General features: G+C 63.3%; 54 protein-coding genes and 1 pseudogene (1 of these 55 only partly in view). 29 read left to right on the forward strand and 26 right to left on the reverse strand.

What is annotated here, in order from left to right:
- Positions 1-455, reverse strand: the 5' portion of a protein-coding gene (locus tag PSO31014_RS11095) for an Lrp/AsnC family transcriptional regulator (RefSeq protein ID WP_150551671.1). 19 nt of this gene lie to the left of the window's left edge; 455 of the gene's 474 nt are visible here — the first part of the coding sequence; it begins with the start codon at positions 453-455; the stop codon falls past the left edge of the window.
- A 289-nt stretch (positions 456-744) separates the two neighbouring features.
- Here PSO31014_RS11095 and hppD point away from each other — a divergent pair, with 289 nt between their 5' ends.
- From hppD to PSO31014_RS11110, 3 genes are all read left to right on the forward strand, one after another.
- Positions 745-1,818: a 4-hydroxyphenylpyruvate dioxygenase gene (gene hppD / locus PSO31014_RS11100; RefSeq protein ID WP_150551672.1), complete on the forward strand. Its 1,074-nt coding sequence runs from the start codon at positions 745-747 to the stop codon at positions 1,816-1,818.
- 165 nt (positions 1,819-1,983) lie between these two features.
- The gene (locus PSO31014_RS11105) at positions 1,984-3,372 is read left to right on the forward strand and encodes an amino acid permease (protein ID WP_150551673.1); all 1,389 of its coding nucleotides are present in this window, start codon (positions 1,984-1,986) and stop codon (positions 3,370-3,372) included.
- Positions 3,373-3,585: 213 nt separating this feature from the next.
- A complete protein-coding gene (locus PSO31014_RS11110; RefSeq protein WP_150551674.1) occupies positions 3,586-4,785 on the forward strand; it encodes an amino acid aminotransferase in 1,200 nt (399 codons plus the stop codon).
- A gap of 120 nt (positions 4,786-4,905) precedes the next feature.
- On the opposite strand, the gene PSO31014_RS11115 is transcribed toward PSO31014_RS11110, so the two are convergent.
- From PSO31014_RS11115 to PSO31014_RS11130, 4 genes are all read right to left on the reverse strand, one after another.
- Positions 4,906-5,796 (reverse strand): MBL fold metallo-hydrolase, encoded by an 891-nt coding sequence (locus tag PSO31014_RS11115; RefSeq protein WP_150551675.1) that lies wholly within the window; start codon positions 5,794-5,796, stop codon positions 4,906-4,908.
- 45 nt (positions 5,797-5,841) lie between these two features.
- Positions 5,842-7,200 carry an MFS transporter gene (locus PSO31014_RS11120; RefSeq protein WP_150551676.1) on the reverse strand — a complete coding sequence of 453 codons (1,359 nt, stop codon included), beginning with the start codon at positions 7,198-7,200 and terminating at the stop codon, positions 5,842-5,844.
- 64 nt (positions 7,201-7,264) lie between these two features.
- Positions 7,265-8,281 (reverse strand): succinylglutamate desuccinylase/aspartoacylase family protein, encoded by a 1,017-nt coding sequence (locus PSO31014_RS11125; protein ID WP_150551677.1) that lies wholly within the window; start codon positions 8,279-8,281, stop codon positions 7,265-7,267.
- Between the two features lie 156 nt (positions 8,282-8,437).
- A complete protein-coding gene (locus PSO31014_RS11130; protein WP_150551678.1) occupies positions 8,438-9,331 on the reverse strand; it encodes a LysR family transcriptional regulator in 894 nt (297 codons plus the stop codon).
- Positions 9,332-9,514: 183 nt separating this feature from the next.
- On the opposite strand from PSO31014_RS11130, the gene PSO31014_RS11135 reads away from it, so the two are divergent.
- A complete protein-coding gene (locus tag PSO31014_RS11135) occupies positions 9,515-10,246 on the forward strand; it encodes a glutathione binding-like protein (RefSeq protein ID WP_150551679.1) in 732 nt (243 codons plus the stop codon).
- 126 nt (positions 10,247-10,372) lie between these two features.
- On the opposite strand, the gene PSO31014_RS11140 is transcribed toward PSO31014_RS11135, so the two are convergent.
- Both PSO31014_RS11140 and PSO31014_RS11145 read right to left on the reverse strand, forming a co-directional pair.
- Entirely contained in the window at positions 10,373-12,937 is a 2,565-nt protein-coding gene (locus tag PSO31014_RS11140) for a penicillin-binding protein 1A (protein WP_425494869.1), read from the reverse strand.
- A gap of 61 nt (positions 12,938-12,998) precedes the next feature.
- A complete protein-coding gene (locus tag PSO31014_RS11145) occupies positions 12,999-13,715 on the reverse strand; it encodes a FadR/GntR family transcriptional regulator (protein WP_150551680.1) in 717 nt (238 codons plus the stop codon).
- A gap of 323 nt (positions 13,716-14,038) precedes the next feature.
- Between PSO31014_RS11145 and PSO31014_RS11150 the strand changes: the two genes are divergently transcribed.
- From PSO31014_RS11150 to PSO31014_RS11170, 5 genes are all read left to right on the forward strand, one after another.
- Positions 14,039-15,745, forward strand: a complete 1,707-nt coding sequence (locus PSO31014_RS11150) for a lactate permease LctP family transporter (protein WP_150551681.1) — start codon at positions 14,039-14,041, stop codon at positions 15,743-15,745.
- 79 nt (positions 15,746-15,824) lie between these two features.
- The gene (locus PSO31014_RS11155; RefSeq protein ID WP_150551682.1) at positions 15,825-16,607 is read left to right on the forward strand and encodes a (Fe-S)-binding protein; all 783 of its coding nucleotides are present in this window, start codon (positions 15,825-15,827) and stop codon (positions 16,605-16,607) included.
- Positions 16,604-18,013: a lactate utilization protein B gene (locus tag PSO31014_RS11160; protein ID WP_150551683.1), complete on the forward strand. Its 1,410-nt coding sequence runs from the start codon at positions 16,604-16,606 to the stop codon at positions 18,011-18,013. Before PSO31014_RS11155 ends, PSO31014_RS11160 begins: the two co-directional genes overlap by 4 nt.
- The gene (locus PSO31014_RS11165; protein WP_150551684.1) at positions 18,010-18,639 is read left to right on the forward strand and encodes a LutC/YkgG family protein; all 630 of its coding nucleotides are present in this window, start codon (positions 18,010-18,012) and stop codon (positions 18,637-18,639) included. The genes PSO31014_RS11160 and PSO31014_RS11165 overlap by 4 nt, the downstream gene beginning before the upstream one ends.
- A 140-nt stretch (positions 18,640-18,779) precedes the next feature.
- Positions 18,780-19,487 (forward strand): OmpW/AlkL family protein, encoded by a 708-nt coding sequence (locus PSO31014_RS11170; RefSeq protein ID WP_150551685.1) that lies wholly within the window; start codon positions 18,780-18,782, stop codon positions 19,485-19,487.
- A gap of 176 nt (positions 19,488-19,663) precedes the next feature.
- Here PSO31014_RS11170 and PSO31014_RS11175 read toward each other — a convergent pair whose 3' ends face one another.
- Positions 19,664-20,236 (reverse strand): cytochrome b, encoded by a 573-nt coding sequence (locus PSO31014_RS11175; RefSeq protein ID WP_150551686.1) that lies wholly within the window; start codon positions 20,234-20,236, stop codon positions 19,664-19,666.
- A 581-nt stretch (positions 20,237-20,817) separates the two neighbouring features.
- On the opposite strand from PSO31014_RS11175, the gene PSO31014_RS11180 reads away from it, so the two are divergent.
- Positions 20,818-21,651: an aldo/keto reductase gene (locus tag PSO31014_RS11180; RefSeq protein ID WP_150551687.1), complete on the forward strand. Its 834-nt coding sequence runs from the start codon at positions 20,818-20,820 to the stop codon at positions 21,649-21,651.
- 85 nt (positions 21,652-21,736) lie between these two features.
- Complete coding sequence (locus PSO31014_RS11185; protein ID WP_150551688.1) at positions 21,737-23,005, forward strand: NAD(P)/FAD-dependent oxidoreductase; 1,269 nt, start codon at positions 21,737-21,739, stop codon at positions 23,003-23,005.
- A gap of 174 nt (positions 23,006-23,179) precedes the next feature.
- Here the strand turns inward: PSO31014_RS11185 and PSO31014_RS11195 are convergent, their stop codons facing one another.
- A complete protein-coding gene (locus PSO31014_RS11195) occupies positions 23,180-24,181 on the reverse strand; it encodes an LLM class flavin-dependent oxidoreductase (protein ID WP_150551689.1) in 1,002 nt (333 codons plus the stop codon).
- Between the two features lie 162 nt (positions 24,182-24,343).
- Between PSO31014_RS11195 and PSO31014_RS11200 the strand changes: the two genes are divergently transcribed.
- Entirely contained in the window at positions 24,344-24,760 is a 417-nt protein-coding gene (locus PSO31014_RS11200) for a winged helix-turn-helix transcriptional regulator (RefSeq protein WP_150551690.1), read from the forward strand.
- A 2-nt stretch (positions 24,761-24,762) separates the two neighbouring features.
- Here the strand turns inward: PSO31014_RS11200 and PSO31014_RS11205 are convergent, their stop codons facing one another.
- The 5 genes and pseudogenes from PSO31014_RS11205 to PSO31014_RS22645 form a co-directional block, all read right to left on the reverse strand.
- A complete protein-coding gene (locus tag PSO31014_RS11205; RefSeq protein ID WP_150551691.1) occupies positions 24,763-25,746 on the reverse strand; it encodes a M14 family metallopeptidase in 984 nt (327 codons plus the stop codon).
- 400 nt (positions 25,747-26,146) lie between these two features.
- Positions 26,147-26,449: pseudogene (locus PSO31014_RS22930) on the reverse strand (MFS transporter); the annotation flags it as partial.
- Positions 26,450-27,010: 561 nt separating this feature from the next.
- Positions 27,011-27,292 carry a DUF6587 family protein gene (locus PSO31014_RS22935; RefSeq protein WP_425494870.1) on the reverse strand — a complete coding sequence of 94 codons (282 nt, stop codon included), beginning with the start codon at positions 27,290-27,292 and terminating at the stop codon, positions 27,011-27,013.
- Between the two features lie 18 nt (positions 27,293-27,310).
- Positions 27,311-29,164, reverse strand: a complete 1,854-nt coding sequence (gene feoB, locus PSO31014_RS11215) for a ferrous iron transporter B (protein ID WP_150551693.1) — start codon at positions 29,162-29,164, stop codon at positions 27,311-27,313.
- A 4-nt stretch (positions 29,165-29,168) separates the two neighbouring features.
- Positions 29,169-29,579, reverse strand: coding sequence for a FeoA family protein (locus PSO31014_RS22645; protein ID WP_246176588.1), 411 nt, complete (start codon positions 29,577-29,579; stop codon positions 29,169-29,171).
- Positions 29,580-29,680: 101 nt separating this feature from the next.
- On the opposite strand from PSO31014_RS22645, the gene PSO31014_RS22940 reads away from it, so the two are divergent.
- The 7 genes from PSO31014_RS22940 (at position 29,681) to PSO31014_RS11255 (ending at position 36,171) form a co-directional block, all read left to right on the forward strand.
- On the forward strand, positions 29,681-30,058 hold the full coding sequence (locus PSO31014_RS22940) for a DUF2946 domain-containing protein (protein ID WP_150551694.1): 378 nt from the start codon (positions 29,681-29,683) through the stop codon (positions 30,056-30,058).
- A gap of 435 nt (positions 30,059-30,493) precedes the next feature.
- Entirely contained in the window at positions 30,494-30,973 is a 480-nt protein-coding gene (locus PSO31014_RS11230) for a hypothetical protein (protein ID WP_150551695.1), read from the forward strand.
- A complete protein-coding gene (locus PSO31014_RS11235) occupies positions 30,970-31,695 on the forward strand; it encodes a DUF6988 family protein (protein ID WP_150551696.1) in 726 nt (241 codons plus the stop codon). Before PSO31014_RS11230 ends, PSO31014_RS11235 begins: the two co-directional genes overlap by 4 nt.
- A 159-nt stretch (positions 31,696-31,854) precedes the next feature.
- Positions 31,855-32,328, forward strand: coding sequence for a hypothetical protein (locus PSO31014_RS11240; protein WP_174976477.1), 474 nt, complete (start codon positions 31,855-31,857; stop codon positions 32,326-32,328).
- A complete protein-coding gene (gene copC, locus PSO31014_RS22650; protein ID WP_246176589.1) occupies positions 32,276-32,854 on the forward strand; it encodes a copper homeostasis periplasmic binding protein CopC in 579 nt (192 codons plus the stop codon). The genes PSO31014_RS11240 and copC overlap by 53 nt, the downstream gene beginning before the upstream one ends.
- Complete coding sequence (gene copD / locus PSO31014_RS11250) at positions 32,851-33,735, forward strand: copper homeostasis membrane protein CopD (RefSeq protein ID WP_150551697.1); 885 nt, start codon at positions 32,851-32,853, stop codon at positions 33,733-33,735. The genes copC and copD overlap by 4 nt, the downstream gene beginning before the upstream one ends.
- Before the next feature lie 267 nt (positions 33,736-34,002).
- Positions 34,003-36,171: a TonB-dependent siderophore receptor gene (locus PSO31014_RS11255; protein WP_150551698.1), complete on the forward strand. Its 2,169-nt coding sequence runs from the start codon at positions 34,003-34,005 to the stop codon at positions 36,169-36,171.
- A 181-nt stretch (positions 36,172-36,352) separates the two neighbouring features.
- Here the strand turns inward: PSO31014_RS11255 and PSO31014_RS11260 are convergent, their stop codons facing one another.
- Both PSO31014_RS11260 and PSO31014_RS11265 read right to left on the reverse strand, forming a co-directional pair.
- The gene (locus PSO31014_RS11260; protein WP_343039581.1) at positions 36,353-36,631 is read right to left on the reverse strand and encodes an alpha/beta fold hydrolase; all 279 of its coding nucleotides are present in this window, start codon (positions 36,629-36,631) and stop codon (positions 36,353-36,355) included.
- 77 nt (positions 36,632-36,708) lie between these two features.
- The gene (locus PSO31014_RS11265; RefSeq protein ID WP_246176590.1) at positions 36,709-37,242 is read right to left on the reverse strand and encodes a MarR family winged helix-turn-helix transcriptional regulator; all 534 of its coding nucleotides are present in this window, start codon (positions 37,240-37,242) and stop codon (positions 36,709-36,711) included.
- Positions 37,243-37,482: 240 nt separating this feature from the next.
- Between PSO31014_RS11265 and PSO31014_RS11270 the strand changes: the two genes are divergently transcribed.
- Positions 37,483-38,631 carry a M20 aminoacylase family protein gene (locus PSO31014_RS11270; protein ID WP_246176591.1) on the forward strand — a complete coding sequence of 383 codons (1,149 nt, stop codon included), beginning with the start codon at positions 37,483-37,485 and terminating at the stop codon, positions 38,629-38,631.
- Positions 38,632-38,671: 40 nt separating this feature from the next.
- Positions 38,672-39,988: an MFS transporter gene (locus PSO31014_RS11275; RefSeq protein WP_150551699.1), complete on the forward strand. Its 1,317-nt coding sequence runs from the start codon at positions 38,672-38,674 to the stop codon at positions 39,986-39,988.
- Positions 39,989-40,046: 58 nt separating this feature from the next.
- Here PSO31014_RS11275 and PSO31014_RS11280 read toward each other — a convergent pair whose 3' ends face one another.
- Positions 40,047-40,364, reverse strand: coding sequence for a DUF190 domain-containing protein (locus PSO31014_RS11280; protein WP_150551700.1), 318 nt, complete (start codon positions 40,362-40,364; stop codon positions 40,047-40,049).
- Positions 40,365-40,784: 420 nt separating this feature from the next.
- On the opposite strand from PSO31014_RS11280, the gene PSO31014_RS11285 reads away from it, so the two are divergent.
- On the forward strand, positions 40,785-41,345 hold the full coding sequence (locus PSO31014_RS11285) for a hypothetical protein (protein ID WP_150551701.1): 561 nt from the start codon (positions 40,785-40,787) through the stop codon (positions 41,343-41,345).
- Positions 41,346-41,453: 108 nt separating this feature from the next.
- On the opposite strand, the gene PSO31014_RS11290 is transcribed toward PSO31014_RS11285, so the two are convergent.
- From PSO31014_RS11290 to PSO31014_RS11315, 6 genes are read right to left on the reverse strand one after another with little or no spacing between them, the layout of a single operon-like run.
- A complete protein-coding gene (locus PSO31014_RS11290; RefSeq protein WP_150551702.1) occupies positions 41,454-41,876 on the reverse strand; it encodes a RidA family protein in 423 nt (140 codons plus the stop codon).
- Between the two features lie 56 nt (positions 41,877-41,932).
- Entirely contained in the window at positions 41,933-42,661 is a 729-nt protein-coding gene (locus PSO31014_RS11295; RefSeq protein ID WP_150551845.1) for an amino acid ABC transporter ATP-binding protein, read from the reverse strand.
- Positions 42,662-42,675: 14 nt separating this feature from the next.
- Positions 42,676-43,635, reverse strand: coding sequence for an agmatinase (locus tag PSO31014_RS11300; RefSeq protein ID WP_150551703.1), 960 nt, complete (start codon positions 43,633-43,635; stop codon positions 42,676-42,678).
- Positions 43,636-43,666: 31 nt separating this feature from the next.
- Entirely contained in the window at positions 43,667-44,329 is a 663-nt protein-coding gene (locus tag PSO31014_RS11305) for an amino acid ABC transporter permease (RefSeq protein WP_150551704.1), read from the reverse strand.
- Positions 44,319-44,981, reverse strand: a complete 663-nt coding sequence (locus PSO31014_RS11310; RefSeq protein WP_150551705.1) for an amino acid ABC transporter permease — start codon at positions 44,979-44,981, stop codon at positions 44,319-44,321. The genes PSO31014_RS11305 and PSO31014_RS11310 overlap by 11 nt, the downstream gene beginning before the upstream one ends.
- A 29-nt stretch (positions 44,982-45,010) precedes the next feature.
- Complete coding sequence (locus tag PSO31014_RS11315) at positions 45,011-45,871, reverse strand: transporter substrate-binding domain-containing protein (protein ID WP_150551706.1); 861 nt, start codon at positions 45,869-45,871, stop codon at positions 45,011-45,013.
- A 200-nt stretch (positions 45,872-46,071) separates the two neighbouring features.
- On the opposite strand from PSO31014_RS11315, the gene PSO31014_RS11320 reads away from it, so the two are divergent.
- The gene (locus PSO31014_RS11320) at positions 46,072-46,944 is read left to right on the forward strand and encodes a LysR family transcriptional regulator (protein WP_150551707.1); all 873 of its coding nucleotides are present in this window, start codon (positions 46,072-46,074) and stop codon (positions 46,942-46,944) included.
- Positions 46,945-47,338: 394 nt separating this feature from the next.
- Positions 47,339-48,628, forward strand: a complete 1,290-nt coding sequence (locus PSO31014_RS11325; protein WP_150551708.1) for an MFS family transporter — start codon at positions 47,339-47,341, stop codon at positions 48,626-48,628.
- A 28-nt stretch (positions 48,629-48,656) separates the two neighbouring features.
- Here PSO31014_RS11325 and PSO31014_RS11330 read toward each other — a convergent pair whose 3' ends face one another.
- From PSO31014_RS11330 to PSO31014_RS11340, 3 genes are all read right to left on the reverse strand, one after another.
- Positions 48,657-49,565, reverse strand: coding sequence for a LysR family transcriptional regulator (locus PSO31014_RS11330; protein WP_150551709.1), 909 nt, complete (start codon positions 49,563-49,565; stop codon positions 48,657-48,659).
- Positions 49,566-49,618: 53 nt separating this feature from the next.
- Positions 49,619-50,200 carry a Holliday junction branch migration protein RuvA gene (ruvA, locus tag PSO31014_RS11335; RefSeq protein WP_150551710.1) on the reverse strand — a complete coding sequence of 194 codons (582 nt, stop codon included), beginning with the start codon at positions 50,198-50,200 and terminating at the stop codon, positions 49,619-49,621.
- 73 nt (positions 50,201-50,273) lie between these two features.
- Positions 50,274-51,224 carry a LysR family transcriptional regulator gene (locus PSO31014_RS11340; RefSeq protein WP_150551711.1) on the reverse strand — a complete coding sequence of 317 codons (951 nt, stop codon included), beginning with the start codon at positions 51,222-51,224 and terminating at the stop codon, positions 50,274-50,276.
- Between the two features lie 194 nt (positions 51,225-51,418).
- On the opposite strand from PSO31014_RS11340, the gene gtdA reads away from it, so the two are divergent.
- The 5 genes from gtdA to PSO31014_RS11365 all read left to right on the forward strand — a co-directional run bounded on the left by gtdA (position 51,419) and on the right by PSO31014_RS11365 (position 56,716).
- Complete coding sequence (gene gtdA / locus PSO31014_RS11345; RefSeq protein WP_150551712.1) at positions 51,419-52,456, forward strand: gentisate 1,2-dioxygenase; 1,038 nt, start codon at positions 51,419-51,421, stop codon at positions 52,454-52,456.
- A 99-nt stretch (positions 52,457-52,555) separates the two neighbouring features.
- Entirely contained in the window at positions 52,556-53,254 is a 699-nt protein-coding gene (locus PSO31014_RS11350; protein ID WP_150551713.1) for a fumarylacetoacetate hydrolase family protein, read from the forward strand.
- 9 nt (positions 53,255-53,263) lie between these two features.
- Complete coding sequence (maiA, locus tag PSO31014_RS11355) at positions 53,264-53,905, forward strand: maleylacetoacetate isomerase (protein ID WP_150551714.1); 642 nt, start codon at positions 53,264-53,266, stop codon at positions 53,903-53,905.
- A gap of 40 nt (positions 53,906-53,945) precedes the next feature.
- Positions 53,946-55,163: a 3-hydroxybenzoate 6-monooxygenase gene (locus tag PSO31014_RS11360; protein ID WP_150551715.1), complete on the forward strand. Its 1,218-nt coding sequence runs from the start codon at positions 53,946-53,948 to the stop codon at positions 55,161-55,163.
- Positions 55,164-55,372: 209 nt separating this feature from the next.
- Complete coding sequence (locus PSO31014_RS11365) at positions 55,373-56,716, forward strand: MFS transporter (protein ID WP_150551716.1); 1,344 nt, start codon at positions 55,373-55,375, stop codon at positions 56,714-56,716.
- Positions 56,717-56,961 lie beyond the last annotated feature (245 nt).

The following is a 56,961-nucleotide window of genomic DNA, read 5'->3' on the forward strand; positions in this document are numbered from 1 at the left end:
GCCGAGGTGCACTTGATCTCGTCGAGACAAACACTCGACTTGACGGCACTCACCCCGGGAATCCGCATCAGTGTATCGAGCAGAAACTCGGACAGCGCCTTCAGATCACGGGCCACGACCTTGAGCACGTAGTCGATATCCCCCGTCACGGAAAAGCACTCTTGAATCTGTGCCAGCTCCGCCACCAATCCCTTGAAATTCGACAGGTCGCGGATATGACCGCGCTCCATCGTCACATGGACGAAGGCGACGACGCCAAAGCCGAGCCGCTGCGCGTCGAGCCGCGTGTCGTAGCCCTTGATCACGCCCATCTCCTCGAGCCGTCGGTGACGCCGCAACGTCTGCGCGGGCGACAGCTTGATCGCCTCGGCCAGCTCAAGATTCGAAATTCGCCCGTGCGACTGCAATACCCCCAGCAACCGGACGTCGATTCGGTCAATCTCGATGTCATGCACTTTTATCTCTCCTCAGGCACATTTTCAGAAATATTAGTGCAAAAACTAGGGTTTCCCTAACACCGTTACGAAATCCTATTTTGCGGTGCCCCCCTTACACTGAGCGCGGTAAAACGTCGCATATGCGCGCCACCTTCCCAACATTTCAGGGATTACGGCGAGCGAAACGGGCCAGCCGGTTTATCCCAACCCGACGGTCGACAAAGCGCAATTTTGTTGCACTTTCCACCGTCGCCCGGCGTTCGACGAATCTGACACCTCATCCATCACTGACCCAGCCGAGACGATCATGGCCGACCTGTTTGACAACCCGATGCAATTGATGGGCTTCGAATTCGTGGAATTCGCGTCGCCTACCCCGAACGTCCTCGAACCCATTTTCGAACAAATGGGCTTTACGCTGGTGGCGCGTCACCGTTCGAAGGACGTTGTGCTGTACCGCCAGGGCGACATCAACTTCATCGTGAACCGCGAGCCGAACAGCGAAGCGGCCTACTTCGCCGCCGAGCACGGCCCGAGCGCCTGCGGCATGGCATTCCGCGTGAAAGACGCGCACAAGGCCTACGCCCGTGCACTGGCGCTCGGCGCGCAGCCGGTGGAGATCGAGACCGGCCCGATGGAGCTGCGTCTGCCCGCGATCAAGGGCATCGGCGGTGCGCCGCTGTATCTGATCGATCGCTTCGAGGAAGGCAAGTCGATCTATGACATCGACTTCGAATTCATCGAGGGCGTCGACCGTCATCCGGTCGGCCACGGCCTGCGTCTGATCGACCACCTGACGCACAACGTTTATCGCGGCCGCATGGCCTATTGGGCCAGCTTCTACGAGAAGCTGTTCAACTTCCGCGAGATCCGCTACTTCGACATCTCGGGCGAATACACGGGCCTGACGTCCAAGGCCATGACCGCGCCCGATGGTAAAATTCGCATCCCCCTGAACGAAGAATCCGCCAAGGGCAGCGGCCAGATCGAGGAATTCCTGATGGCCTTCAACGGCGAAGGCATTCAGCACATTGCGTTCCTCACCGACAACCTGCTCCAGGTGATCGACAACCTGCAAATGGCCGGCGTCGATCTCATGACCGCGCCGAACGACTTCTACTACGATGCGCTCGAGACCCGTCTGCCCGGTCATGGCCAGCCGATCGGCGAACTGAAGTCGCGCGGCATTCTGCTCGACGGCACGACCGAAGGCGGCAAGCCGCGCCTGCTGTTGCAGATCTTCTCGAAGACGCTGCTCGGCCCGGTGTTCTTCGAGTTCATCCAGCGCGAGGGTGACGACGGCTTCGGCGAAGGCAACTTCAAGGCGCTGTTCGAATCGCTCGAGCGCGATCAGATCGAGCGCGGTACGCTCAAGGTCTGAGTCCGGGGGAGACACGATCGTCGGCGCACGCCGACGATCCCAAAGGACACGGCGACGGCGTCATAAGCGCTGCGCCGTGGCGGCTCAACGGTTCCGGTTCGTTCGCACACAGAACGAAACAGAGAAGCGCGCCGCATGGCAACGAAGGTAGGGTAAGGAACAGACATGTCCGCCAACGCATCACAAGAAGGCTCGCTCCACCGCGGCCTGAAGAATCGTCACATCCAATTGATCGCGCTGGGTGGCGCGATCGGCACCGGCCTCTTTCTCGGCATCGCCCAAACCATCAAGACCGCCGGTCCGTCAGTGCTGCTCGGCTATGCCATTGCCGGCGTCGTCGCGTTTTTCATCATGCGCCAGCTCGGTGAAATGGTCGTCGACGAGCCGGTCGCCGGCTCGTTCAGCTACTTCGCCAACAAGTATTGCGGCCATTTCGCCGGCTTCGTGTCCGGCTGGAACTACTGGGTGCTCTACGTGCTGGTGTCGATGGCCGAACTCTCGGCCGTGGGCATCTACGTCCAATACTGGTGGCCCGCCATTCCCACGTGGGTCTCGGCCCTCGTGTGTTTTGGCGTCATCAACGCCATCAATCTCTCCAGCGTGAAGTCATACGGCGAGATGGAATTCTGGTTCTCCATCATCAAGGTCGCCGCCATCGTCGGCATGATCGGGTTCGGCGGCTATCTGCTGTTCTCCGGCAACGCCGGCCCTGAAGCCAGCGTGACCAACCTGTGGCGACACGGCGGTTTCTTCCCGAACGGCGTGTCGGGCCTCGTCATGGCGATGGCCGTCATCATGTTCTCCTTCGGGGGACTGGAACTGGTCGGCATCACGGCGGCGGAAGCGGATAACCCGTCGCACACCATTCCGCGCGCGACCAACCAGGTCATCTACCGCATTCTGATTTTCTACGTTGGCGCGCTCGGCGTGCTGCTCTCGCTGTACCCGTGGGAGAAGGTGGTCTCCGGCGGCAGCCCGTTCGTGCTGATCTTCCACGCACTGAACAGCAACGCCGTGGCCAACGTGCTCAACGCGGTGGTACTGACCGCGGCACTGTCGGTCTACAACAGCTGCGTGTACTGCAACAGCCGCATGCTCTATGGTCTGGCCGGTCAAGGCAATGCGCCGCGTGCGCTGCTCAAGGTCAACCGTCGTGGCATTCCGCTGCTGGCGCTGGGCGTCTCGGCCGCCGCGACCGCCGTGTGCGTGGTGATCAACTACTTCATGCCGGGCAAGGCGTTCGAACTGTTGATGGGGCTGGTCGTGTCGGCACTGATCATCAACTGGGCGATGATCAGTGTGATCCATCTGGTCTTCCGTCGTGCCAAGGCGCGCGCGGGCGAGACAACGCTGTTCAAGAGCCTCGGCTACCCGCTCACGAACTACGTGTGCCTGGCGTTCCTCGGCGGCATTCTGGTCGTGATGTACCTGATCCCAGACCTGCGCATATCGGTCTACCTGATCCCGGTATGGCTGGTCGCGCTCGGCATCGGCTATCTCGTGCGTCAGAAAAAAAACCGCGTAGCCCCGATTCAAGCCAGGGCGGCACGCTGACACCCACTCAAGGCTGACGGGCGCCGGCGGCCGCCGGTCGCAGCGCCTCGCGGCCTGCCCCTCCGGCGCCAACCGCTCGAGGGGCATACCCGACGATACCTCACTAGCGGTATCATCAACTGTTTGGCGCCGTCCGGGCCGCCGGAACCGACAGACGGTCCGGCGGCCCCGAGCCCGCGCTCCACCGACTCTCTCGTATTTCCAGGAACCGCCATGTTCGAACATATCGATGCCTATCCCGGTGACCCGATCCTCTCGCTCAACGAGAATTTCGCCAAGGATCCCCGTACCAACAAGGTCAACCTGAGCATCGGCATCTACTACGACGACGATGGTCGCCTTCCGGTCATGCAGGCTGTGCGAGAGGCCGAAGCGCAGTTGCTCGGCGAAGTCGGTCCGAAGCCGTACCTGCCGATGGCGGGGCTCGCCACCTATCGCGACGCCGTGCAAGCGCTCGTGTTCGGCGACGACTCGCCGGCGCGCGCCGACGGTCGCATCGCTACGGTGCAGACGCTCGGCGGCTCGGGCGCGCTCAAGGTGGGCGCCGATTTCATCAAGCGTTACTTCCCCGGCGCGCAGGTGTGGGTGAGCGATCCCACGTGGGACAACCATCGCTTCATCTTCGAGCGTGCCGGTTTCACCGTGAATACGTATCCGTATTACGACGAAGCGACCGGCGGCCTGCGTTTCGACGCGATGGTCGACGCCATCGACAAGCTGCCCGCGCGTAGCGTGGTGCTGCTGCACGCGTGCTGTCACAACCCGACCGGCGTCGATCTGAACGACGCGCAGTGGGTGCAGTTGATCGACGTGCTCAAGAAGCGCGAGTTGTTGCCCTTCGTCGATATGGCGTATCAAGGCTTCGGCTCGGGTCTGGACGCCGACGCGTTCGTGATTCGCGAACTGGCGCGTCAGGGTGTGCCGGCCTTCGTCGCCAACTCGTTCTCGAAGAACTTCTCGTTGTACGGCGAGCGTTGCGGCGGCCTGTCGGTCATTTGCGAGTCGGCGGAAGCAGCGGATCGCGTGCTCGGCCAGCTCACGAGCGCGGTGCGTTCGAACTACAGCAACCCGCCGACGCACGGCGCGAAGATCGTGGCCAAGGTGTTGAGCACGCAGGCACTTCGCAAGTCGTGGGAAGCCGAACTCATGGCCATGTGCCAGCGCATCACGCGCATGCGCGGCGCGATTCACGACGGCCTGCGCGGGCATGTCCCCGAGACGATGCTCTCGCGCTACCTCGAGCAGCGCGGCATGTTCACGTACACGGGGCTGTCGGCGACGCAGGTCGATGTGCTGCGTGACACCTACGGCGTCTATCTGATCCGCTCGGGCCGCATGTGTGTGGCAGGCCTCAACGAGAAGAACGTGGCGGTGGTGGCAGACAGCATTGCCAAGGTGCTCAGCCACGGCTAAGCGGCGCTCGATACGGGAAGCCCCACGAAAAAGGGACGGCGCGCGCCGTCCCTTTTTTTCATTTCAGTGCGGCGTGCTTGACGAGCCGAGCCGCACGGGACGCTTGTCCGTCGTCCTTCGTCATCTGCGTTCCGAGGCGAGGTACTGCCACGACAGCCCTGCCCCATCGCGCACGACCTTGCCCGCCGAGCCCTCGGGAAAGTGGGCTGGGAACACCGTGGTTCCGGCGTCGACCGCCAGATCGAGCAGCCCGCGGCGAGACTCGCCGGCCTGAACCGCATCAAGACAGAACGCCGAACACCACTCGGGACGATAGACCTGCACGGGGCTGTGCATGACATCGCCGGAAAACAACGCGGTCTCCCCCCGAGACGCGATCGAGATGGCCATGTGCCCGGCGCTGTGGCCTGGCGTCGGCAGGAAGCGAATGCCGTCGAGTACCTGCTCACCGCCGTCGGGCACTTCATGCACAAGACCAGCATCGAGCAGCGGCAACACGCTGTCTTCGAACACCATTCGGCGTGCGGCACCCGGGCCCGTGTCAAAGAACTCGCGCTCGCGCCGGGCGAAGACATATGTGGCGTTGGGAAAGACCGGCACCCAGCGCTCTCCTTCGCGAAAGGTGTTCCAGCCAACGTGATCGACATGGAGGTGCGTATTGAACACGTAGTCGACCCGTTGGCGATCAAACCCCGCTGCGCTCAAGCGCGCCAGCACCGGGTTGGACAAGCGGTCGAACAACGGACTGAAGGGGCGCGTCTTGTCATTGCCGATGCCGGTGTCGACGACGATCGTCAAACCGTCGAACTCCACGATCCAGAGATGCGTTTGCAATGCGACGAGTCCATTCGAGCGATCGAACGAGGCCGACGAAAGCCTTGTCGCCAGATCGGCCCCGGCCTCGGCTTCCCAATCGGGAAACAGTCGCGGCGCTGGCAACGCAAACGCGGTCTCGAAGATGCCCGTGATTCGGGCGGATCCCACATGAAAGACCGGTAAAGACGACGTCATGATCGAACTCCAGAACATTAAGCAACGCATGCAGGCACGGATGCATCACTCGCTACCGGATGCCAATGGCATCGCTGCGCGGCGCGTGGCAAGCGCGTAGCAAAGGAAGCTGGCAATCGCCGCGACCGTCCCCACCAGCGCAAGCGCCGTGCCCAGACTACTCGCCGTTCTTCCAAGGTGCTCGTTGATCGCGCCAACCGCAAACGGCCCCACACTGCCGCTGATGGCATTCGTCATGAAGACGAGCAGTGCGATCGCCCGACCGCGCATACGGTTCGGCAGCGCGATCTGAAGCGGAACGGGCGCGAGCGCCATGGCGATGCTTGCAGCGAAGGCGCATACGCCATACAGGACCACCGCCGCTACACTATGACTCATCAGCGGCATTGCAAACGCGGCAGGGATCAGGATGGCCGCACCGCCGGTGGACAGACCCAGTACCCGGCGCAGCGCACTGCGATCCGTCGCACGCGCGGCGAGCAGGCCCGCACACAACACACCGAGCACGCCCCCCAGCATATACGCGGGCGCTGCAAGTTCGCCGACCGTACGGGCGTCGAGCTGAAACTTGCGCATGAGCAGCGACGGAAACCAGGCGGCATGGGCGTAGAAGAGCGTGATCAGCGCCACATACGCCGCGAAGTACGGTAGGCAGAAGCGATTCCTGACGAAGAGTTCGCGCATCACTTCCCGCATCGACGGCAACTCGTCCTCGCTGCCGGCACCGGCACGTCCGAGGCCGCGGCGTGTGGGCTCACGCACCGTGAACAACACCAGTACGCTCAGCAGGAAACCCGGCAGACCGACGGCAACGAAAACCGACTGCCACGGCGTAAGCCCATGGGTCGCCAGCCAGGCGCTGGCGGTGTGATCGCTGCTCAGGGCGAACAGAAAGCCGCCGCCGAACAATGCCAGCCCGCCGCCGACGTACGGCCCCAACATGAAGATGCTGCTGGCGCGGGTGACCTTTCGCGGTGCGAAGAGATCACTGAAGATCGACAGCACGGCGGGGCTGAGTGCGGCTTCCGCCACGGCCGTCCCGGCGCGCGCGAACAACAACTCCGTGAAGTTGGTCGCAAACCCGCACAGCACGGTCGATGCCCCCCAGATGGCCACGCAGGCCGCGATCAGCTTCACGCGATTGGCGCGGTCGACCCAGCGGGCCACGAAGACCCCCGCCGTGGCATAGCACATGGTGAAGGATATCCCTTGCATCAGACCGATTTGCACGTCGGTGAGCCCATGCGTTTGCTTGATCGGCTGCACGAGAATGCTGACGACCTGACGGTCGAGATAAGAAAACGCAAAGCAAACGAAAAACAGCAGCACCACGTAACCGTAATAGCCGGCACATCCGTGTTGCTCATCTGCCGGCGTGGCAATGATGGCGGGTTGAGCGCTCATGAGAGTGTCCTGTTTGACATGCAATGTGTCGAGATGACGGAGGCGGGGATCGGCGCAGTACGCGTCAGTCCCAGTGACTGTCGCAGGCGAGCAATGCGATGCAGTCGCCCGGTTCCACCCGGGCGAACGTGCGCATGCACATCACCGTGCCGTCGCTGCGGAAGGCGATTTCGCTGGGTGCCTCCCACGGGGCGTGTGGATCGAACAGGCGCCCGGCCAGTTGCCCGTCGCGCACGTCGTCGCCCAGCCGGAACGCGGGCTCGAAGACTCCGCCCCGCGGCGCGTAGACGTAATGCCTGGGCCCGTGCACCGCCATGACGCGGGTGTCGTGCAACGGTGCTGGACCAGCCTCCGACGTGACGCCCAGCACGCGCAAAACACGTTGCAGACCGGCTTCGACGATGGCGAGGTTGGCCGCGTCGCAACCCGCGCCGCCACCAAATTCGCCGCAGAGAAATAGTTTGTCGTGGCGTTGCGCCGCGGCGCCGAAAGTGCGGTCTTCGCCGAGGAGATCCATGACCATCGTGTACGGGGCGCCGAAGGCGCGAACCAACTGCAGATAGCTTGCGCGGCGCGCGGCATCGACGGGCGGCGCGGCCAGCAAGGTCGGCGCGTGGTCGAACGATGCCCCGCCAGCGTGCAAGTCGATCACGACGTCGGCACGGGGGAGCAACTCGGTTTCCACGTAGTGCGCGATCATCTCGGTCGGCAGCCCATTGCGCGCGCCGGGAAACAGGCGGTTCAGGTTGCCCTTGTCGATGGGCGACGTGCGCGTGCCGTTCGCGAACGCAGGAAAGTTCAGCGCGGGAATCACGATCAGCCGGCCGCGAATCGACAGGGTGGGCAGACGCTGCAACAGCTTCATCAGGGCGATGGGACCTTCATATTCGTCGCCGTGATTGCCACCGGTCAGCAGCACCGTTGGGCCGGTGTCCGGGCCCGCGTTCAGCACGGCGACCGGAATCGGGACATGGCCGTAAGCGGATCGGTCGTGAGAGTAAGGCAAGCGCAGCGTGCCGGTCTGAAGACCGGTGCGCTCGTAGTCAATGTCGGAAGCAATCAGGGAAGCAGAGTTGTGCATGACGAGAGAGTGAAAAGCCAGGCGATGCCTTGGATGAATTCACTATCGCAGACGCAAAAATGCTTGACCAATGCCGTTCATTGCCCAGGGTGATGCCTCAAACGCATCGCCCGAAGCGGCGGCGGATGCCACGGCGTCCCATCGTGCGCCGGAACGTCAAGCGGCCTGTACGGCGGCCAACTGCTCGATGAACCGTTGCAGGGCGGGCTGTGGCGGATGCTGGGCCGAGTGGCAGAAGGCCAACGGCAATCGCACCGAGAGATCGCGGATGGCGGCGAAGCGCACGCGTGCCGGCGGCCGGTCGCGGTTCGCATCGTTGACGATCGCCAGCCCGACACCCGCAGACACCAGCGACAGGATCGCCGCCTCGGTCGACACTTCCTGACGGATGTCGAGCGTCAAGCCACGCTCGGCGCATGCGGCGATCAAACGATCGTAGTACGCGGGATAAACCGCGCGCGGAAACGCCACGAAGGGGTGCGCGCGAAGCGACGCGATGTCCACGTCGCCCTCGCGCCCCAACGGCCAGTCCGCCGGCACCGCGAGGACGACATCGTGTTCGAGCAGGGGCACCTCGGCGCATCCTTCGCGCAACGCGCCGAAACGATAACAAAACCCGCCGTCCAGCGTTCCGGCCGCGATGGCGTCGAGCTGCTCGGGCGTGTTCATCGGTATCAGTTCGAGCGCCACGTCTGGCGTGGCGCGCTGAAAGGCATTGAAGGCGGCGGGCACCAGACCGTCCCAGGAAGCGTTCTCGACAAAGCCGATGCGCAACCGGCCGGTGACGCCCGACGCGAGGCGCCGTGCGGTACGGTTCGCGCTTTCGACACGGGCGAGAATGTCACGGGCTTCAGCGAGATAGGCCGTTCCGGCAGCGGTCAGCACGAGGCCGCGCGCCGTGCGCGTGAAGAGCGCCGCCCCGATGGTCTCTTCGAGATCCCGGATCTGCCGGGAAACGGCCGGTTGCGTCACATGCAGAATTTCGGACGCCGCGCGCACGCTCAACTGCTCTGCCACCGCAATGAAATATCGAAGATGCCTGAGTTCCATGGTCCGGCCGAGGAAGGTGCTTCGTGTCTCGCCTGCGCAGACAGCCTCCGCGCGACGGGTCAAAGTGCGAGCAGTCTACCGGAAAAGCCCGACGCCACCGCGCCCGGCAAGCCTGGCGACTTGGCGGTATATTGGTCGTCCCGCGGCGCTGCGCGTCGCTCCAACACGAACGCATCGATCCTCATGTCCGATCTATCCGCCGATCTATCCGCCGATCTGTCCCAGTTTCCCATCACGCGCAAGTGGCCTGCCGCGCATCCCGAGCGTTTGCAACTGTATTCGCTGCCCACCCCCAACGGCGTGAAGGCCTCGATCATGCTCGAAGAAATCGGGCTGCCTTACGAAGTGCACCTGGTGAACTTCTCGACCGACGACCAACTCTCGCCCGCGTTTCTCACGCTCAACCCCAACAACAAGATTCCCGCAATCCTCGATCCCAATGGCCCCGACGGCAAGCCGATGCCGCTGTTCGAGTCGGGCGCGATTCTCTGGTATCTCGCCGAGAAGACCGGCAAGCTGCTGCCCGCCGATCCGGCCGCGCGTTACGAAACGCTGCAATGGGTGATGTTCCAGATGGGTGGCGTGGGGCCGATGTTCGGTCAGGTCGGCTTCTTCCACAAGTTCGCGGGCAAGGACTTCGAAGACAAGCGTCCGCGCGACCGGTACGTGAACGAAGCGAAGCGCCTGCTTGCCGTGCTCGACGCGCGTCTGGCGACACACCAGTGGATCATGGGCGACGAGTACACGATTGCCGATATCGCCACGTTCCCGTGGGTGAGAAACCTCGTCGGCTTCTACGAGGCGGGTGAGTTGGTCGGCTTCGACCAGTTCAAGCACGTACGACGCGCGCTCGACGCGTTCGTTGCGCGTCCGGCCGTGATGCGCGGGCTCGACATTCCGAAGCGCTCTGCCTGAGTGCGCGGATCAGGCCGGAACGTTGATGCGACGATCGGCCTGTGACCGCGAGCAGGGATGCGTTTAGTTGCGCTCACGCCGGACGTCGGACAAACGATCCGGCGGGCTCGCGGCGCCCCGCACGAATTACGGCGAGGCAGGCCCCGATGCGGCTGGCGTCGGGCGCGCTGGCGTGACGAACTGCGTCGCCGGCGACGGTAAGCCGCCCGCCGAGCCGGACGGCAGCGCCGCACCGCTCGACGACGCACCGCCCGGACCGTTCCACTCACCCGGCACGCCCGGAATCGTGGTGCCATGCGGCGTGCTCGCGGGCACACCTGACTCGGGCTGCGCCAGCACGGCCGACGCGACCGGCACCGGCAGCGGCCCGCTATCGCTCGCGGTGGCGGGCGTGGCGTCCGTCGTTGCCGGGACGGGCGCCGGCGCCACCGAACGCTTCACCGGCGCCTTCGGCTTGTGCTCCGGTTCGGGCGTCTTCGTGAACAGCCCCGTCACCCAATCCGAGACACGCGTCCACCCGTCGCTATACCAATGGTGGTTATCCGGCGCTTCGAACTTCGCATTCGCATCGATCACCTTCGAGCGCAAGGCTCGCGAGAACACATCGCCGACGATCGGCAACGCGCTGTGCGCGCCCTGCCCCCAGTAATCGCTGCGCAGCGTCACGCGACTGTCGTTGAAACCGACCCACGCCCCCGCCACCAACTGCGGCTGCATGAGGATGAACCAGCCGTCCGCGTTGTCTTGCGTCGTGCCGGTCTTGCCCGCGACATCGGCGCGAATGCCGAAGCGCGTGCGAATCGCAGTGCCCGTGCCTCGATTGATCACACCCCGCAGCGCGTCGAGCAGCGTGTAGTCGTCGTTCACGGAAAGCGCTCGCTCGGCGCGCACGGGTGAGAACGTGGCGAGCACGTCGCCGTCGCTGTTCGTGATCTCGGTGACCATCGTCGGCTCGCGATACTCGCCGCCATCCGCGATGGTGCCGTACGCGCTCACCATCTCCTTGAGTGAAACCGGGCTCGTACCGAGCGCCAGCGACGGCACCGGATCGAGCTTGCTCTCGCGCACGCCCATCGCCCGCGCCAGTCCGGCCACGCGCGACGGCCCCACGTCCTGCATCAGTTGTGCCGTGACAGTGTTGCGCGACTGCGCCAGCGCGTCGCGCAACGTCATGGGCTTGTTGGTCGGCGCGGTGTCGTCGCTCGGTCGCCAGATCTCGCCGCCCGCAAGCGGAATGTCGACGACCTGGTCGACGATGGTGTCGTCCGGCGTTCTGCCCTTGACGAACGCCGCGCCATACACGAAGGCCTTGAATGTCGACCCCGGCTGCCGCCGCGCCTGTTGAACGTGATCGAAGGGATCGGTCGTAAAGTCGCGGCTGCCGACCCATGCGCGAATTTCACCCGTGCGCGGATCGAGCGCCAGAAAGCCCGCTTGCACCCGGGTCTTCGTCGCGCGCAGATTCTGCATGAACGTCTTGTCGGCGAGCAGACGCTTCATCGCCGCTTCCGGCGCCTCTGCGCCCGCCACCGCGTTGCGATACTCCGGCGATTCGCGCACGAACGCGTGTACCAGCGCCGCGCTGTCGCGCCAGCCACCGCGTGCCGACCAGTTGGCGTCGGCAATGCCCTGCAATTGATTGGCCTGATGCGTGAGCGCCTGCGTGGCCATCGTCTGCAAGCGCGAGTCGATGGTCGTATGCACGACGAGGCCGTCGGAATAAATGTTGTAATCGTGACGATCGGCCCAGCCGATCAGCCACTTGCGCAATTGCTGGGCAAAATGCGGTGCGGGCCCGGGCTCCTCGGTCTGCCGTTCGAAGTTGATGCGCAGCGGGCGTTTCTGCAACGCGGGGAGCTTCGACGCATCGAGCCCTCCGAATTTGACCATCTGGGCGAGCACGGTATTGCGACGTTGCAGCGCACGTTCCGGGTTGATCACCGGGTTGTAATAACTATTGCCCTTGAGCATGCCGACAAGCGTGGCGGCTTCGAGCAAATCGAGCTGGTCGGCCGACTTGTCGAAGTACGTGCGCGCGGCCATCTCGATACCGTACGCGTTGTACAGGAACGGCACCGTGTTCAGGTATGTCTCGAGAATCTCGGGCTTCGTGTAAAGCGCTTCGATCTTGAGGGCGGTGATCGCTTCCTTGAGCTTGCGCGTGAGCGTGGGCGCACGGCCGATCTCGTCCGGATACAGATTGCGGGCGAGCTGCTGCGTGAGGGTCGAACCGCCCTGCCGGTCGCCGGAGAACGTGTGCAGCGCCGCCGACGCGGTGCGCTTCAGGTCGATGCCGTGATGCTCGTAAAAGCGGTGGTCTTCCGTGGCCACCAGCGCCTTGACGACGTTCGGCGACACGTCCTTCAACGGCACCCACTCACGGTTCGCCGGCCGGAATTCGGCAAGCAGCTTACCGTCGGCCGACAGCACCTGCGCCGGTCGGTCGATCCTGGCGCGCCGGATGTCGCGGATGCTCGGCGTGAATGGAATCAGGATCAACGTGTACGCGACAAGCAGGCACGGCAGCGCCGCGACGGCGATGAGCACGCCCCGGCGCGTGGGGTGACGCACGTGAAACCACGCACGGGCCGCATACGGCTGCAGGGGTTGCGCAAGACGCAGACCATGCCGGCCCGTCTGGGCGATGGCATGCAACAGCGACGAGAACAGCGACGAAATCAGGCGCTTCACGATGGGGGATGGCGTGGCAAAGTCCGCATCCTACCAAAACCGGCGGACAGGACCGGCGTCCTCAAGGCACGATCGGCACCGGCGAGTCCGGTTCGAGCTTGCGCCACACGAAGCCGATATGCTCGCGCATGATGCGGCGCGCCGCTTCGGGCTGGCGGGTACGGATGGCCTCCCACAGCGCAAGATGGTGCGCGAGGATGGTTTCCGACGCCTGCTCGCGCAGATCGAAAAGCCCCGAGTTGTTGAGTGAGATGTGCTCGTGGAGCATCTTGGTCACGCTGCCTTGCAGGTGTCGAAGCATGGCGTTGTGCGACGCGTTCGCGAGCGCCGTATGAAAATCGCCGTCCAGCCGCGACTCGCGCACCGTGTCGCCGCGCTCGTGCGCGTCGACCAGTCCATCGACCAGTTCGGACAGGCGCGCAAGATCTTCATTGGTCGCCCGCACGGCCGCCAGATAGGCGGTGGTGCCCTCCAGCATCAGGCGAAACTCGAGCATGTCCGGACGCAACTCCGGATGATCGCTCACGAGTTGACGCCACGGCGAAATCAACCCCGTTTGCAAACGATCCGAGACATAAACGCCCGACGCGGCGCGCGTCTTGAGCAGGCCGCGGGCAACGAGACGCTGAAGCGCGGCGCGCACCGTCGAGCGTGCCACGCCCAGCGATAGCGCCAGCGCACGCTCGGACGGAATGCGCTCGCCTGGCGCCCATACGCCTTCGATCAAACGGGTCTCGAGTTCGCGTGTGATGCGCTCGGTCAGAGTGGGACCGCTCACGGTGACGTCTCCTGCAATAGGTCGGATGCGTGCGTCGGCGGCGACGCGGTGCCCAAATTGCGACACTCGAGCACCTCGATGCCTGGGCGTGCGTGGTTGGCGCGTGTTTTGCCCGTGTCGCGATTTTGCCCTGTCGGCTCGCATTCACAGCAACTGGTACGACCAGTTTGCCCGAACGTTTCACGGGTGTCGATCATCGCGTCAGCCGGACGACACGTCCGTGCCAACCGTCGTGCCAACCGCCATTCAGACGCGGCCGCGCGCACGGCGACACCGCCTGACCAAGCCTTATAGCAATCGATCACCAAATCGAGGAGACGCAAGTGGAAGTGTGGGTACAGAACTACGTGCCGGGTGGCACGCTATGGATCGCGGCGCTCATGGCCGCGCTACCGATCGTCGTATTCTTTGTCGCCCTGGCGGGACTGCGCATGAAAGCGCATGTCGCGGGCGCCCTGACCGTTGGCATCGCACTGATCATCGCCGTCGCTTACTTCGGCATGCCGGCCAGGATGGCCGCCATGTCCGCCGTGTACGGCTTCGCTTATGGCCTGTGGCCCATCGCCTGGATCATCATCACCGCGGTCTTTCTTTATCGTGTGGTCGTCAAGACCGGACAGTTCGACATCATTCGCAGCTCGGTGGTCTCGCTGACCAACGACCAGCGGCTTCAGATGCTGCTGATCGGCTTCTCGTTCGGCGCGTTTCTCGAAGGCGCGGCGGGCTTCGGCGCGCCGGTCGCCATCACCGCCGCGCTGCTCGTCGGTCTCGGCTTCGAACCGCTGCGCGCCGCAGGCCTGTGCCTGATCGCCAACACCGCGCCGGTTGCCTTCGGTGCGATGGGCATTCCGATCATCGTGGCGGGTCAGGTGAGCGGCATCGACGCGTTCCATATCGGCGCGATGGCCGGACGCCAGTTGCCGTTGCTCTCCGCCTTCGTCCCGTTCTGGCTAGTGTTCATCATGGACGGCAAGCGCGGCGTCAAGGAAACGTGGCCTGCCGCGCTCGTGGCGGGGGGCAGCTTCGCCGTCGCGCAGTACTTTTCGTCGAACCACATCGGGCCGGAACTGCCGGACATCATCTCGTCGCTGTTCTCGCTCGTGTGCCTCGCCGGCTTCCTGAAGGTGTGGCAGCCGAAGACGTCTGCCGCGCGCGCGCATGCCGGTGTGTCGACGTCGGGTGGCAGCGCAGCATTGGGTGGGTTCGGTGGCTTTGGCGGCGGAACGGCGCACGGCGCAAAGGCGTCGCCCTACACCGCCGGACAGATCCTGCGTGCCTGGTCGCCGTTCCTGATCCTGACCGGCACGGTCACGATCTGGAGCCTGCCCGCCTTCAAGGCACTGTTCGCCGCGACAGGCCCGCTGGCGTGGAGCGTGCCGTCGCTGCACGTGACCGGGCTCGACCGCCTGGTGGCCAAGGCCGCGCCCATCGTCGCCAAGGCAACTCCGATGGACGCCATCTTCAAGTGGGATGCCCTCTCGGCGACGGGCACGGCGATCTTCATTGCGGCACTGCTCTCGATGGCCCTGCTGCGCATGAAGCCCGTCGACGGTGTAAAAAGCTTCTTCGAAACCGTCGCGGAGCTGAAGAAGCCCGTGCTGGCCATTGGTCTCGTGCTGGCGTTTGCATTCGTCATGAACTACTCGGGCATGTCGACGACGCTTGCGCTGTTGCTCGCGCACACGGGCGCGGCATTCCCATTCTTCTCGCCGCTGCTCGGTTGGCTGGGCGTGTTCCTGACCGGTTCCGATACGTCGTCCAACGCATTGTTCGCGGGCCTGCAAAGCACCACTGCGCAGCAGATCGGCGTGTCGAACACACTGCTCGTGGCTGCGAACACCACCGGCGGGGTGACCGCCAAGATGATTTCCCCGCAATCGATCGCGGTGGCTTGCGCGGCCACCGGCCTGATCGGCAAGGAAGCCGATCTATTCCGCTTCACCGTCTGGCACAGCCTGATGTTCGTCTTGCTCGCCGGTGTGATGACGCTGGTGCAGGCTTACTGGCTCACGGGGATGCTGGTGCATTGAGTCGGTCGTCGTTGTAGACACTCGCCGCCTCGCCGATCGTGCGCCGCGGCGAGTGTGTCGTCCCCTGTTGGAGAACCCCATGAAAGCGGCCTTGTTCGTTCCCTGTTTCATCGATGCCCTGTTTCCCGAAGTCGGCATCGCCACGCTGGAGTTGCTGGAGAAACTCGGCGTGAGCGTCGATTACCCGCGCCGCCAGACCTGTTGTGGGCAGCCGTTGGCCAACAACGGCTGCGAAGCCGACGCCGCCGGCGCGGAGTCGCTCTTCGTCGACAACTTCGCCGGTTACGACTACATCGTGGCGCCGTCGTCGAGTTGCGTGCATCACGTGCGCAAGCACCTGAGCGCAGCGGGCGAGTCGGAGCGCACGGCCGCCGTTCGCGCCAACACCTACGAACTCACCGAGTTTCTCCACGATGTGCTCAAGGTCCGCCACTTTCCCTGGGCCGAGTTTGCGTACACCGTTGGGCTGCACAACAGTTGCAGCGCCGTTCGCCACCTGCATGCGGCGTCTGCCAGCGAGATTCCCGGCGAGCCGTGGTCGAAGGCCCGCACGCTGCTCGACGGCGTGCGCGGCATCCGCTTCGCCGCGCCGCGTCGCCCCGACGAATGCTGCGGCTTCGGCGGCACGTTCTCCGTGTCGGAGCAGGCCGTCTCCGTCAAGATGGGGCAGGACAAGGTGCATGACCACCTCGACGCGGGCGCGCAGTTCATCGTCTCCGCCGACATGTCTTGCCTGATGCATCAGAAAGGATGCGCGGCACGCGCGCAGACACCGATGCGCTTTCTGCATATCGCTCAAGTCCTCAATGGCGTTGACCTCGACACCCTCGCGCCGGCGGCGCATGCGCAGGTGACGGCATGAGCCGGGCCGAGCGCGTGAATCACGCCAAGCAGGCCGAGGCATTTCTCGCGAAAACCGCGCACGTGGCGTTTCACGACAAGCGCCTGTGGGATCTGCGCATGAAGCGCGACGCGCAAGCCGCCTCCATCGGCGAGTGGGAAACGCTGCGCACGCTCGCGTCGCAGATCAAGGAACACACGCTCTCGCGATTGGGAGACTACCTCGACCAATTCTCGACACAAGCCGAAGCCAATGGCGTGAAGGTGCATTGGGCGCTCGACGCCGCTGCGCACAATGCCATCGTCCACGGCATTCTCGCGGCGCATGGCGTCAAGACACTCGTCAAGAGCAAATCGATGCTCACGGACGAATGCGAATTGCGCGAGTATCTCGAACCGCGCGGCATCGATGTCATGGAAACCGATCTTGGCGAGCGCATTCAGCAGCTCGACAAGCAGCCACCCTCGCATGTGGTCGTGCCGGCGGTGCACAAGCTGCGGGGCGACGTCGCAAAGCTGTTCGGCCGCACGCTCGGCACCGACCCCGACAACGACGATGTGCACTATCTGGCCGAGAGTCAGCGTCAAACCACGCGTCCGGCGTTTCTCGAGGCGGGCGCGGGCATGACCGGCTGCAACTTCGCCGTCGCGGAAACGGGCACGGTCGTGGTGTGCACCAACGAAGGCAATGCCGATCTGTCGGCCAACGTACCGCCGGTGCACATCGTGTCCATCGGCATCGAAAAGCTGATTCCGCGCACGGCCGACCTCGGCGTGTTCATCCGCTTGTTGTCGCGCAGCGCCCTGGGGTCGCCCATCACCCAATACACGTCGCACTTTCGCGCGCCGCGTCCGGGTACGGAGATGCATTACGTCATCGTCGACAACGGCCGCTCGGCGCGTCTCGCGATGGACGACTTCTGGTACTCGCTCAAATGCATTCGCTGCGGGGCCTGCATGAATACGTGTCCGGTCTACCGACGCAGCAGCGGCTTGTCGTATGGCAGCACTTACGCAGGGCCGATCGGCGCCATTCTCAATCCCGCCTCTGACCTGAAGCGTTACAGCGCGCTACCGTTCGCGTCAACGATGAATGGCAGTTGCACCAACGTCTGCCCGGTGCGCATCAATATTCATGAGCAGTTGTACAAGTGGCGGCAGATCGTGGCGGAGGAAGGTGAGTTGCCCCGCGTCAAACGCAGCCTGATCAAGGTCGCTGGCAAGCTGCTCGCCAATCCGGTGCTGTATCGCACATCGATCAAATCGATGAACGTCGCCCTGCACCGTCTGCCGAACCTGGTGCTCTACAACCCCCTCAACACGTGGGGCAAGGGGCGCGATCTGCCCGACGCGCCCACGCAGACCTTCCGCGATTGGTACGACGCCAATCGAACAGCGCGCGACGCGACAAGCAAGGAGACGCCATGAGCACGTCCCGCAATGAATTTCTCGTACGCGTGCGCGCCGCGCAGCGCGTGTCGCTGCGTGATGACGAACGGACTGCCGACGGGGCGTACGAACCGTTTCCCTTGCCCGTGCTGCCGGCCTTCGAGACACCCGAGGGCGACCGGTGCGAGCGCTTCGGCCTCAACCTCATTACGATGGGCGGACAACTCGCGACGCTCGACCACGCGCGTGAACTGCCCGCGTGGCTTGTCGAACGGTTCCCCGGCGTGACGCCCGTCACCGCAACAGCGGAGGCCGCCTCGGCGGCACCGCTCGACGTCGCGCGCGCGCCGGCATCGCTGCATGACGTTGACGTCGCCATCGTGCGGGCGCGCTTCGGCGTCGCGGAGACCGGCTCCGTCTGGCTCTCCGAGCAGGAGTACGGAGTGAACGCGCTCGGCTATCTCGTGCAGCATCTCGTGGTGCTGCTCGACCCACGCGACATTGTCGATGGCTTGCAAGACATCTATCGACTGCCCGACTTCGCGTCGGCGCGTTACGCGGTCCTCGTCACCGGACCGTCCGCAACAGCCGATATCGAAGGCGTGCTGATTCAAGGCGCCCAGGGCGTGCGTTCCCTCACGGTCGTGTTGCTGCCTCGCCACTGATTGCGTCCCAACGCGGCTCGGCGCCGCGACGCTTTGTCGCACGGCGCCCTTGCGTTTTCCCGCACTTGACGCGCATCAAGTTCGCCACGCGAGGCGGCTTCTACCATCGGTCGGGCTCACTCACGACTATGGAAACCACCATGAAGCTCTCTCTTGGCGTTACGGCCATCGCCGCCGCATTCGTCAGCTATGCCGCCGTCTTCAGCCCATTCGCGGCGGCACAGGCAACGTCACAAACGACCGACAACGCCCCGGTCGAGTCAGCCAAACGCTTCGGCTTCATCAAGGACAGCTCGCAAGGGATTTACGCCGGCGACATCCTCGCACGTGTTCGCGTCATTGGTATTTTGCCGGACTCGCATGCAAGCGGCAGCGTGTTGCCAACTCTGGGGGTGAGCGTGAACAACGCCATCGTGCCGGAGCTGGATTTCAGCTACATGATTCTCGATAACGTTGGTGTTGAACTGATTCTTGGCATGTCACGTCATCAACTGACGTCCAGCATCGGGAACCTCGGCAGTCTGAACGTATTGCCACCGACGCTGCTGCTTCAATACCACTTCAATCACGCGGGCAAGGTACGTCCGTATGTCGGTGCAGGCGTCAACTACTCGCGCTTCTGGAACAGCAACCTGCAGGCGGGCGGCACGCCGATCTCGATCACGAACCACAGCTTCGGTCCGGCACTGCAAGCCGGTGTGGACGTTCAAATGACCAAGCATCTGTTCGTCAACATCGATGTCAAGAAGGTCTGGATGAAGACGGATACCTCGCTTGGCGGCACCGATCTGGGCACGCTCCACATCGATCCGTTGATCGTTGGCGTGGGGCTGGGCGTAACGTTCTGATACCCCTGCGGGCGCGCAAGAGAAACGTTCAGGCCATACGTCGAAACGCGAAAGCCGTTACAAACGGCCCGCGCGCTCGCCCTTGCCTTGCTGGGCAACACCGCACCCGCACACACACGGCGCCCGGGGAGGCGCCGCGCAATGTCCCCTCAGAGCGGGTGACGTAAAAATCCCTTTTAAAGCATGCGTCGCAACGTATCGTCGCGACGGAAGTAGTGGTGCCACAGCGCCGCCAGCGCATGGAAGCCGATCACCCAATAGAATGCGGTGCCGATCGTCTCGTGAATCTCCTTGATCGAGCGGCTCGTCTGTTCGTCTTTCGCAATGAACTGCGGCAGCGCAATATCCAGCCCTGGAATCGTGAGCGGATGCCCCTGCGCGTTGAGTATCAGATAGCCCAGGACCGGTTGCGCGAACATGAACAGATACAGCAGAAGGTGCGCGCCCGACGATCCGGCTCGCACCCACCACGCTTGCCCCGGCAGCGCGGCCGGCGCGCCCTTGATCATTCGCAACAGCAACCGCGGCACGGCCAGCACCAATACCCCGAGCGCGGCCCATTCGTGAATCGTCAGCGACATCGCACGCTGGGCGCTGCCTCTCGGCAAATAGCCCTTGATAATGACGGCGGCATAGGCGATCACGATCAGCAATGCGATGGCCCAGTGAAAAAAGACCGAGGGCGGCGCATAGCGCTCGCCGGGCAGGAGCGGCGAGCCGCGCGAACGGAGTTTGATCGTGTTATCCATTTGGGGACGCCTCAAAGTGGGAGGTGCCCCATTATCGCGTTCGTCACCCCGCAAGAAAAGGTCGTCAATTGTCACATTTGTTACCAACGTTCTTTCTGAATATTCGGAATCCTCCTTCCCATAGGCCGATCGACTATGCCGACAATACGTCTGAAGCGCGCCCCTAGTGATGTTCGCGCTCGTCTACGACGAACCTCCTTGGCCGACGCACCTCCGGTCGGCCTTTAAGCCCCGCTCGCGGGGCTTTCTTTTTTTCCGCCCCTCGTTCCGTCCGCACGTCTCCCATCGTTGCAGGTCCGACGCACACGACGGAAGCCATCACCGAGCCGTCTCGCCGCGGAGCAACATTCGCCATGTGCGTCGGTGAAATCAGCTTATCGCTGCAGTGCGGCGATAGGGTTGTGAACTATCCGAGAGAATGGATACACGAATGCGATGGCGGCAATTTCCGAACGGTGCTTCAGGCGAGTCCGAGTCAAACGATCGGACGACACCGCAAAGTGTTGCGTGAAGCCCTCACAGCACTGGTCATTGCTCGACTTGCAGGCCGATAATGGTGACCAAATCACGGAGGAAAGACCATGCGAAAAATCGCACTCCCCCAAGGCGACAGCGTGCCGGCGCTCGGCCAGGGCACATGGATGATGGGCGAGAAGCCTGAACGGCGTCGCGAGGAAATCGCGGCATTGCAACTGGGCGTCTCGCTGGGCATGACGCTCGTCGATACGGCCGAGATGTATGGCGAAGGGGCGACCGAGCGCCTCGTGGGCGAAGCGCTCGACGGCCTTCGCGATGAGGTATTTCTCGTGAGCAAGGTCTACCCGCACAATGCGTCGCGACGTGGCGTGATCGCCGCTTGCGAGCGGAGTCTGGAGCGCTTGCGCACCGATCGCCTCGATCTCTACCTGCTGCACTGGCGTGGCGACGTCCCGCTCGAAGACACGATTGCCGGCTTCGAAGCGTTGCGTGAGGCGGGCAAGATCCGCCACTGGGGGGTGAGCAACTTCGATACGGAGGACATGGAAGACTTGTTCGAGCTGCCCGGCGGCGAAAAGTGTGCGACCGATCAGGTGCTGTACAACCTCTCGCGACGCGGCCCCGAGTATGACCTTGCCCCGTGGCTGGCGGCACGCGGTCTGCCGATGATGGCGTATTCGCCGATCGAGCAGGGACGGCTGCCGGCGAGAGGCGCACTGGGCGAGATCGCCGCCGCGCGCCATGTCGCACCGCTGCAGATTGCCCTTGCCTGGGTGCTGGGCCGCCCGGGCGTCATCGCGATTCCCAAGGCGAGCACGGACGCTCACGTGCGCGCCAATCGAGCCGCCTACGACATCGATCTGACGACGGAGGAACTCGCTCGGCTCGATCATCATTTCGAAGCGCCGGCGCGCAAACGCCCACTGGAGATGATCTGAACACGCGCAGGAATATTGAAGGCGCTTAGGGGTACGCACTTAACCCGGTACACTGAGCGCTTTCGTGCTTTCGCAGGACAGTTTCATGAATGATTCACGTCCCGTCGTCGTGATCGGGGGCGGTTTGGTCGGCGTCTGTACGGCCGCGTACCTGCAACGGGCCGGACACGCGGTAGTGATCGTCGATCGGCAATCGGCGCGTCAGGCGGCGTCGCTTGGCAATGCGGGCTGCATCAATGGCTCGTCGGTCGTGCCCATCGCCATGCCTGGGGTGCTCTGGCAGGTACCCGGCTGGTTGATGCAACCGGATGGCCCGCTCGTCCTGCGTTGGGGTTATCTCCCGCGCATGGTGCCCTGGCTGATGCGCTTTGTCGCCGCCAGCCAGCCGGCACGCGTTACCGCGCAGGCGCGCGCGTTGCGCGCACTGCTCGGCCCCGCGCTCGACGCCTATCAACCGCTGCTTGACGATGCCGGCGCGAACGATCTCGTCACGCGTCGCGGCTATCTCATCGCTTACTCCAGCCAGAAAGGCATGGCAGGCGACGAAGGCGGCATGGCGCTGCGCCGCGACAACGGCGTGCACATCGAAACGCTGGATGCGGCCGCATTGCGCGAGTTCGAGCCGGCGCTGTCGCATGACTTCGTCGGTGCCCGCTACATCGGCGAGACCGGCCACACGCCGGATCCCGGCGCGCTGCTGGCCAGCCTGACGGCACACGTGGTGGCGCGGGGTGGGCGAATCGTAGACGCCGCCGCCTCGGCCATCGAAACCAACGGCGCGCAGGCCGTGGCCGTGCACACCGATCGGGGCCGCGAACCCGCAAGCGCCGTGGTAGTCGCGGCCGGCGCATGGTCTGCACCGTTTGTGCGTCAGTTGGGCGACTCCGCTGTCTTCGATACCGAGCGCGGTTATCACGTGGAGATTCCGACGCCGGACGACATGCCCTCACGTCCCGTCATGTGGGCCGAAGGCAAGCTGTTCGCCACGCCGATGAACGGCCGTCTTCGCGGCGCGGGCACGGTGGAGCTGGCCGGCCTGCAAGCGGCGCCGAACTGGCGCCGCGCCGATCTGCTGCTCAATCAGTTGCACACGATGTTCCCCGGCGCGGTGAAAGGCGCGAAGCCGACACAATCGGTCGACGGTGCGCGCTGGCAGGGATTCCGTCCCAGCACGCCCGATTCGCTGCCGGTGTTGGGGGCGGCATCGAAAGTACCGAACGCGTTCTACGCCTTCGGCCACGGTCACGTAGGTCTGACCGCCGCCGCCTCGACCGGCCGCACGATTGCGGCACTGGTATCCGGCGAGCGGCCCGCCATCGACCTCTCGCCGTTCTCCATCGAACGCTTTCGCTGACACGCGCGGGTAAGGCTGGGAACACGGGACGCACATACGACGTCCCTACCCCTCCGCGCAGGCCGACAACCTGCGTCTAAGTCCACCTCTGGGTCTGGGTCTGGGTCTGGGTCTGGGTCTGGGTCTGGGTCTGGGAGTGAGCGTGAGTCTGCGCCAACGACGCGATCTGCCTCGTCAGGCCTTGCAGACGGTCGCGACGATATCGCACGAGCGCAATCGCAACACGGGATCGTAGATGTCGGTGACGAGCATCAACTCATCGGCCTGCGTGCGTTCGACCAGATCGGTCAACCCGGCCTGCACCCGTTCGGGGCCACCCACCACGGCCACGCCGAGGAATGCTTCCACCGAGTGCTGTTCCGCCGGATCCCAACGCTCGTCCATATCGTTGACGGGCGGCTGCAACTTCAGACTCTGTCCGCGCATGAGTGCCAAAATCTTCTGCTGCGCGGACGTCGCAAGAAATGCCGCCTCCTCGTCCGTCGGCGCAGCCACGACGGGCACGCCCACCATCACATAGGGCTTATCCAACACCGCCGAGGGACGGAATCGCTCGCGGTAAAGCCGAAGTGCGTCGAACAGGAACCGCGGCGCGAAGTGCGACGCGAACGCATACGGTAGCCCCAAATGTGCCGCGAGTTGCGCGGAAAACAGTGACGAGCCAAGCAACCACACCGGAATATCGCTGCCCGCGCCGGGCGTCGCGACAAGCCGTTGCCCGGGCTGCGCGGGCGCGAGCAAGGCACGCAATTCGGCGACCTGCTCGGGGAAATCGTCGCCATCGGACAGCCGGTCGCGACGCAGCGCGCGCATGGTGGCCTGATCGGCACCGGGCGCACGCCCCAGGCCCAGATCGATGCGCCCCGGATACAGCGCGGCCAGCGTGCCGAAGTTCTCGGCAACGACCAGCGGCGGGTGGTTAGGCAGCATCACGCCCCCCGACCCCACGCGAATGCGCGACGTCTCGCCCGCAATGTGACCGATCAACAGGGCGGTCGCCGAACTCGCGATGCCGTCCATGTTGTGATGTTCGGCTAGCCAGAAACGCGTGAAGCCCAAGCGTTCAACATGCTGCGCCAGCTCCGTGGATTGCTTCAGGGCGGCGGCCACCGTGCCTCCGGCGCGCACCGGCACCAGGTCCAGCATCGAGAGGGCCGTCTTCGACAAACTGCTCATGGGATTCTCCAATGTCCTGCGCGCGCCCATCCGGCATGTCAAGGGGAAAGCCCCGAGGCCCCCTTACCGCGGATGACGCGCACCATCGCCACAAAGTATAGTGACGAAGGCCCCAAATCCCCAGTAGGCACCTTTCAGTTAGATAGTCACCAATTGGTTACCATGAACAAACCAACCCCTTTCGTGTTCGAAGAAACCTGCGTGCCACGTCGCGTGCTGGAACTCTTCAGCGTGAAGTGGACGAGCATGGTGCTCTACGCGTTGCAATGCGGCACCACACGTACGGGAGAATTGCAGCGCCGCTTGCCGGGGATCTCAAAGAAGATGCTCACGCAGACGTTGCGCGAACTCGAACGTGATGGCCTGATTCATCGCGAGGTGTTTGCCGTCGTGCCGCCCAAGGTGGAGTATTCGCTGACGTCGCTGGGCGAGCTGTTCATCGAGCCCATCGAGATGCTCTACCGCTGGGGCAATCAGCACGCCGATGTACTCGCCCAACTGAGCCTGCGCCGCGGCAAGCGGGCACAGGCTGGCGATGCCGGAGATTCCGGGGACGCTACCGACACAGCGGCCCCATAGGATCAACGATCCAGCAACCGTCCCAGACGCATCATCGTGACATTCACGCCGAGGTGCCGCATCGACGGTTGCACGATCACGCAGTTGTCATAGGGCGTGACGATCACCTCGCCGCCATCGCGGGCGATCTCCGTGCCGGCCTTCTCGATCACTTCAAGCCCCGTGAACGGCTGCGAGAAGCGGAAGTCCATCGAGCGCGCCACGACCGGCTGCGTGATCTCCACGAATTTCTGGCGAGCGGGACGCGTCTGCGTCAGGTATGGCGCCATATCGGCCTCGGCCACAACGCCGGCGTGAATCAGGAAGCGCGCCGTGCAATCGAGCGCGACATCGCGCGCGCTCCCCGCGAAATGCTGGCCGGTTTCGATCAGCAGTGCGTTCTTCGGGCTGGCCGGGTCGCCGAAGCCGCCGTAATCGCGCATGCGCGTGCCATTGGCGTGCCCCTTGTCGACGATGACGTGCTCGGGCGTGCCAAGTTCTGCAGCAAGGGCAATCGCCTTTTCCAGCGGGCCGGTCATCATCAGCGGCGCGGACGCCTCATGCATCGAGTGAATGTCGAGCAGCAGATCGACCGTATCGATGAACGGACGCATCGCACGGGCGCGCGCCAGCTCGCGGCTCTGGCGCTCGCCGTCGAGCGTCGACGGCGTCCAGACGCGGTTCATGTCTTCGTCGAGAAAGCGCGTGGCGTCGGCGTTCTCCGCGCTGAATAGCTCGTACGCCCCGATATTGCCGAAGCCGAGCGACAGGCGTCCCGCCGTGGGTCTCACCCCGGCGGCAAGCAGCGTATCAACCGCGATGGCCCCGCTCACTTCGTTACCGTGCGTGAGCGCAAGAATCATCACGTGCTTGCCGGGCTTGCCGCTGTCGAACGAATGCAGATAGTCGATGCCGGTGTTGCCTTCGCGCCAGCGCGCGATGTCGGGAAATGAGACTTCGATGGGGTACGCCGGCAACGCGGCGCGGATCGCTTCAAGCGTGGTCATGAAAATGCTCCGCAGAGGATGCTGCAAAAGACGGCCACGTCGCCGCCGGAGGTCGTCGAACGTCGTCGTCACGGCGAAATTCAGTGCATCGGGCGAGAGCTGCAGCGCAGGAAATGCGTCGCGCGCCGATCGTCCGATGCGTCGATCAAACCCTGGAGGCGCGCGGCGAGCCGTGCGTTACGCCTGCGATTTTGCCTTCGCGCACGCGGCGGCCGAGCGAGATCACCGCGCCAACACTCAGTACGGCGGTCGTCATCACGTAGAAACTCGGGGCGAGCTTGTTGTGCGTGGCATCGATAAGCCAGGTCACGATGAGCGGCGCGAACCCGCCGAACAGCGTCACCGAGAAGTTGTACGACAGCGCCAAGCCGGTGCCGCGTGTGCTCGTCGGGAAGATGTCCGCCAGCAGGGCGGTGCCGAGCATCATCAAGGCGATGGACACCGTGAGCGACGCCTTGCGTCCGGCGCGGTCGGCATAGCTGCCCAGGATGATCGAGCCGAGCGGGCGCGTCACGAACGAGATACCGAAGGTACCGACGGAGAGCAGCAGCGACGTCGTCGCGTCGTGCGCGGGGAAGAACAACTGCCCGATCACGATGGCGAAGTAGCCATAGATCAGCAGATCGTAAAACTCGAGTGCGTTACCGATGCTCGCGGCGCAAATTTCGCGCCACGGGTTGTGGGATTTGGCGTTGTGGGTCATGCCCGGCTCCTCTGGATCGCTGGCGATGGGGATAGGTGTGCGATGGCCCCTGGGCGCCTCGAAGGCGCGCGGAAGCCATCAGCCAGTCTCAGGAAGCGGAGTGTAGGCGGCAGAAAAAGCGGCTTCGTGCCGATTCGGCACGCGCGGGTGCTGATTGGGAAATCGGCGGCCGTCGCGGTGATGCAGAACGATGAAATCCGTCGTGGAACAATGATCGAAGGGCTGCCCAGGCAGCGCTAGCGTGTTGCATTGACCGGTTGAATCCACATACAACGGGCGACATTCATCAGATATTTCGCGCTGTCCTTTGGGTGACTGTTCTGTGCGCGCGAAGAGAAGCTGACACTGCGGCCAAAGCGCGGCTATCGAATGGCAGGAATGCCATTGGATCATAGCCCACGCATGCTCACCCTAGCATGGCAATATCTCATCAAGGCGGCCGGCGCTGAACGGCTCATATTCAGACGAAACACCGCTGCGCGTACTCGCAACACATGCGACCAGAGAACCATGGCACTCAGTCTGCCTCAACATTGGGTGAATGCATCTCTCAGCAGGATTTCAACGCATTTTCGACTTGTCCCTATGCAGACGAACGGGTACCACTTGCTCAGGATTCGCACATTGCGATGACGAACAAGACCCGCACCCGGTTGCGCACCCGGTAACCACAGGGTTCCGATTGCGCCACCGACGCGGAATCGCGATACCCCGCCTGACAAGCCCGTCCAGAACGCCCTGTATCACCGCACGAGTTCGTTGCGGAAAGAGATGCCTGACAACAGCCACCATACTCGTCGTGACGATTACCCCGATGACGACGTACTGAGCGGTATGTGACATAGCAACGGTTCCTGGACTTCAAAGCAGCCACAGCGCGAGACGATACGTCACGAACGACACGAAATAAGCAAGACCGAACATATAGCCGAAGGAAATCAAAACATAGCGCCATGACTGCGTTTCACGCCGAATCACCGCAAGCGTCGACATGCACTGCGGCGCGAAGGCAAACCACGCAAGCAGCGAAAGCGCCGTGGCTGCGGGGAAGTTCGACGACAGTGCTGCCGCCAGCCCAGCCGCGTCATCGGCACCACCAGCGACCGAATAGACGGTCGCGAGCGCGGTGACCGCCGTTTCGCGCGCAGCGAACGCAGGCACTAGAGAAATGCTGATTTGCCAGTTGAAGCCCAACGGCGCAAAGATGACTTCGAGCGCACGGCCAATGTAACCCGCAAACGAATAGTCGATGGCAGGCCCGGTGGCACCGGCGGGCGCCGACGGGAACGTCGAGATGAACCACATGAGAACGGTCAGCGCAAGGATCACACCGGTGAGCCGCCGCACAAAGATCCAGCCGCGCTCCCAGAGGCCAAGCGCCAGATTGCGCGCCTTTGGCATGCGATACGACGGCAACTCCATGAGTAGCGGCGGTTGAGAGCGCGTTCCACGCAAGCGCTTTGAGATCCACCCGACCGCCATGGCGCCCAGTATCCCCGCGACATACATTGCAAAAAGCACGAGCCCCGGAAGTTTGAACACCCCCAACACCGGCGTATTCGGAATAAACGCACCAATCAGCAAGGCGTAGACAGGCAAGCGCGCCGAACACGTCATCAGCGGCGCCACGAGAATCGTCGTGAGTCGCTGGCGAGGATCGGCAATGCTGCGCGTACCCATGATGCCGGGAATCGCACAGGCGAAGCTCGACAGTAGCGGAATGAAGGAGCGACCGGTCAGGCCGACCTTAACCATCATGCGATCAAGCAAGAATGCGGCACGCGGCAGGTATCCTGACTCTTCAAGCACGAGGATGAAGAAAAAGAGCACCAGTATCTCGGGGAGAAAACCCAGCACGGTGCCCAGACCGCCGAAGATGCCGTCAACGATCAAACTGCGCAGCGGACCTTCTGGCAGCCATATACCGGCCTGCTCGCCCAGCCAGCCGAAGCTGTCGCCGATGGCATCCGTCATGGGCTTGCCGATGAAATACACGGCCTGGAAGATCAGGAACATCACGGCCGTGAGCACGATCATCCCGAGCACAGGATGCAGTGCTATACGGTCCAGCTGTTCGTCGAGCGTATCGGCGGCCGGCGGCACGTTGACGGAACCGGCCATGATACGCCGCACCTCGTCGTGCAGGTCGCGATCGGCACGCTGCCCTTCGTTGCCGCCAGCAAGCCCGGCGATGCCCGAAACAGAAACGTCGTCCAGTGTGTCGACGAGCGCCCGTACACCGATACGCGCAATCGCCACGGTCTCAACGACAGGAATCCCCAACTCACGCGACAACGCTGGCACGTCGATATCGATACCACGACGCCGGGCAGCATCCATCATATTCAGCGCCAGGACCGCCGGGCGTCCCAACGAAAGCACTTCAAGGACGAATCGCAAATGCAAACGCAGATTGGTCGCATCCACCACGCAAACGATCAGCTCGGGCACCGCCTCTCCGGCGTACATGCCGTGCAGGACATCGTGTGTGACCTTCTCGTCCAGACTGGTCGCGGAAAGACTGTAAGTGCCGGGCAAATCGAGGACACGAATTGTTTGTCCCTTCGGCGAAACGAATACCCCCTCCTTCCGCTCCACCGTAACCCCGGCGTAGTTAGCAACTTTCTGACGCGCCCCGGTCAACTGATTAAAGAGGGCGGTTTTGCCGCAGTTGGGGTTGCCGACAAGGGCAATTCTCATAGCTGTTGACACCATCGCACTACCCTTGTTGAACCTGAACGCGCGCCGCTTCGTCTCGCCTGAGCGCGAACCGGCTCGTGCCCACCTGGACGACCATAGGGTTTCCGCCCCATGGTGCCAGTGCCACAACGCGCACGGACTCGCCCTCGACGAAACCCAATTCGCGAAGTCGATGCGCGACCGCATCCGGCTTCGCGACATCGGTGACACAAATCACCGTCGCAATGCTGCCTTTTCTCAACGCCGACAACTGCATGGCTAGCCAAAAACGTAAATGATAATGATTTGCAGTATAAGCAGGCAGCCGCGCGGATCCAAGACTTGCCTGTGAAATCAACCGCCGAATTGGTGGCCGCGCGCCCTCATGGGCATTGCCCCGCAGCGGCGACGTGCTCGGGAACAGGCAAAACCCTGCGTCAAAATGCCGCACACCTAGATGCCCAAACTCGGGCAGATAACTCGTAAATTTACGTTTTACGCGTCGTAACGCCCCACGACGTCGTAGCCTCCCCCAAACTTCGCCCGTCTCGCATGCTCCGTTTGCGGCATCGTCGTCTCCTCGCCTGGCTTGGGCTCCTCGCCATGGCCTTGGTGCTCATAGCACCAAGCGTCAGCCAATGGCGGCAGGCACAGCGTGCGTTGCTCGACGATGCACTGGCGTCAGCGATATGCATCGCGCATGGTTCGCAAACGTCCACACACGGCCGGTCGCATGACCACGGCCTGTTGTCTCAGGCCTGTGGATACTGCTCGGTTGCCGCACATCTGTCGCCAGCGCCGAGCGTTTCGGGGCCGGTATCGCCCTTGCGCGTTTTGCTTGCCCGCTCGCGCGTTTCCACTCTGGAGACGCGCCTCACCGACGCATTCCCACCGTCCCCCTTACCGAGAGCTCCCCCTCGTTTCGCTTGAACGACCGCCCCTACTTCCCGGTTCCGCCCCCTTGGGCGCCGGATGTTCAGGTTGCTTCTCGAAACGCTCATGAACTCAACACCGTGCCCCCTTCGGCGGAGCCGCACTCGCGCGCGCGTGTATGGCCGCGCAGTGTCCTCGCGCCCCTCCCCGACCTGCGGCCCAAGCGGCACCCGGGGCCTCTCCGAACTGCGCGACATCGGCTTTCAGCATGTTGGTCAGTGGACACTATCCGGCAATCAATTGCAGTTGACGTTGCACGTAAGTAGCGAGCATCGCAACGTAATGTATGCCTTTGTCGAAGACGACAAAGTGCATTACGTCGGGAAGACGGCCATGCCTTTGGAAGGACGCCTATATCTGTACCGGCGTGCGTGTCGGACGTCGGCACGGGAGACACGTTGTCACGAGCAACTTGTCGCGCGACTTCGGCAAGTGCCGAGCATCGACATCTACGTCTTTACGGGCGACCCCCAGCCTTTGCACGGCGCATTCGCGATCAATCTCGTCGATGGATTGGTGGACAGCATTGTTAGCGCGCTGATGCCCGCCTGGAACCGCGCTTCATTTGAGGCAGCCGGCACGGTCTCCGACAGTCAGTCGGTGCGTATTGCGCTGATGCTTCGCGCGTCCTGTCGGGACAATGGATTCTTCAATATTCCGGCGGGCGACCTGAATCGCCACTTCGGTCCGAACGGTCAGCGAGTGCAAATTTGGATCGGAGACGAGACCGAGCCGTTGACATCCGTCGTCAATCGCACATCGAATCTGAGCGGTGCTTGCCGATTCTACGGAGGCGCGAGGCTTAAGCGCTGGTTTCACGGCATGCCGGCAGGGACATACCTGCAACTGGATGTCCTCTCCCCGGATCGACTCCACCTGACGCATGCCGCTGAATTGTCGGAGGCCCGATGATGATGCTGAGCAACGGTGAGCCAAAATCGACCGCCAGCGCGCTTTCCGGCACCCAATGGCTGGTCCCTCAGCCGCTTCACGACGAGCTATCGCTCGCGGAAGACTGGAACGCGCAACGCGAAGGCTTGCTGCAAGCGATCGACTTGCGCGCCACGGCCCGCAAACGTGTCTTCGGCACCTTCCAGTTGCTGTCGCTGGAACACTTCGACGGCGTGTTGGCGCTCGTGTCCGAAGCGGCCTACGCTCCGGCGTGCTCTCTCTACAAAGCCCAGTTCGATGCTTTTGCCCGAGGCGCCTGGTATCGGAGATGCGCCACCGACGCTCAGGTCCTCGGCTTTCTGCGCGCCGAACAGCGCCCGCCACCCTTTACGGCAATTGCACGCGATCTCGGCGATAGCGGTCTTTGGGGAGACCGCGCAACGAAGTCGGCCATGATGGCGTTTCAGGCGAACCTGTGCGACGTGAGCCACGGCGGGCGTCAAGAGGTGCTCACTCGTATCAAGGCCGATCGGCTCGACGACGCGCATCTGCAGCCCAACATCGCGAAACTGGTTCGCTCGGGGGCCTATCTCTCGTGGCTCGCGTGCCGGGAGATTGTCGACAGCGGGAAAAACGAACGCCAAATGACCCGCTTACGCAACGCGTTTGAGGCACTGTATCGTCCGGCCCCCAAGCGCCGGGCACGACGCTCGCCGTCACCACTTGCGCAGGCGTTGGCATGAATATCCACACGCCCTCGCGTCGGCCGAAGTGCGTTCGTGCTCACGGAATTGCCGTGGTCCGGGTCGTGGGGCTAGCCGTTCAAGGCGATAGCTACGCAGGCCGGCATGGGGTACCCGGCCGGCGCGTGGGGCGAGGCACCGGTGCGCTCCCAAATGCCCATGAAGATGGACGATTTGCCGATTGCACAACTGCCGTGGGCGGTGGGCGATACCACCGAGCCCAGCTCACAAATGCCCACGCATGACATGCACGGCAAACAGAACATGAACACCATGAAAGACATTAGCGGCATCAGCGGCTCGCAGCAAACCTTTGGCGCACGCATCGCCGACGAACATGCGGCTCACGGCCGCGGTAGCAAGAAGGGACTGACGATTACCCAACTGAACGCGCAGGGCACGCTCCCCGTCGACCGCATTATCGACATCGCGGCCAACAAGGGCATGCGTAGCGGATGCAGTCTGGTCGCGACTTCTCGTGTGGACGGCGTCTACACGGCCTCACACTTCCCGCCGGATCCGCGCGACGAGCGCACGCTGTGCATCGATCAATATAGCGGTAACGTGTTGCGTGACATCGATGACGACGCCGCACGGCTCCACAGCAACAGGTGGCCAGCTGATTTTCACTGACGGCATCTCGCTTGGCGCTGGCGATCTTCCGATCAGGCGTCAGGGAGCTGCCGTTTTCAAGCTCGGGAAGCCGATGTCGGATCGCAGATATGGACTCACGACCTGCCGCCGGCTTGCCGTTTTTTATGTCGACGTTATTGCACAACTGAAGAGGTATCACATGAAAATGCGTTCTCGTCTCCTTCTCGCACCGATTGCAGCGATGGCTATCCTGAGCAGCAACGTCTGGGCACATGCGCATCTGAAAGCGGCCAGCCCGGCAGACAAGGCAAGTGTGTCATCGCCATCGGAGCTCGACCTGACGTTCTCTGAAGCACTGACGCTTAAGTTCAGCGGCGCGACACTCACGGGCCCGGACCAAAAAGAAGTGAACCTTGGCGATGCAATGCTCATGGACGGCGGCAAGATGTTGATGATCGGCGTGCCCGGCAAGCTGGCACCCGGCGCTTACAAGGTGAATTGGCGGGCACTTTCCGTTGACGGGCATAAGACGTCTGGCACCTACACCTTTACCGTCAAGCCTTGAGTTCGCCGGATACCTGGATATTCTGGAGCCGTTTCGGGCTCGATAATGCCGCACTGCTTCTCTGGGGCAGTGCACTCTTTATCGTGACCCTGGTTCCGGTTGAATTGCGGGCATCGCTCTGGCAACGGTCGCGACACATGCGCCGCGCGTGTGCCCTGATCATTGCCGCAAGTGTAGCGGCATCGCTACCGGCCCACGCAGCAAGTCTGGGCGGCGATTGGCGCGACGCCACCGATATGGGCACGCTGCTTGCCGTGGCCAATGAAACCACGATCGGCACGGCGTGGTGGTGCCAATTGGCGGCGACAATTTTGCTGGGTCTCAGTTGGCGCACTCCGGAGCGCATCGCGATAGGTGCGAGTGCGGGGATTAGCGCGGCGTTGCTCGGCAGTTTTGTCGTGACGGGACATGCCGCGATGCACGATGGCGCCACCCGCGTATGGCACCGGCTCAATGACCTTCTCCATCTGGTCAGCGCCGGCGCTTGGTTCGGCGCACTCCCTATCGTGTGCTTCCTGATGCAGGATGTGCGTGAGCCGCTGAGTCGGGCGAGCGCAAAGCGCGCCTTGCTGCGTTTCTCAAGCGCGGGACACATCGCCGTGGCACTTACGTTGATCAGCGGCGCCGTCAATACCGGATTGATCGTCGGCGATTTTCCGTTCGACTGGACATTTCGCTATCAGACGCTACTGACGCTCAAGAGCCTGCTTGTGATCGTCATGGTGGTGGTGGCGATCGTCAACCGGTATGTTCTTGTGCCCCACATGTCCGACTGGCCGCAAGCGCGACGCATGTTCTATTGGGGCACAGTCTTCGAAATTGGACTGTCGGTCGCCGTCATCGGCCTGGTGGCGTATTTCGGCATGCTGGAGCCAAACTAGCACCGCGTGCAATGGCGGTCCGCGACACCAGAATCGAGCGCGCGTTCGACATGCCAGGACGTCGAAATTCGTTCCGTCGCGCACTATCCAATGACAAACCGAAGTCACCGACAACGCCCGCAGGTCCTGAACATGGGGTTGTGCCAGGAAGTACGCATCACGCATTGCCCCAAGAATATGCATAGGTATGCGACAAATTGCCGCCTTTGTCGTCGCGGCCGTTCCCAGTAGCCTCGGAGATTCAATAAAAAGTTCCTCGAGGATTGCGTGGATAAATCCAGAACACATTCTTCCGCAGCACTGCTCGCCGTGCAGTCAACTGTGGCTTGCTCGCTGGCCGTGGGCTACATTGGCGCGGCTACGGCCGACGACGCCGTACTCCTTGCGCCGACCGAAGTCAGTGCCTCGCGCGACAACGCCTACGTCGTGCAGTCAAGCAACGCTGCAACGCGCACCGATACGCCGATCGAGAACATCCCGCAATCGATTATCACGGTGCCGCGCGCCATGATCGACGATCAGGGTTCCAAAACGATCTCCGATGCATTGCGCAACGTCAGCAACGTGAATGCTATCGATTCGCGCGACGCCAACAACACCGTATTCAACATTCGTGGATTTCATTCCGGCACAGTGGTCGACGGCGTCGCGATGAAAGGCAACTTTACGGATCAAGAGAGTCTTGTGAATGTTGACCGTATCGATGTCATCAAAGGTCCGGCGGGCGCGCTTTTTGGCGCGCAGGGCGTGGGCGCCTACGATACGGCCGGTGGCACGATTGCGATCACCACACTGGAACCGACGACACTTGAGGCCGTGCGAAAAATCGGCTTCAAAGCGGGGTCCTACGGTGAGAAAGGTCTGGACTTCGACATCAATCAGCCCCTGAGTTCCGCCTGGGCATTCCGGATAACGGGCGAAGCGTCGAACAGCGACAGTGAGACGGATCGCGTCTTTTTCAGAAAGCGATCCCTGTTCCCGAGCCTGTCGTGGACGCCGAACGCCGATACCAAAATCGTGCTCAGAGCCCGCTATCTCGACACCACCACGCTTGACTACAGCGGGTTACCGGTGAACGGTACGCTGAACACATCGATCTTCACGCTGCCAAGGCAGACCAACATTGCGGCCGCCGGGTTACCGAATACGACCAACACGTCGAAGGGTCTCAATTTGCAGTGGACTCAGCAGTTGACTGACGTCTGGAGTTTCTCGCTGTTGAGCGCCTATAACGAAGTACAGCTCGATCAGCGTGGGACCTGGCTGGTGGACTCAGCCAGCCCGATGGGCTGTGGCGACTTCGGAAGCGCGACACCGTTTAGCAACACCATGTGCGGTGTGCGAATGTGGGCTCGTCTGAAGACCACCACCCTATCGCCAAGCCTCACCGGCAAGTTCACGACAGGCGCGTTGAAGCACACGTTAAATCTCGGGGTCGATTACGAGTACACGCGCGACGACGAATTCATGGCCTACTCGAACATGCTTGGGCCTGTCTCGTACGACAACGTGAACCTGACTAACCCGGTGTATCCCGCCTGGTCAGAACCCGTTGCCCCGTCAACGCCTGATCAGCAAAACCGCTACATCTCGACGGTGGCCTATCTGCAAGATCAGATCGACGTGGGCCGCTGGCACTTCCTGGGCAGCGTTCGTTATTCCGATATCAGAATTACCGATAACAACTACGCCTACGGCATCTACAACGTCAGCACCAATTCAAAGGTTTCACCGCGCGTTGGCGCGGTCTACGAAATCACGCCGAAAATATCGGCGTTCGCCGGTTACGGCGAAGGCATCAGAGTCCCGGCGTTCTATCTGTTCGCATCGCCACCTAAGCCGGAGGAGTACACCCAGAAGGAAATCGGGCTGCGTCTCAAGGATCTTGCCGGTATCACGGCAACCGTGGCCCTCTTCGACCTGAATCGCAAGAACGTTGCCGTGGCCGATCCAGCCAACGCAGGCTATTACATTCAGGCGGGCAAGCAACGCTCACGAGGCGTTGATGTCGACGTGCGTTGGCAGGCCACACCAGCGTGGACATGGATAGCTGCGTACTCTCAGCAGACTGCCAAAATTGTGGACGATGGCAACGCCGCGTTGGTCGATAAACAATTGTTCAACGTGCCGAAGCAAACGCTTCGACTGGCAACGCGATACGACTTCCGCTCCGGGGTACTTGCCGGACTCGGGTTGGGGCTTGGCATGACGTACAACTCGGCGCTACCGGGCAACTCGACCAACACGTTCTTCACACCAGCGACCACCGTATGGGACGCACAGGCGTCGTACACCATCGGAAAGGCGCGCTACGGGCTGAACATCTTCAATCTCACGAACAAGAAGTACTTCATGCCTTCCAACTACTTTCTGGGCGGCCAGGTTATTCCGGCGCTGCCGAGAACAGTGACGGTCACTGCCGCATTTTCGTTCTGACGGCGCAATAGAAGTACCGCAGGCGGTGCACCGAAGGTTAAGTCCTCGTGCGGCTGTTCCCCTACACGTCTCTATTGTGGGCTTCGCAATAGCGGTGTGACGAACTTCGCCAGGCGTTCGGGGTCCACGCGGGCGGTGCCGGATCGTCGCGCTAACTGGCCCGCACGATTAGTCGCAAAGTTCACCGAGAGACGCGAGGTATCGGCGCATCCATCAGCACGAGCTTGGATACGCGCTCGGGCTGCTCGACCGCGAACGCGTAAGCGACCATGTTGCCGATGTCATGGGCGACCACGTCGACCTTGCCGATCTGGAGGGTGTCAAGAACACCGGCGATGTCGCGCGCTTCGTTCTTCTTCTCGTAGCCGGTCGCGGGATGGTCGGAAAGCCCCATGCCCCGCAGATCCGGCACAACCACCGTGTGGTTGACGGCCAGCTTCGCGGCGAGCGGCGCCCCCATGACGAGCTACGCCCCAGAACGTCCATGGGCTGCCGTCTCGCGCCGGGCCGACGATCCCGCCCGCGCGCCCGCGACGTTCACCCCTGGGTCTTTCCTGCCTTTTGAAATGCATCGACCAGCTTGTCGACGATGCTGTTCAGTTGCCCGCGCTCTTCGGCGGTCAGCATCGACAGCATCTCCGTCTCCATCGACTGCCCAAGTTCGTCGCTCGACACGCGCAAACGCTTGCCGGCCGCCGTCGGCCACAACTGGAAGTGGCGCGCGTCGTCGGGATGGATCGAGCGCCGAACCAGCTTGCGTTGAATCAGGTCCGCAATCAGCTTCGACAGTAGCGTCTTCTCGATCAGCGTCTGCGCATTGAGTGCACTCGCGGTAATCCCAGGCGCGTCGCAGATCACCCGCAGCACGCGCAGCGAACGCACATCGAGCCCGAACGCGGGACGGTACTCCGCGTTGGCGCGGCTGATCATCTCGCTCTTGATCAGGTCCAACTTGAACGTCAAATAATAGGCCCCGCCGCCGGCCATGGCATCTTCATCTTTGGCCTTGTCGTCCTTGCCACGGCCCTCCGGTCCTTCGTCATGCCCCACCGATGACGCTCTTGCTCGCATGTGCTGCCGCCCTGTCTGAAGACTTCATCCCGTCAAAGCGCGTTGCGCCGCCACAACCACACCCGCAGCCGCTTCGCTATCGACGACGATGATAGCGCAGCTTGACGGACGGCCAACAATATGCGGGTAATTCATTAGTTGAATATTTCAATTAATAAATTATTCTTCGAAAAATGGATCGTCCGGGCAGCCTCTGGACGGCCCCCACTCCCCCACGGAAAAGAGGTTGGCGCAATGCAGATGGATGACGAATTGAGCGGTCTTGGAGAACAGATGCGCACTTGGCGCAGGGACATCCACCAGCATCCGGAGCTGGGCTTTCACGAGCATCGCACGGCCGGTCTGGTGGCAAGGCTGCTCGCCGACTGGGCAATCGACATCGAGACCGGTATTGCCGGCACTGGCGTCGTCGGCACGATCCGCGGCACGCGCGGCGAGGGGCGGTCGATCGGTCTGCGCGCCGACATGGACGCGCTGCCGATGAGCGAAAAGGGCACGTCCGCGCACCGCTCGACGCACGACAACGTGTTCCACGGCTGCGGCCACGATGGCCACACAGCCATCCTGCTCGGCGTCGCCAGGCACTTGTCCCTGAATCGCGATTTCCGGGGCACGGTTCATCTGATCTTTCAGCCGGCCGAGGAAACGTTGCGCGGCGGCTCGGCCATGATCGACGACGGCCTGTTCGCGCGATTCCATTGCGATGAAATCTACGCGCTGCACAACAACAACGCCCTGCCGGCCGGCAAGGTCGGCGTGCGCAGCGGTGCCATTCTGTCCGCGTGCGACTTGTTCCGCATCACCATCAAGGGCATCGGCAGCCACGCGGCGATGCCGCACAAGTCGATCGATCCGTTGATCGTCGGGACCACCCTGGTGCAATCGATACAGAGCATCGCGAGTCGCAACATCGACCCACTCGACACCGCCGTGGTGAGTGTGTGCAAGTTCCTGTCGGGCACGGCGATCAACGTCATCCCCGACACCGCCGTGCTCGAAGGCACCGTGCGCACGCTGTCGGTCAAAGCCCAGGACATCACACTGGCGCGACTGCGCACGATCTGCGAGGGCGCGGCGACGATGTACGGGTGCGACGTCACTTTCGAGCATCTGCAGACTTCGCCGCCGACCGTCAACACGCCCACCGAAACCGATCATGTGCGACGTGCGGCCGAGCGCGTGCTCGGTGTGGACAACGTGATCGTCGACGTCGCCCCGCTGATGGCCTCGGAAGACTTCGCGTTCATGTTGCAACAGCGCCCGGGCTCGTACTTCTTCCTCGGTCACGACGGACTCACCTGTCACCACCCCGAATTCGATTTCGACGACGATACGGCCCTCACTGGCGTGGCCGTGTTCCTCGAAATCGTCCGGCAACGGCTTGGCTAAGCCGGTCTCACTCCCAACAATCGATCAGAGGGGAACCGCAATGAACGAAAACCCGACGCCGTCGCCGGCGATGGTGCGCAAAGTTGTCATCGCCTCGGTACTCGGCAATGCCTTCGAATGGTTCGACTTCGCGATCTATGGCCTGTTCGCCGTGATGATCGCGAAACTTTTTTTCCCGAGCGGCAACGAGTTCGCGTCGATGCTGCTCACACTCGCGACGTTCGGCGTCGGCTTCGCGGTACGGCCACTCGGCGGCGTGCTGCTCGGCCTCTATGGCGACCGGGTGGGCCGCAAGAAAGCGCTGTCGCTCACGATCGTGCTGATGGCGGTCGGCACCGGCATGATCGGCATCTTGCCGACGCATGAGGCTATCGGCATTGCGGCGCCGATCCTGATGGTGCTTGCGCGGCTGATCCAGGGCTTCTCGGTCGGCGGCGAGTTCAGCGGTGCGACCACGATGCTGGTGGAGTTCGCCCCCGCGAATCGCCGCGGCTTTTTCGGCAGCTTCCAGATGTGCTCGCAGGCGCTGGCGTTTTCTCTCGGTGCGTTGGTGGCATACCTGCTGACGGTCAATCTCGCGCCGCACGATCTGGAGTCGTGGGGCTGGCGTCTGCCGTTCCTGCTCGGCATTCTGATCGGGCCGGTCGGCTGGCTGATCCGCTCGAACGTTGACGAATCACCGGAATTTCTCAATTACGCGAACGATGTGAAACGCGGCAAGATTCAGCGCGTGAACACGCCGCTGCGCACCGTGTTCCGCGACTATCCGCGCGCGGTGCTCGGCACGCTCGGCGTCTCGGTGGTCGGCACCGTGTCGGCCTACGTGTTCGTGTTCTTCCTGCCGATCTTCGCGAAGAAGCAACTGGGCATGTCGGCCGCCGACGTCAACCTGAGCACGTTCATCGCCACACTGGTCATTCTCGTGTTCTGCCCGCTTGCCGGCCATTTATCGGATCGCTACGGTCGCAAGGCGGTCCTGCTGCCGGCGATCGTCGCGTACGGCATCGTGTCGTACGTGCTGTTCAAGCACTTCGTCACGGTGCCGAGTCTGGGTTCGCTGCTGGCGGTGCAGATCGGCGTGTCGTTCTTCATGAGCTTCTTCTGGGGCCCGACGCCGATCGTGCTGACCGAGGTGTTTCCGGTCAGCGTGCGCTCGACCGGCGCCGCCGTCACGTACAACCTCGCGGTGCTGGTGTTCGGCGGCCTCGCGCCGTTCCTCAATACGTGGCTCGTGCATGTGACCGGCAGCAATCTCGCGCCGATCTACTACGTGCTGACGAGCGTGGTCATCGGGCTGGCCGGTGTGCTGGTGTTGCCGTCGACCGGGCGTCGCGCCTCAGCGGCGCTTGCGACCTGAGCCTCGTACAAAGCAAGCGCGAACAGGACGGTCGGCGGCGGCGTGCCTCCGCCCTGCGCTAACCATCGCCAAGCATGCCGAATTCAATCGGGAAGCGCGTATAGAAAACGTGGACGCGTTGCGCACGAATCACGTCGAGCAGGCGTTCGGCTTCCTCATCGGTGATGGCCAACACGACCTCGACCGGTTGTTCGGCGAGCTCGAAGAATCGGGCGGCGTGGCGCTTTCCGACATGATCGATACCTTCCGTGCCCAGGAACAGGGTGGCCCCGCGAATCCCCAAGTGGCGCACCTCGCCCATGATCCATTCGGCGACCGGTTGATGGCCGTGGCGGTGATTCTGCTGCGTGTAGAAGGTGAGCTGACATCCGTGCATGATGACCTCCCCAGGCGCGGTGCAAGCCGAGATCGCGCGACCCCGACTGGCATACCCTCGCCCGTTGATTTAAATCTAGCACATCGCACTTCGCTGGGAACGCGACTCGTTCCATGCGCCGCCCACCTCGGGTCCTCTGCGTCGGCAACCGCCGTCACGATCTCGGGACAAACCCCGAGGCGCGTCGTCGCCACCGGCGCAAGTCTCACGTCCGACGGGCCTGGGCAGCCAGTTCCGGTCTGACGACGATCAACCTCGGTGCAAATTGGGGTAGCGGGACGCAAATGACTGACTACACTTCCTAAATGCGTACGACGCGAAAAGACCACGAAAGACGGTTCGTTATACGAAGGTCGTTGTACGTAAGACAAATTGGGGCTGGCGACGTAGCGTTTCCATTCCTTCACGGGAGGCATGTCCATGACGTGCCTAGGCAAATGGATGATCGGCGCATGTGTCGTCACGCTAAGCGGCGTGGCGATCGCAGAGGGCGCCAACTCGGGATCATCCGAACAGATGATACTGGCCAACGTTGGCCCCGGGCCACTCCCCATACAAGTGCCGCAACCGCCGCCGGTCTCCGTCGCGGCCGTTCCGGCCGTTCGCGTCACCGTGTATCCGTTTGGTCGCGAGGGTCCGGAGCCGACCGCGCAGGCCGACGACAACGCATTCCTTTACACGCGCATCGAAGCGATCAACAGTGCGTTGCCGACGGCGGACAACGGACATGTGGACTGGATCGACACCTCGACCTCGGAACCGGCCGCGCGGCCAACTCACAGCTACCTGAAGATCGGACCCTCCACGGCGCCGCAGTTGTCCCTCGTGCAGTGGGCCAACACCGACGATAAGCTGGGCTCCGACCCGAAGCGCGGACTGTCGCTCAAGACGGAGGATTGGACCTTCTCGGCAAGTGCCCGTGTGCCGCTGCTGCGCTCACACGACTTCGGTGCGACGATCTACGTCAAACGCCGCTTCTGAGCGCGCCTCTGAGGGCGCTCCTGTGCGTTTGACCGTGCTTGGCGCAGCGCGATACCTGGCCGGCGCTTGCACGCCGGCCCGACGTTGTTGTTGCTTCGCTTATGCGGCTTATGCCGCCGACGTCGCCGACTTCACCGCCGTCACATCGATCTCAACCAGCCACTCCGGGCGCGCCAGCGCTTGCACGACGATGCCGGTCGACACTGGAAACACGCCCTTCAGCCAGCGTCCCATGACGTTGTAGACCGCCTCGCGATAGCGCGGATCGACGAGATACACCGTCACCTTGCAGATGTCCGCGAGCTGGCTGCCGCACTCGTCGAGCAGCATCGCAACGTTGGCCATGGCCTTTTCGGCTTGCGCGGCAACATCGCCGATGCCAACGGATTCGCGCGTATCGAGATCCTGGCCGATCTGCCCACGCAGATAGATGGTGTTGCCGGCGACGACCGCCTGGCAGAGATCGTTGTCGAGCTTCTGCTCCGGGTAAGTGTCGCGGGTGTTGAATTTTCGGATTCGGGTGTGCGTCATGATGTCTCGGTATGGGGTCTTGATGCGGGTGAGATCGGCGCGATGGTGTCGCGCACTCAATGTGTCAGGATCTTCGAGAGAAAGCGTTTGGCGGCGGCACTGGCGGCGTCGTTGAAGAACATGTTGGTCGGGCTGTCCTCGATGATGGCGCCGTCCTCCATGAACACCACGCGATGGGCCACGCGTCGCGCGAACCCCATCTCGTGCGTGACGACCATCATCGTCATGCCTTCGCGGGCGAGTTCGACCATGACGTCGAGCACCTCGTTGACCATCTCCGGGTCCAGCGCCGAGGTCGGCTCATCGAACAGCATGGCCATCGGGTCCATCGACAACGCGCGCGCAATCGCCACGCGTTGCTGCTGACCGCCCGACAACTGCCCGGGATACTTGTGCGCATGCGCCGACAGACCGACGCGATCGAGTAGCGCGCGCGCCTTGGTGCGCGCCGCGTCGGCGCCGCGGCCCAGCACGATCTGCTGCGCGAGCGTGAGATTGCGCGTGAGATCCAGATGCGGGAACAGCTCGAAATGCTGGAAGACCATGCCGACCTTGCTGCGCAGCTTCGGCAGGTCGGTCGTCCGGGCCGTGAGCGACGTGCCGTCGACGACGACATCGCCCTTCTGGAATGGCTCCAGTGCATTGACCGTCTTGATCAAGGTCGACTTTCCGGACCCGGACGGCCCGCACACCACCACGATCTCGCCTTTGCCCACGTGCGTCGAGCACTGCTTGAGCACGTGGTGTGCGCCGTACCACTTGTCGACGTTCCGGATGTCGATAATGGGCTGTGCGGTGCTCATTTGTCGAAGTGCCCCGCACGGATCGATGCGCCGATCAGGTTGAGAATCAGACGGCCGGCCGTCACGCACGAGATCATGTTGGCGTCGTCCTTCTCGGGCTGAATCTCCACGATGTCCATGCCGACCACGCGCCCCTTGCGCACCAGGCCGTGAATGAGCTTGCGCGCCTGCACGAACGTCACCCCGCCCGGCGCCGGACCGGCGACGGCCGGCATCGTCGACGGATCGAGTCCGTCGGCGTCGATGGTCAGGTAGTAATTGCCGCCGTCCGGGATGCGATCGAGCACGGCGTCCATGCCGATGTCATGCAGTTCGTACGCGGTCACCAGTTCAGCACCATAGGCGCGCGCCGCAACGAGTTCCTCGTAACGGCCGCTCCCCTGCGCGCGCAGGCCGATCTGCACGATGCGGTCCACGTGCGCCATCTCCGACGCACGGCGAATCGGGCTCGAGAGGCCTTCGCGCACGCCGTTCACCTCGTCGCGCCAATCCAGATGGGCATCGATGTGCACGAGCGTGATCGGCCCCTTTTGGTCCAGGCCGCGCAGCACGGGCGTCGTAATACCGTGGTCGCCGCCAAGCACGATGGGCATCGCGCCGCCGGCCACGATGCGGCGCACCGCCGCCTCGGCGCGGGCATAGTGCTCGCCGGGCTTCGTCAGATCCGGGATGATGTCGCCACAATCGACGAAGCGAATATCCGTGCGCCCCTGGAGCAGCGGCCCGTCGATATCGAAGTCGTAGTGGTTCGGGCGACGCGCGATGCGATCCGTCGCCTGGCGGATGGCGGACGGCGCGTTCGTCTGGTCGTTGCTGAAATCCGACGCCGCGTACGGGGCACCGTACGGCATGCCCAGCACGGCGATGTCGGCCTTGAGGTTGTCGATGTCGAGATCCAGCTCCGAATACAGCAGGGTCGGATGGCCGGTGCGAGGGGCCACGGTGTAGGTCGTCATGAAAGTGTCCTCGGGGGGAAGTTTCGGGGCGTCAGGCGTGCCGGGTACGTCGCCCGACAACGGTTTCCAGTCGACGCCCCACGCTGGCCAGCAAGACGCTGCTGACCCAGTAGATCAACGCTGTCGTGCCAAGCACTTCAACGTAGGCGAATGTGTTGGCCGTGAGCAGATTGCTCTGGTAGGTCATCTCCGGCAGGCTCATGACCGAAAAGATGGCCGAGTCCTTGAACATCATGATCACGAGACTCGTCGTCGGCGGAATCAGGAAGCCAAAGAGCTGCGGCGCGACGATGTGCCGTTGCGTCTGCCAATAGGTCATGCCGAGCGAGAGCGCTGCATGCGTCTGTCCGAGGGCGACGCTACGCAGTGCCGCGCGCAGGATTTCGCAGAAGTAGCCGCCGGTGTAGAACGCCGTGCAACCTACCGCGACGCTCATGGCCGACGCACCGACGCCGAGCTTGGGCAGGCCGAAAAACGACAGATAAACCAGAATCAGGTATGGGATGTTGCGCACCAGTTCCACGTAGCCCAGCGCGGCAGGTCGCAAGATCGTGCGCGACTGCGCCGCATAGGCGGCGACGATGCCGATCGCCACGCCGAGCGGAATGCCGATGACGCTGACCAGTGCCGTGACGCGCAGACCTTCGAGCAGCACGGGAATCGCTTCCCTGACAATGGAGACATCAATGGCCATGGGGCAACATCCTGGAAACGCGGCGCTCGCACAGACGCGAGACGGCCGAAATGCAGAACAGAAGGACGAAGTACACGGCGGCGGTGATCGCGAACACCTGCAATGGCAGGTCGGTCTGCAGCGTGGCGTTGCGGGCGACCGTCGCCAGCTCCGGCACGGCGATGATCGACATCAGCGACGACGCCTTGAGCAGGATCGTGAACTCGCTGGTGAGCGGCGGAATGGCGCGATAGATCACCTGCGGCAGCAGCACGTGCCGCCAGACCTGCGAGACGCGCATGCCCATGGCGTACGCGGCGGCCCGTTGCCCACGAGAGATCGTGCCGAGCGCACCGCGCAGTATCTCGACGATATAGGCGCTCGTGTTGCACGCCAGCGCCGCAATTCCGGCGGTGATGGGCGAGATCGAGATATCGAACAGCGCCGGCACCATGTAGTACGCGATCAGCATGTGAATCAGTGCCGGCGTGCCGCGAATCAGGCTCACCCACAGCACGACGAGCGAGCGCAATGGCGCGAGCGGCGAGATGCGGGCGAGCAGCAGCACGACACCCAGCGCCAGACCGATGGCGAAGGCGACGGCCGACGCGGCCAGCGTGATCGCCGTTCCCGAGACCACCCCTTCGAGAAACGGTGCGATCACGCCTCCCATGTCAAGCCCGCCGACTGTGGTTGCGAGCGTCAAATGGCACCTTGCGGCAGGTAGTTCGCGTGCGGCGTGTCCATCGACGCGCCGAACCACTTTTTCTGCAATGCGGCGAGCTTGCCGTTCGCGCGGAATTCATCGAGCGAATCGTTGATGAACTTGCGGATCTCCAGATCGTTGGGATTGGCGACCCATGCCAGCAGCTTCGGCTGGCCGATGGTCCCGGCAATGCGGAACACGTTGGGCTGCTTGCGCATCTGGACGGCGGCGATATTGGACGGCATCAGCGCCACGTCGATCGTCTTGTTCGCGAGCGCGTTCGACACATCCGGATAGGCCTGAAACAGGCGCGTGCCGGCGTAACCCTTGCCGGTCTTTTCCTTCAATTCCTTCTCGAATTCGTCGGCCACCGGCTGCGACGACGATCCCATCTGCGTGCCGATGGTCTTCCCGGCGATGTCCATGTCCTGCTTGATCGCGACATCGTCGGCGCGCACCATCAGGACTGAGCGCACGACACCCACCGGCTGGCTGAAGGCGAAGCGCTTGGCGCGCTCCGGTGTAATGCCCACACTGGTGGCGACAAAGTCGAACTTGTGCGACATCAGGCCCGGCAGCAAGCCCTGGAACGGCAGGTTCATCTGCTCGAGCTTCGCGCCGAGCTTCGCCGCCATCAGTTCAAGCACATCGTGCCCATATCCGACCACCTGACCGTTTTCCACGAACTCGAACGGCTCGTAGGCCGCCTCGGTGCCGACCGTCAGCTTGCCGCGCTTCTTGATGTCGGCCAGGGTGCCGCCTTCGGCGTACGCCATCGTCGGCAGGGCCGGCAAGGCCAATGCGGCGCTCGATGCGAGCGTCGCCTTTACAAAGGATCGTCTGGACCAGGTCTTCATCGCTTGCCTCGCGGGGTGTGGGTAGGGGATTGCGCTGGCGCATCGGTTCGGTCGGGTCCGGCCCGGTGCGGGTGAAATCCAATGTATGCGGGCAAAAAGATCATGAAAAATGATTTTTTTATTGGTATGGTTCCAAAAAACGAAACCTTTTGACACGCGCCATCCGCAGCAGATTTGGCGTTATTTCCGGGAGTGAGGCAGTGGCGAGTCGTGACTTCAGTGAGCGTGACCTGCGCTCGTTGCGCATCTTCTGTGCCGTCGCTCAGGCCAGCGGCTTTGCGGCGGCGGAGAAGCAACTGAACATGTCGAAGGCGTCGATCAGCCGGCACATTCGCGAGGTCGAGGAAACCTTGGGCACTCGCCTGTGCGAGCGTGGACCGTCCGGGTTCGTTCTCACGCACGCAGGCAAGGTCGCGCTGGACCTTGCCCGCGACGCGTTGAAGTCGCTGGAGCGCATACGGCCCGAAATCGATGCGGTGCGCGGTGTGCTCTCGGGCACGTTGTCCATCGGCATGGTCGAGCACATTGTGTCCGACGTCGGCTGCCACATCCCCGAGGCGCTTGCCGCGCTCAAGTCGCAGGCCCCCGACGTGAAGGTCGAACTGACGGTCATGACCTTTAACGAACTCGATCTCGCGTTGCGTGAGCGCCGAGTGCAGATCGCCATTCGTGGGATGTATCGTCGCGAAGCCGGGTTTCACTACCAGCCGTTGTTTATCGAGCGTCACCGCTTATACGTTGCGCGGCATCGGATCAAGGAGGCGTTGACGTTGCCGCTCGTCTACCGAAGCCAGCCGTTTGTGCATGAAGCGCTCAATTCGCTCGGGCTGACGCGAGGGCCAACGGCGTCGGGACTGGAGGCTGTCGCCATGCTGGTGCTCTCCGGGCATTACGTCGGGCTGTTGCCGCAGTATTACGCCGCGTTGTTTGGTAAGCACCATGCCCTGGTGCAGGTTCCGACAGGCCCCGAGTATGAGAATGCCATCAGCGCCATCACCGAGGCCTCGCGGCCCAGGACTCGCGCGCTGGAACTGTTTCTCGATCTGCTGGCGCAGTGCCACCCTCGCGAATGAGGCGCGAGGGTTCGGCCGCGCGGCGCGCTGGCCGATGCGGTGCACAGGGCATCCGAAAAAAATTTTCTCGATTTTCCGCGCTTCGTCCCACCCATCAAAACGATCGCAGCGTGCCCGCAAACCACCGTGCGACGGGCGCGATCATCATGCTGCAACGCAACAATCGACTCGATTGTTTCGATATTCACAATAATCGATTCAGCACTCAGGCATTGTCTGCGCATGCCCTCACCCGCTATAGTTGGCCCGCCCCCGGGACGCGATGCCGGGTTGTGCCTCCGGATAGGTGATCCCTGTGAGGCGAGCGCATCAGCGTCATGTTGCAAACGTAGTTATTAATGCGATGTCACCATCGCCCGTAGAAATGAGAGACACAGCTACTACCGACGCCGCCATGGCCACCAAGCCGCCCACGCCGGAAGAAATCCGCAAGCGCATTTTCGCAATTGTTGCGGCATCGTCCGGCAATCTGGTCGAGTGGTTCGACTTCTATATCTATGCGTTCTGCGCGATCTACTTCGCGCCGGCGTTCTTCCCGAGTGCCAATCCCACCGCACAGCTGCTCAACACCGCGGGCGTGTTTGCCGCAGGCTTCCTGATGCGTCCCATTGGCGGCTGGATCTTCGGCCGCATCGCCGACCGGAATGGCCGGAAGAATTCGATGGTCATCTCGGTGGTGATGATGTGCTTCGGCTCACTGATGATCGCCGCGCTCCCGACGCACGCCAGCATCGGCAACTGGGCCCCGGCACTGCTGTTGGTGGCGCGGCTGCTGCAAGGTCTGTCGGTGGGCGGCGAATACGGCACCACGGCGACGTACATGAGTGAAGTGGCGCTCAAGGGCCGTCGCGGCTTCTTCTCGTCGTTCCAGTACGTGACGCTCATCGGCGGTCAACTGCTTGCCGTGCTCGTGGTCGTGATTCTCCAGCAACTGCTCAGCGAGGCCGAACTCAAGGCGTGGGGCTGGCGCATTCCGTTCGTGGTCGGCGCGATCACCGCGGTCGTTGCCTTGCTGCTGCGTCGCACGCTGCGCGAGACGTCGACGAGCGCGAGCCGCAACAGCCGCGACGCCGGTTCGATCGCCGGGTTGTTCCGCCACCACAAGGCTGCGTTTTTCACGGTGCTCGGCTACACGGCCGGCGGCTCGCTGATCTTCTACACCTTCACCACGTACATGCAGAAGTACCTGGTGAACACGGCCGGCATGCCGATCAAGACGGCCAGCTACATCATGACGGGCTGCCTGTTCGTCTACATGTGCATGCAGCCGATCTTCGGCATGCTGTCCGACAAGATCGGCCGTCGCACCAACATGCTGCTCTTCAGCGCGCTCGGCGCCATTGCCACGGTACCGATCCTCACCACGCTCAAGACGGTGCAAAGCCCGACCGCGGCGTTTTTGCTGATTTGCCTGGCGCTCGCCATCGTCAGCTTCTACACGTCGATCAGCGGCATCGTGAAGGCCGAGATGTTCCCGATCGAAGTGCGTGCGCTCGGCGTGGGTCTGGCCTACGCCGTGGCCAACGCCATCTTCGGCGGTTCGGCTGAATATGTCGCGCTCGGCCTCAAGAAGGCCGGCATGGAGCCGACGTTCTACTGGTACGTGACCGGCATGATGGTCCTGGCGTTCCTCGTGAGCCTGCGCCTGCCGCGTCAGGCAAAGTACCTGCAGCACGAGCACTGATCGGGCACGTCGGGGGTTGGCGCGAAGCTCAGGCGTCGTCCCCCGAGGCCTGACGAGCGCTCTGCCAGATCGCGTCGAGCACCGGGTGCGGTTGGTGCCGCCGCCGGTAGAGCGCAATATCGAAGCCGATCTGCCATTCCTTGCCGCCCACGATGGCGAGCGTGCCGCGCGCAATGTCGTCGGCCACCAGGCGTTGCGGCAGCCACGCGATACCGGCACCGCGTCGCGCCATCGCCAGAATCGCTTCGTACGAATCGGCCTGATACACAGGCTTGAGCGTAGGACGGTTTGCCATCTCGGCAAGATGGCGGGCCAGTACGGCCCGCAATGTCAGCGTGCGGGCGAACGCCAGCCAGGGAATCGGCGACGGCCCGGCGGCAAGCCGATAGGTGGCGCGCCCCTTGGCGTCGAGCGCACTCACCGGCACCAGCACTTCACGCGCGACACTCAACCAGTCATAACGCTCCTGATCGATCAACAGCCGCGTGTGCGCGCTGGAATACACGATGAGCAGATCGACCTCGCCGGCCGCCAGCCGCAGAATGGCCTCTTCGGCACCGCCCGTGGACAGCGTCGCGGTGAAGAACCCAATGCGCGAGACCGCCTCGTCGTACCAATCCGGAAAGAAGGTGGCGGCCAGGGTTCGGCCCGTGGCGATCTTCAGATTGTTTTCGAGCGTGGGCGCGGCGTCCTGCAATTGCGTGCGAGCACCGTGAAGAATGTCGAGCGCGTTGGTGGCCGCGTCGAGAAACACGGTGCCGGCAGCCGTGAGTTCTAGCGGCTTGCTCCGTTCGACAAGCTGTGTGCCCACCCACTCTTCCAAGGCACGGATGCGTCGCCCGAATGCCGGGTGCGTGACGAAACGGTTTTCCGCCGCTCGCGTGAAACTGCGCGTGCGTGCCAGTTCGACGAAGTCTTCAAGCCATCGCAGTTGCATACCGTCTCCTCACAGCCTCCCCGCGGCCTCGACGAGGCCGGTTCGTGTTGCGCTCAGGCCTTGGAGAGCGACTTGAGCGCGTGCTTGATGCCGTCGGACACGCTTGTGCCGTCGGGCACGTTCTTGACGGCCGCAAGCGCCTCCTTGTCGGAGTAGCCCAACGCAAGCAGTGCATTGACGACGTCGCTCTTGTGATCGTGCGGCGTGACCGCGCCGGGCACCGTGCCCAGTTGCGCGCCGAGCTTGCCCTTGAGTTCGAGCAGCAGACGCTCGGCCGTCTTCTTGCCGATGCCGGGGATTTTCGTCAGACGTCCCGACTCCTGCAGCGTGACGGCCTGGGCGATGTCCGCAACGCTCATGCCCGAGAGAATCGCGAGTGCCGTGCGTGCGCCCACACCGGAGATCTTGAGCAGTTCACGAAAGGTATTGCGCTCGTCAGGCGAGCCGAAGCCGAAGAGCAGTTGGGCGTCTTCGCGCACGATGAACTGCGTGAGCAACGTCACGCGCTCGCCGAGATTCGGCAGGTTGAAGAAGGTGCTCATCGGCACCGAGATTTCATAGCCCACCCCCTGGCAATCGACCAGGATGTGCGGCGGATTCTTTTCCAGCAACGTGCCGGAGATGCGGCCAATCATTGACGCCTCGGGAGAGTGACTTCGACAGGCGGCAAGTGTAGCAGCCGCCAGCCCGGCCACGGACTCGGCAAGCTCATCCGTCGCCTTCAATGCCCGCGACAACATCGCCCGTCGAGCGTCTTGCCGCGCTGCGCAGGCACTCAAGCGCCGCCGCCACCGCCGCCCGGTTCGCGCCGTCGTCGCGCCAGTACATCGAGATCGCCCCGAACCCCGCCAGCCGTAACGGCACGATACGCAACGCGCCGAGCGCCTGCAGACGGCTCGCCGTGCGGTGCGACGCCAGGCCGATCATGTCGCTGTTGTTGAGCAACGTGAGATTGAGAATCGTGGAATTCGACTCAACGGTGTCGGCCGGCAACGGATAACCGGCCTCCGCGAGCGCCGACTCCAGCGCGTTGCGGATCGGCGTGCCACGCGGCCAGACCACCCAGCGATAACGCTGCATGTCGGGCCAGTCCACCTTGTCGAGCGAGAAGACCGGATGGCGCGCGCGCGCAACGAAATGCAGCGGCTCCAGATACAGCGCCTCGGCGCGAACGTTGCGGTCCTGCAGTTCGGGCGCCGAGCGCCCAACGACGATATCGATCTCGCTGTGCGCGAGCTGATTCATCAGCCGGTCCATCGTGTTCTCGATCACGCGGGCCTGCACGCGGGGCATGCGCTGCAGGAGCAACAACATCGCGAGCGGCACCGTGTCCGCCGACGACGCCCCCGACGTGCCGATCGCCACCAACCCGCTGCCGCCCTCGCGCATGGCGTCGAGATCGTCGCGCGCGGTGTCGAGCTGCGCCTCGATTCGCCGCGCGTGCTGGATCAGGGATTCCCCGTAGGCCGTCGGACGCAATCCCCGCGCCTGACGCTCGAACAGCGGCAGGCCAATGTCCTCCTCCAAATCCTTGAGCCACTTCGACAAACCGGGTTGCGTCGTGTTGAGCAATGTCGCGGATTGGCTCATGTTGCCGGTCTCCGCAAGAGTCAGCAGCATTTGCAGATTGCGCAGACGCAGTCGATGGGTCCAGTCCATACGAAGTCTCCGGGGCCTCCTCGGGACGCCCCAAAAACCACCCAATCCATACTATTTTTCGTATGGATCCGATGATTTATTCATTTCAAAGAATATGTCTCGCCGAGTATAACGCTACTCATAGACCCGCAAGCCCTCGTCGGCCGCGCTTGTCAGACGAGTTGACCGGGCCCCATACCGACACGGAGACACGCATGTCCGAACGCGCCCCCAGCGCCGAACGCGCTGCCTATTACGAACACATCGGCCACAACCACATGGCCCCGCTGTGGGAGTCGCTGCACAGTCTCGTGCCCCCGCAGCCGCGCCCGCGCGTGGTGCCCGCCCTCTGGAAATACAACGAAGTGCGCCCGCTCGTGATGGAAGCGGGACGCGTCATCAGCGCCGAAGAGGCCGTGCGTCGCGTGCTGGTCTTGCAGAACCCGGGAACGCCGGGCTCGTCTAGCATCACGGGGTCGCTTTACGCCGGGCTGCAACTCATTCTGCCGGGCGAGATCGCACCGAGCCATCGCCATACACAATCGGCCCTGCGCTTCATCGTGGAAGGTCGCGGTGCGTGGACGGCCGTGAACGGCGAGCGCACCACGATGCACCCCGGCGACTTCATCATCACGCCGTCGTGGACGTGGCATGACCACGGCAACCCGGCGGATGGCGAGCCGGTCGTGTGGCTCGACGGCCTCGATATTCCGCTCGTGCAGTACTTCGACGCCGGCTTTGCCGAGAACTACCCCGAGTCGCAACAGCCGGTGCAGCGCCCCGAAGGCGACAGCTTCGCGCGTTACGGCAACAACATGCTGCCGGTGCATCACAAGGTCAGCGATCCGACCTCGCCGATCTTCAGCTATCCGTATGCCCGCTCGCGCGAAGCGCTCGACACGCTGTACCGCAACGGCGAACTCGATCCGTGGGACGGCATCAAGCTGCGCTACGTGAATCCGGCGACCGGCGGCTGGCCGATGCCGACGATGGCGACGTTCATGCAATACCTGCCCGCCGGCTTCCAGGGCAAGACCTATCGCAGCACCGATGCGACCGTCTTTTCGGTGGTCGAGGGTCGCGGCACGGTGCGCATTGGCGACGAAGTCTTCCAGTTCGAGCCGCGTGATCACTTTGTCGTGCCCTCGTGGGCACCGGTGCAGCTCGCCGCCCTCGAAGACGCCGTGCTGTTCAGTTATTCGGATCGGCCCGTGCTCGCCGCCCTGAACCTGCTGCGCGAGTCGCGCACCTGAGGCCAACCCAACGCTCACTTGTCGGCCCCGCGCGCCGAACACCCGCATGAGCGGCGCGCGCGGCCTCTGCCCTATCCTTTATTCGTCGAGTCAAACCCTATGTCCTTCGTCTTCGCTCCGCCCGCTACCGTCGCCATTCCCGTTGTCGGCAGCGCCGATCAGTTCGCCGTGCGCCGGGTGTACTGCGTTGGCCGCAACTACGCCGCGCATGCCCGCGAAATGGGCTTCGATCCCGAGCGCGAACCGCCGTTCTTCTTCTGCAAGCCGGCCGATGCCGTGCTGCCGGTGGCCTACGGCGAGACGCTCACGTTGAAGTATCCCGCCCAGACGACCAACTATCATTACGAAGCCGAACTGGTCGCCGTGATCGGCAAGGCGGGCTCGGACATTGCGCTCGAGCAGGCGCTCGAACATGTCTGGGGCTACGCCGTGGGCCTCGACATGACGCGCCGCGATCTGCAGATGAAGATGCGCGAAATGGGCCGTCCGTGGGAAATCGGCAAGGCGTTCGATGCGTCGGCCCCGATCGGTCCGATCCATCCGGTGTCGAGCGTCGGTCATATCGAGAAGGCCGCGATTTCGCTGACGGTCGACGGCGTGCAAAAGCAGAAAAGCGACGTCACGCATCTGATCTGGTCGGTGGCGGAAACGGTCTCGTACCTGTCGCAGTTCTTCCGTCTCGAGCCGGGCGATCTGATCTACACCGGCACGCCCGAAGGCGTGGGCCCGGTCAAGGCCGGAGAGACGATGGTCACCGCCGTGGAAGGACTCGGCGAGATCACCGTGCGCGTGGTCTGAGGCATCGTCATGCAGCTCTATAGCTTCTTCAACAGCTCGACGTCGTATCGCGTGCGTATTGCGCTCGCGCTCAAGGGGCTGGAATTCGACACCATTCCGGTGAATATCCGCGCCGGCGAGCATCGCGCCGGCGCGTATGTCGACGAGGTCAATCCGTCGGCCAGCGTGCCCGCCCTGATCGTCGGCGAGATCGCGCTCGGCCAGTCGCTCGCCATCCTCGACTATCTCGACGCGAAATATCCCGAGCCGCGTCTGGTGCCGCAGGACATCGAGGCACGAGCCCGCGTGCTCGAATTGGCGATGCTCGTCAGTTGCGACATGCACCCGGTGAACAACCTGCGCATTCTGAAGTATCTGCAGGGCCCGCTGGGCCTCAGTGTCGAGCAAAAGAATGCGTGGTACCGCCACTGGATCGACGAGGGCATGGCAGGCGTGGAGCGATTGCTCGGCAAGCATGGACACGGCGCGTGGTGCTTCGGCGATGCACCGACGCTTGCCGACGTCTGCCTGATTCCGCAAATCGCCAATGCCCAGCGAATGGGTTGCGACCTGTCGGCGTATCCGCGAGCGATGACGGTCTACGCCCAGGCGGAGACACATCCGGCCTTCCTCGCGGCCGCACCCAATCGTCAGCCGGATTACACGGCCTGATTTCCACCCAGAACGGCTGGACAGGCCGCAGGAGACAACCATGAGTCAAACCTCTCAACCCAAAGCGCTGGTCGTTGGCGGTGGCATCGGCGGCCTGGCGGCTGCACTCGCGCTCGCCAATCAGGGCGTTCAGATCGAACTGCTGGAGCAGGCCGAGACCATCGGCGAGATCGGCGCGGGCATTCAGCTCGCCGCCAATGCGTTCGCGGCGCTCGACGCCCTCGGCGTTGGCGAAGCGGCGCGCGGTCGTTCGGTCTTCACCGACCACATCACCCTGCGCGACGCCATCGACCGCAGCATCATCGCGCAAGTCGACGTCGGCGCGCCGTATCGCGAGCGCTTCGGCAATCCGTACGCCGTGATCCACCGCGCCGACATCCATCTGTCGATTCTCGAGGCGGTACAGCGCAATCCCCTGATTCAGTTCCGCACCGCGACGCGTGTCGTCTCGCTGACGCAGAACGACACGGGCGTCACCGTCACCGACCAGCATGGCGAGCGCCATACGGCCGACGCCGTGATCGGCTGCGACGGCGTGAAGTCCGCCGTGCGCGCCGTGCTGATCGGCGACGAACCGCGCGTGACCGGTCACGTGGTGTATCGCGCGGTCGTCGACGTCGAGAACATGCCGAAAGACTTGCAGGTCAACGCGCCGGTCGTCTGGGCAGGACCGAACTGCCACCTCGTGCATTACCCGCTGCGTGGCGGCACGCAATACAACCTCGTGGTCACGTTCCACAGCCGCGAGCAGGAAGTCTGGGGCGTACGCGACGGCAGCAAGGAAGAAGTGCTGTCGTACTTCGAAGGCATCGATGCGCTGCCGCATCAGATGCTCGACCGTCCGACGTCGTGGCGACGCTGGGCCACCGCCGACCGCGATCCGGTCGCGCAGTGGAGCTTCGGCCGCGCCACGATCCTGGGCGACGCCGCCCACCCGATGACGCAGTACATCGCGCAAGGCGCGTGCCAGGCGCTGGAAGACGCCGTCACGCTCGGTGCCGCCTACGCGGCGGCCAACGGCGATTTCGTCGACGCTTTCCGCCGCTACGAGCACGCCCGTATTCCCCGCACCGCCCGCGTGCTCTACGGCGCACGCGACATGGGCCGTGTCTACCACGCCAAGGGGGTGGATCGTTGGGTGCGCAACTCGCTGTGGAAGGGCCGCACGCAAACGCAGTTCTACGACGCCCTGCAATGGCTGCACGGCTGGCGCGCCGAGCATTGCCTGTCGCAAACCCCGTGGCTGGCTGAGGCCTGAGCCCTAACCACGCCCCTACCCCTGCGTTCACCGCCCGGCATCCGGGCATCCCGCCACGCGACGGTCCCACACCGTCGCGCGGCACCCCCTCGCCTCGCGTCTCGCGATGCGGGGGCTCGGCAGCACTAATAACAACAATCACTGCAACACGTTTTGGCGACGACGGCCGACTTGCCGCGCCGCTTCTGGCAACCCTGAGGAGACAACCCATGCCAGCCACCCCCATCAATGTGACGGCGTTCATCGACCGGCATCGCATTTCGCCCTTCCAGGTGATGATCGTCGTGCTGTGCTTCCTGATCGTCGCCATCGACGGTTTCGACACGGCCGCCATCGGCTTCATCGCCCCTGCCATTCGCGCCGAATGGTCGCTCACCCCGGCGCTGCTCGCGCCTCTTTTCGGCGCCGGGCTTGCGGGCCTGATGGCCGGTGCATTCCTGTTCGGCCCGCTCGCCGACAAGTTTGGCCGCAAGACCATTCTCATCTTCTCCGTGTTGTTCTTCGGTCTGGCGAGTCTCGCGTCCGCAGGGTCGATGGAACTGTGGCAACTGATCGCATTGCGCTTTCTGACGGGCCTCGGCCTCGGCGGCGCGATGCCGAACGCGATCACGCTGACGTCGGAGTACTGCCCTGAGTCGCGCCGTTCGTTCCTCGTGACGACCATGTTCTGCGGCTTCACGCTCGGCTCGGCGCTGGGCGGTCTCGCCTCGGCCGGGTTGATCGACGCCTTCGGCTGGCGCGCCGTGCTGATCGTGGGCGGCGTCATGCCGCTCGTGCTCGGTGTGGTGCTGATGCGCGCGCTGCCCGAATCGGTGCGCTATCTCGTGATGGCGGGCAAATCGCCGGAGCGCATCGCGGCATCGCTGCAACGCATCGCGCCGAACGAAGATCTGCGTGGCGCGACGTTCAATGTCGCGACGAAGCCGTTGACCACGTCGCCGGTGAAGCATCTGTTCAAACCTGAATTGCTGCGCGGCACGCTGCTTTTCTGGATCACGTTCTTCATGAGTCTGCTCGTGATCTATCTGCTCTCGAGCTGGTTGCCCACGCTGCTTCGCACCAATGGCCTGACGCTGCGCAACGCCGCCATCGTCACTGCGATGTTCCAGGTCGGCGGCACGCTCGGCGCCATCGTGCTCGGCGGGTTGATGGACCGCTTCAACCCGCACTACGTGCTCGCCGCGGCTTACGTGCTTGCGGGCGTGTGTGTCGCCGCTGTCGGCCCTGTCGCCAGCTCACCGGTGCTCGCGTCGGTGGCCGTGTTCTGGGCCGGGTTCTGCGTGTCGGGCGGTCAGGTCGGCGCGAACGCCCTGTCCGCCGGTTTCTATCCCACGGACTGCCGCGCCACGGGCGTGAGCTGGGCCAATGGTGTCGGGCGTCTGGGCTCGGTGGTCGGCTCGGTCGGCGGTGCGTCGATGCTTGCCATGGGCTGGTCGATGCCGGCCCTCTTCGCCGCCATTGGCGTGCCCGCCGTGCTCGCCGGTCTGACGATGCTCACGCTGGGCCGTGTGCGTCACCATCAGGCCAGGCTTGCGGTGCAAGCCACGGCCTAGGCGTTTCGGCCCACGCAACAAGGCATACGTAACGCACACTGCCGCGGGTCTCCGGCTTGAGCGGGCGCCATTCGCATTGCGCGATGGCGCCCGCGTGCGTTTCCGGTCGGGGAATCCCGACAGCAAGCAGGTCGCGTGGCGTGCTGCGTCGCGCAAATCGTCGCGGATAGGCATACAGTGTCGACTGTCGGCGAATTCGAGGTGTCCATTGGGCACCCGCGTCATTGCGACGCTGCGCCGCGAGC

This window comes from Pandoraea soli, assembly GCF_902459595.1.
In the GTDB taxonomy this organism is placed as follows: domain Bacteria; phylum Pseudomonadota; class Gammaproteobacteria; order Burkholderiales; family Burkholderiaceae; genus Pandoraea; species Pandoraea cepalis.

Excerpts from the sequence above, each read along its gene's own strand:
- PSO31014_RS11315 (WP_150551706.1), bottom strand. The coding sequence starts at position 45,871 with ATGAAGACCTGGTCCAGACGATCCTTTGTAAAGGCGACGCTCGCATCG.
- PSO31014_RS11360 (WP_150551715.1), top strand. The coding sequence starts at position 53,946 with ATGAGTCAAACCTCTCAACCCAAAGCGCTGGTCGTTGGCGGTGGCATC.
- PSO31014_RS11285 (WP_150551701.1), top strand. The coding sequence starts at position 40,785 with ATGACGTGCCTAGGCAAATGGATGATCGGCGCATGTGTCGTCACGCTA.
- PSO31014_RS11240 (WP_174976477.1), top strand. The coding sequence starts at position 31,855 with ATGAAGATGGACGATTTGCCGATTGCACAACTGCCGTGGGCGGTGGGC.
- PSO31014_RS11275 (WP_150551699.1), top strand. The coding sequence starts at position 38,672 with ATGAACGAAAACCCGACGCCGTCGCCGGCGATGGTGCGCAAAGTTGTC.
- PSO31014_RS11160 (WP_150551683.1), top strand. The coding sequence starts at position 16,604 with ATGAGCCGGGCCGAGCGCGTGAATCACGCCAAGCAGGCCGAGGCATTT.
- PSO31014_RS22935 (WP_425494870.1), bottom strand. The coding sequence starts at position 27,292 with ATGTCACATACCGCTCAGTACGTCGTCATCGGGGTAATCGTCACGACG.
- PSO31014_RS11205 (WP_150551691.1), bottom strand. The coding sequence starts at position 25,746 with ATGACCACGCTTGAAGCGATCCGCGCCGCGTTGCCGGCGTACCCCATC.
- PSO31014_RS11330 (WP_150551709.1), bottom strand. The coding sequence starts at position 49,565 with ATGCAACTGCGATGGCTTGAAGACTTCGTCGAACTGGCACGCACGCGC.
- PSO31014_RS11290 (WP_150551702.1), bottom strand. The coding sequence starts at position 41,876 with ATGACGCACACCCGAATCCGAAAATTCAACACCCGCGACACTTACCCG.
- feoB (WP_150551693.1), bottom strand. The coding sequence starts at position 29,164 with ATGGTGTCAACAGCTATGAGAATTGCCCTTGTCGGCAACCCCAACTGC.
- PSO31014_RS22940 (WP_150551694.1), top strand. The coding sequence starts at position 29,681 with ATGCTCCGTTTGCGGCATCGTCGTCTCCTCGCCTGGCTTGGGCTCCTC.
- PSO31014_RS11155 (WP_150551682.1), top strand. The coding sequence starts at position 15,825 with ATGAAAGCGGCCTTGTTCGTTCCCTGTTTCATCGATGCCCTGTTTCCC.
- PSO31014_RS11195 (WP_150551689.1), bottom strand. The coding sequence starts at position 24,181 with ATGAGCAGTTTGTCGAAGACGGCCCTCTCGATGCTGGACCTGGTGCCG.
- PSO31014_RS11135 (WP_150551679.1), top strand. The coding sequence starts at position 9,515 with ATGTCCGATCTATCCGCCGATCTATCCGCCGATCTGTCCCAGTTTCCC.
- PSO31014_RS11180 (WP_150551687.1), top strand. The coding sequence starts at position 20,818 with ATGCGAAAAATCGCACTCCCCCAAGGCGACAGCGTGCCGGCGCTCGGC.
- PSO31014_RS11305 (WP_150551704.1), bottom strand. The coding sequence starts at position 44,329 with ATGGCCATTGATGTCTCCATTGTCAGGGAAGCGATTCCCGTGCTGCTC.
- PSO31014_RS11310 (WP_150551705.1), bottom strand. The coding sequence starts at position 44,981 with ATGGGAGGCGTGATCGCACCGTTTCTCGAAGGGGTGGTCTCGGGAACG.
- PSO31014_RS11350 (WP_150551713.1), top strand. The coding sequence starts at position 52,556 with ATGTCCTTCGTCTTCGCTCCGCCCGCTACCGTCGCCATTCCCGTTGTC.
- PSO31014_RS11235 (WP_150551696.1), top strand. The coding sequence starts at position 30,970 with ATGATGATGCTGAGCAACGGTGAGCCAAAATCGACCGCCAGCGCGCTT.
- PSO31014_RS11110 (WP_150551674.1), top strand. The coding sequence starts at position 3,586 with ATGTTCGAACATATCGATGCCTATCCCGGTGACCCGATCCTCTCGCTC.
- ruvA (WP_150551710.1), bottom strand. The coding sequence starts at position 50,200 with ATGATTGGCCGCATCTCCGGCACGTTGCTGGAAAAGAATCCGCCGCAC.
- PSO31014_RS11125 (WP_150551677.1), bottom strand. The coding sequence starts at position 8,281 with ATGCACAACTCTGCTTCCCTGATTGCTTCCGACATTGACTACGAGCGC.
- PSO31014_RS11175 (WP_150551686.1), bottom strand. The coding sequence starts at position 20,236 with ATGGATAACACGATCAAACTCCGTTCGCGCGGCTCGCCGCTCCTGCCC.
- PSO31014_RS11270 (WP_246176591.1), top strand. The coding sequence starts at position 37,483 with ATGGATGACGAATTGAGCGGTCTTGGAGAACAGATGCGCACTTGGCGC.
- PSO31014_RS11365 (WP_150551716.1), top strand. The coding sequence starts at position 55,373 with ATGCCAGCCACCCCCATCAATGTGACGGCGTTCATCGACCGGCATCGC.
- PSO31014_RS11325 (WP_150551708.1), top strand. The coding sequence starts at position 47,339 with ATGGCCACCAAGCCGCCCACGCCGGAAGAAATCCGCAAGCGCATTTTC.
- hppD (WP_150551672.1), top strand. The coding sequence starts at position 745 with ATGGCCGACCTGTTTGACAACCCGATGCAATTGATGGGCTTCGAATTC.
- PSO31014_RS11105 (WP_150551673.1), top strand. The coding sequence starts at position 1,984 with ATGTCCGCCAACGCATCACAAGAAGGCTCGCTCCACCGCGGCCTGAAG.
- PSO31014_RS11185 (WP_150551688.1), top strand. The coding sequence starts at position 21,737 with ATGAATGATTCACGTCCCGTCGTCGTGATCGGGGGCGGTTTGGTCGGC.
- PSO31014_RS11280 (WP_150551700.1), bottom strand. The coding sequence starts at position 40,364 with ATGCACGGATGTCAGCTCACCTTCTACACGCAGCAGAATCACCGCCAC.
- PSO31014_RS11200 (WP_150551690.1), top strand. The coding sequence starts at position 24,344 with ATGAACAAACCAACCCCTTTCGTGTTCGAAGAAACCTGCGTGCCACGT.
- PSO31014_RS11170 (WP_150551685.1), top strand. The coding sequence starts at position 18,780 with ATGAAGCTCTCTCTTGGCGTTACGGCCATCGCCGCCGCATTCGTCAGC.
- gtdA (WP_150551712.1), top strand. The coding sequence starts at position 51,419 with ATGTCCGAACGCGCCCCCAGCGCCGAACGCGCTGCCTATTACGAACAC.
- PSO31014_RS11265 (WP_246176590.1), bottom strand. The coding sequence starts at position 37,242 with ATGCGAGCAAGAGCGTCATCGGTGGGGCATGACGAAGGACCGGAGGGC.
- PSO31014_RS11260 (WP_343039581.1), bottom strand. The coding sequence starts at position 36,631 with ATGGGGGCGCCGCTCGCCGCGAAGCTGGCCGTCAACCACACGGTGGTT.
- copC (WP_246176589.1), top strand. The coding sequence starts at position 32,276 with ATGACGACGCCGCACGGCTCCACAGCAACAGGTGGCCAGCTGATTTTC.
- PSO31014_RS11300 (WP_150551703.1), bottom strand. The coding sequence starts at position 43,635 with ATGACGACCTACACCGTGGCCCCTCGCACCGGCCATCCGACCCTGCTG.
- PSO31014_RS11115 (WP_150551675.1), bottom strand. The coding sequence starts at position 5,796 with ATGACGTCGTCTTTACCGGTCTTTCATGTGGGATCCGCCCGAATCACG.
- PSO31014_RS11120 (WP_150551676.1), bottom strand. The coding sequence starts at position 7,200 with ATGAGCGCTCAACCCGCCATCATTGCCACGCCGGCAGATGAGCAACAC.
- PSO31014_RS11165 (WP_150551684.1), top strand. The coding sequence starts at position 18,010 with ATGAGCACGTCCCGCAATGAATTTCTCGTACGCGTGCGCGCCGCGCAG.
- PSO31014_RS11130 (WP_150551678.1), bottom strand. The coding sequence starts at position 9,331 with ATGGAACTCAGGCATCTTCGATATTTCATTGCGGTGGCAGAGCAGTTG.
- maiA (WP_150551714.1), top strand. The coding sequence starts at position 53,264 with ATGCAGCTCTATAGCTTCTTCAACAGCTCGACGTCGTATCGCGTGCGT.
- PSO31014_RS11340 (WP_150551711.1), bottom strand. The coding sequence starts at position 51,224 with ATGGACTGGACCCATCGACTGCGTCTGCGCAATCTGCAAATGCTGCTG.